Here is a 56,666-nt window from a genome sequence, read left to right on the forward strand (position 1 = left end):
TCGATCTGGATATCATCAGAGGCAAGCCGGGCATTGAGACCAAGAAATTCCTTGAACGGCTGTATTTCGCGCTCAACGATACCCAGTATCGCATGGGCAAGCCGACGATTGCTGCGATCGATGGCGCGGTGCGCGCCGGCGGCATGACGATTGCGATTTCCTGCGACATGATCATTGCCGGCGAAGGCTGCAGCTTCGGCTATCCCGAAATCGATGTCGGCCTGATCCCAGCCATTCACTTCGTGCAATTGCCGCGGCTGGTTGGCAAGCACCAAGCCTTCGGGCCGCTGTTCCTGGGGGAGCCCTTCGATGCCGCGACGGCCTTTCGTATGGGCCTGCTCAGCGAAGTGGTGCCGAAAGGCACCGCGCTCGAGCGCGCGCGTCAGCTCGCGGGCAAGCTCGCCGCTAAATCGCCCATCGTCATGAAGATCGGGCGCGATGCTTTCATGCGGGCGGTCGACGCGGATTTCCGCCGCTCGGTCGAAAATGCCGCCGAGAGCTTTGCACTCGTTGCAACGACGGAGGACTGTCAGGAAGGGCTGAATGCGTTCGTCGAGAAGCGGACGCCAAATTACAGGGGACGTTGATGGCGGGATTGTATTTCGAGGAGTTCGAAGTCGGCCGCGAATTCCATCATGAGTTCAGCCGGACGGTGACCGAGATGGACAACACGCTGTTCAGTTTGCTCACCATGAATCCGCAACCGCTGCATATCGATGCGCATTTCGCTGAAAACACAGAGTTCGGGCAGCGGCTGTTCAACAGCATTTATACGCTTGGCATCATGATCGGCATGAGCGTCTATGATACGACGCTCGGCACCACCATCGGCAATCTCGGCATGACCGACGTCAAGTTTGCAAAGCCGGTGTTCCACGGCGATACGCTGAAGGCACACACCAAGATCATTTCCAAACGCGAAAGCAAGTCGAGGCCGAACCAGGGCATCGTGGAGTTCGAGCACACCATGACCAATCAACGCGGCGAGGTCGTGGCAAGCTGCCGCCGGACCGGCCTGATGCATTGCAAGCCGAAGGCGTGAACCAATGCGATCGTTCCTGTTCGTTCCCGGCGACAGCCTGCGCAAGTTCGAGAGCGCCAAGAGGACGGCGGCCGACGCGCTGATCCTCGACCTCGAGGATTCGATTGCGCCGGAGGAGAAGGTCGGCGCGCGACGCACCGCGCGCGAGATGCTCGAAGCCCGGAAGCCCGGCCAGAAGATGTATGTTCGCGTCAACGCACTCGACACTGGCCTCACTCTCGGCGACCTGGCCGCCGTCATGCCTGGCCAACCCGACGGCATCGTGCTGCCGAAATGCGTCGGCGCCACCGACGTAAACCGTCTGTCGCTCTATCTAGATGCCTTCGAGGCCGCCGCCCAGATTGAAGAGGGATCGACGAGGATCGTCACCGTGGCGACGGAAACGGCGAGGGCCGTGCTCAAGTTGCTCGACTTCGAGAACATGAGCCCGCGGCTGTGGGGCATGATGTGGGGCGCCGAAGATCTCGCCGCGTCGCTCAGCGCGTCGCGCAACCGAACCGCCGGACGGTTCCATGGTCCGTTCCTGCTCGCGCGCGATCTCTGCCTGATCAGCGCGGCGGCTGCCGGCGTTGTCGCCATCGATACGATTGCGACCGACATCAACGATCTAGACGCGCTCAAGGAAGAATCCATTGCCGCGCGGCAGGATGGGTTCCTGGCCAAGGCGGTGATCCATCCCAAGCATGTCGATGTCGTCAATGCCGCTTTCATGCCGACGGAGGAGGAAATCGCCTGGTCGGAGAAGGTCGTCAAGGCGTTCAACGACAATCCGACGTCAGGCGTTGTGAAGATCGACGGCAAGATGATCGACAAGCCGCATCTGCGCGCCGCGGAGAAGATTCTGGCGCTGCGAGGACGTTAGACTGACACGATAACCCGGGCGGCTGCAAATGCAGCCGATCAACAGGCTGCAAAGGACAACACCATGGTTGACGCGCTGATCATCGACGCATGCAGGACGCCGCGAGGCATCGGCAAGGCCGGCAAGGGCGCCCTGTCGGGCATTCACCCCCAGCAACTCGGGGCCACGGTGTTGCGCGCACTGGCCGATCGCACCGGCATCAACACCGCAGATGTCGACGACATCATCTGGGGCACCAGCTCGCAGCGCGGTCAGCAGAGCGGCGATCTCGGCCGGATGTCGGCGCTCGATGCCGGCTATGACGTGCGAGCCAGCGCGGTGACGCTGGACCGGTTCTGCGGATCGGGCATTACCAGCGTCAACATGGCGGCCAGCTCGATCATGTCTGGTGCGGAGGATCTCGTGATCGCCGGCGGCACCGAGATGATGTCGATGGAAGGCCGTCGCGGCGAGGGACCGTTCATGATGGACAACGGCAATCTCCGCCTGCGCGCCCGGCATCCGCAATCGCATCAGGGCGTCTGCGCCGACGCGGTTGCGACGCTGGAAGGCATCACGCGACAGGACGTCGATGAGCTTGGCCTCGAAAGCCAGAAGCGGGCGGCAGCCGCCATCAAGGGCGGGCATTTCGACAAGAGCCTCGTGCCTGTTTATCGCGAGGACGGCAGCCTTGCGCTCGATCGCGAGGAGTATCCGCGGCCGCAAACCACGCTCGAGGGTCTGGCCGGCCTGAAGCCTGCCTTTCCGGCGGTGGCGGACTATCCGCTCGACGATAAAGGCACGACCTATCGCAAGCTCATCCTGGACAAATATCCTGATCTCGACATCAATTTCGTGCACCACGCCGGCAATTCCTCGGGCGTCGTCGACGGCTCGGCGGCCATCCTGCTGGCGTCGCCGGGTTACGCAAAAGCCCATGGCCTGAAGCCGCGTGCCCGCGTCGTCGCTATGGCGAATATGGGCGACTCTCCGACCCTGATGCTGAATGCACCGGTGCCGGCCGCCCGCAAGGTGCTGGCCAAAGCCGGCCTTACGCTCGACGACATCGACCTGTTCGAGATCAACGAGGCCTTTGCGGTCGTCGCCGAAAAGTTCATCCGGGATCTCAAGCTTGATCGTGAGAAGGTCAACGTCAATGGCGGCTCGATCGCGCTCGGTCATCCCATCGGGGCGACCGGCTCGATCTTGATCGGCACCGTGCTCGACGAGCTGGAGCGGTGCGATCTCAAGCGTGGGCTGGTGACGATGTGCGCCGCCGGCGGCATGGCGCCGGCCATCATCATCGAGCGCGTCTGACCGAAGGGCCTAGGGAGCCGCAAACTGGAGTTCGAACGCGGCGCCCTTGTCGGATGGCAAGAGCCGGATCGATCCGCCGTGGCTGGTCATGATAGCCTGGACGATCGAGAGTCCCATTCCCGTGCCGCCGGTGTCGCGGCGCGTGGTGAAGAAGGCGTCGAAGATCTTCTCCCGGTTCGCTTCCGATATCGGATCGCCGTCATTGCTGACCGTCATTCTGACGGATCCATTCTCCTCGACCGCTTCGAGCCGCACGCTCTTCGCGTTGTGGCGGATGGCGTTGTCGGTCAGATGCGACAGCACGATCAGCGCCTTTTCGCTGGACATGCCGATCGAGCGCTCAAGGTTGCCGGCTGCCTCGATCGCCCGCGTCGGGAATCGGCTCTTCAATCCGCCAATCACCTGCGACAGCTCGGTATGCTCGTTCTGAGGCGCGGCCTCGGCGCGCGCCAGTTCGCGTAAGCGCTGAGTCATGGCTTCGAGGCGCCCGGTGTCCCCCAGAATGTTCGATATGAAATTCTTCTGCTCCATCCGCGTGAGAGTATCTGTCTTGCTTTCCAGGGAATCGAGCAGGAGTTCGGCGGCGCCCTTGATCGATGTCAACGGCGACTTCAGTTCGTGGGTAAGGTGCGCCGAGAAGGTCGCGATGTAGTCTGACCGCCGTGACAATTGTTCGGCCATGTCGAGGAAGCTGTGCGACAACTGGGCGAACTCGCGCGTGCCGTAATGGGCGAGCGGCTTGAATGCATCGCGGTCGCCACGGCTGATGCGCGCGGCGCGATCGACCAGCTCGCGCATCGGGCGGGTGATGGTTCGGGAGAAAACCAAGCCGATAATGACGGTCGCGAAAATAACCGCAAGTCCCGCCAGAATGAACTTGCCGCGTTCCTGATAGAGGTGATCGAAGATGTTGCTCGGGGTCCTCGACGTATAGATCACGCCTGCGACGCGGTTGTTGACGATGACAGGCATTGCCGAGAACACGTGGACGCCGACGCCACGGCTGATCGAATAGATCGGAGGAGGCGGCTTGTCGGGTTTGCGGATCCGCAGGGCCGCCCGGTATTGTCCCTTGAGCGCTGTGGCTATCTCCTCGATATGGGCCAACGATTGGCCCACCTCGTCACGCCCGGCAATCACGACGCCGCGGGGATCGAGGATGCGGAAGCCAGCCAGCGTGACTTTCTGGGTTTCCCGGATGATCGGCATCAGCCGAGAGCCGATCTCGACATAGGGTTGCGATGCAGGTGCGCTTGCCGGAACTGCGTCAGGCCGCCGCCGAAGCAGGTCGGCGCCGGCGGCGAGATCGAGCGCGGGCCGGATCGGTGTAAGCTGGTCTTCCCTCTTAGATCGCACCTCGGGCGGAATTTCGGCACCCAGCGCAATGCCGGCACCCAGGCGGCTCTCCACTTCCCGCGCATAGACGGCCGCCAGCACCCGGCTTTGAGCGATCAGCTCGGCCTGGGTTTGGTGAATGAGCTGATTGTCATAGAGGCGGAAGAAGAACAGTCCAACCAGCGGTAAAGTCGCCGCAGCGGCGAGCGCGGCAAAAATGACTTGTCCCACCGACGGTCGCCATTTTTCAGCGCTGCGAGGCATCATGCCTGGAGCTCGCATCGCCCGAGCTTGAAGCCGACGCCGTGAATGGTTTCGATGACATTGTCGCAGTTCACGGCAGACAGCTTGGCGCGGATATTGCGGATGTGGCTGTCGATGGTGCGATCCGACACCTGGATGTTGAGCTGATAGGCGGCGCTCATGATCTGCTCGCGGCTGAAAACGAGCGTCGGCCGTGTCAGGAATGCCCGGAGGATTCCAAACTCGATGGCCGTCAGGCGCAGCGGCTTGCCCGCAAACTCGGCAATATGCTGAGCAGGATCGACGGACAACTTGCCTTGCGACAGCGGGGCCGTGGACGCCTTTGCATCCTGCCCGCGTGACGTGATGCGACGCAGGATGACGTTTACCCGTGCTACGAGTTCGCGCGGGCTGAAGGGTTTGGTGACATAATCGTCTCCGCCGATCTCCAGGCCCAGTACGCGATCGATCTCATCGTCGCGCGCGGAGAGAAACAGGATCGGTACGTCCGAGGTCTTTCTGATTTCGCGGCAGACATCCAGGCCGTCGAATTCCGGCATGCCGATATCCAGAATGATCAGATCCGGCTTGTCGGCGGCGAAGCGGGTCAACGCCTCCTTGCCGTCGCGCGCCTCGAAGACGGTCATTCCAGCCTTCTTCAGTGCAACACGGATGACCTCGCGTATATGCAGGTCGTCGTCAACGATGAGGATGCGGTGCGTCAAACGTCTCTCCCGGCGCAATCGGCTTGCAGTCGAACTAACCTGCGGTCGAACTCTTTGGTTGGGTTTCCAGGACACGCTGGAGGCGCCAGTGCCGAAAGCCCCAGGAGCGCCAGGAAGCCGTTTCCTTCTTTTGCTGTTCTACAAGGCAACTACGGCGGGAAACAAGGGCCGGATCGAACCCGCGAAGGGCGATGGCCCGGTCGATGGCAGGCAAGGCCTGCGGCCCGAGGGACACCAGATAGTTCATGTCGATCCATACTCCCTTGCCGCCGGCTTCGCGGCTATGGCTGACATTGTAGTCGGCGATGATGGCCGCAAAATTCACCAGCGAGCAGACGTAGAGCGTTGCCGTCAGGGCGATGAGGTTGGCGCGGATCAGCCAATCATTCGAGCGGTTGAGAGCGATCCGAGCGACGATGAGCACAAGGCCCACCGCGACGAGCACCATCCAGATGAAAGCCGCGATGCGCCACCAGGTCAGCAGATAGATTTGAACATAGAGATCGAGGCGCAGGATCGACGACATCACCAGCAGCACATTCTGCGCCACCCATAGATAGACCAGCGGCCGTATCACTTTCGATTGCTCGGCCGGCCCGCCAGGCCTCATGGCGGCCAGGACGAAACCTGCTGCCAATAACGCCGTGACAATCAGCGGATAGGCGCCTCGATGGGCGTAGGAGGCGTAGCTGATATCGGAAGGGAGAGTCGCATTACCCCAGAGATAGGCCACGTCAAGAACGGTTTGGACGGCGAATAGCAGATTGAACAGGATCAGCGAACGCAGGATCGTTGCAACGCCGAAGAAGTCGTTTTGGCGGGACGGCATTCCCTGCGCCAGTGCCGCCGCTTCAGCCAAACCAGCCGGCATCTGCCGCGTGGCGCTCCACCGTACGTGGATAAAGGGCCATACGATCGACAGCGCCACAATCCAAAACAGTACGCGTCCGAGGCTGACGTAAGAAGCCGTGTTACCCGGGTTCAGCAGGCTGATCCATTTCTCGAGCAATGGATTGGCCGATACCAGCAGAAACACGAAGATGCCGCCGAGAGCTATGGGAATGAGCCACACGGCAAAGCCGGTCTTCAGTGACGGCAGATTGAATGCGCCGATGGCATCGCGGAGAAATCTGAACGGGCCGACCAGATAGAGGTCGCACAGCGCTGCCGCTCGTTCGGCGAGACTATGTCGATCGCGATTGGTTGTCAGCAGGAGGCCCAGGCCGAGAGCCAGCACCATGAAGGTCAGGGACGCGACGTTGAATTCCTCGATAGCGGGGACAAGGGCGATCAGCAGGAGAGTGCCAGCCTTGAGCGTCTGCTTTCGGTTCAAAGTGGCGAGGTTGGCGAGCAGCGAGCCGCAGGCTACGGCGACCGCAAAGATGGCGGCCGATATTCCAATGCCGTGTCCATAGAACAGCCAGTCGGCCAGCGCAGCAAGTGCAAGAACGATTGCTGCTTTGGCGGCAAAGGTGCCTTCCTGAGCGGAGCCGAGATTAGACGCCGGCGCGGTGAAATCGACCATTATTGCGTTACCTGTCTGGATTGGAAAATTGCAAACCATTGCCGGCGCGGGGCGCTCGCATAGCCACCAACCGTCGTTAGCTAGTCTTGTGGGAACGGGCATTCGATGATCGCCATTGATTTGCTTGACGGACTATCCAGCGCCGCTGTGCAATTGCTTGGAGCGCCGTCTGCAAGAGTTCAGGATTTCTATGCAGTTTCCGTGCAGTCGCGCTTATGCGCTCGCCTCGGCGAAGCAAGTTTGATACGGGCAATGGTCTCGTTCTGCCTTCTCGCGTAACCGCCATCGATCTTCATGAAAATTCTCAAACGTATTGGCCTCATCCTGGTCTGGCTCGCTGGAGCCATCTTCGTGTTTGCGGCAGCCAACAAGAACGACCCCTATCTGATTTCGCTGCGCGGGCCCGGAAATATCGTTTTGGCCACGGTGAGCATCGTTGTTGCTGTCATCCTCATCCGCTGCGGTTATTGGAGAAGGGGCGTCGCAGGGAGGACGCTCATCCTGCTGTGGTGCCTGCCTTCGCTATCGATGCTCGGTGCGCATGCTTCGTTTGAATGGCGCAAGCAACGCGTTCTGCAGGCCGACGCTGCACAGGTGCAAAGCCTTGGACGGCATTTTATCGTTGGCTACTCGTCATTCACCGAGGTGGCTGTTCTTGCCGGGAAGGGGCTGATCGCGGGCATCTACATCACGAAGCATAATGTCGCCGGATCGTCGGCAGCGCGCCTGAAAGACGAGATCTCGGCGCTGCAGGCAAAGCGGCGCGCTGCCGGCCTGCCGCCGCTGATCGTTGCGGCCGACCAGGAAGGCGGCATCGTATCGCATCTGGCGCCGCCTTTGACCAAGCTGCCGGCGCTATCGACGCTTGCGAGCCTGGCCCCGGATGTGCGCGCCGAGAAAGCAGAGGCATTCGGGCGCATCCACGGGCACGAGCTGGCGGCGCTCGGTGTCACCCTGAATCTTGCGCCGGTGCTGGATTTGCGACCCGAACTGAAGCGCAACCGGTTCGACTTCAACACGTTGATCGGCCGCCGCGCGATTTCCGATGATCCGGCGGTGGTCGCCGAGGTCGCGCGAGCTTATGTGAGCGGCCTCGAAGCCTCCGGCGTCGGAGCTGCCGTGAAGCATTTTCCGGGGCTCGGCCGCGTGCGAGCCGATACCCATCATTTCAGCGCCGACTTGGATACGCCTCTCGATGAACTCGAAGCGTCCGACTGGATTCCGTTCAGGAAGGTGCTGGCCGGTTCGAAAGCGCAACTGATGATCGGGCATGTAACGCTGACGTCCGTCGATCCGGACCGCGCCGCGTCGCATTCCAAACTGGTCGTCGACGGCATCATTCGCAAGAAATGGAAGTATCAAGGTGTCGTCATGACCGACGACCTCGTGATGGGGGCAATCTATCAACGCGATGTCTGTACTGCAGTGGTCGATTCGCTCAATGCCGGCGTCGATCTGCTGCTGGTTGCCTTCGACGGCGCGCAGTTCCATCGCATCTTTACTTGCGCCATGGCGGCCTCGGCCGAGGGAAAGCTCGACGCCGGCATATTGAGCGATAGTGAGATGCGGCTAAAAGGGGCTTTCCCCGCGGATTGAGAGGACGGCCGGCGACGGTGCGACGAGGAACCAGCGCGAACTACTTTGCAAACCGGCCTTGCTCCGATAGTCCCTTCATTGCATGAGCTCGGAAAGCGGGCTTGTGGTCCTGCCGTTTCGACCACGACACGTAGTAGGCTACGCCTGTCATGATTGAAATCCCGGTAACGCTGACCAGGACGTGCATGACGAGTAAATCCGGGCCAGTGATCAGAACGAGATGTCCGGCAAACGAAAGAAACACGCCGGTACAAAAGACCGCCAGCCATTCCTGGCCGCACGTGATGACCGGCTGCAACACCTGCCATCGGAATCCGGGCCAGTCTCGCGGCACTATGTAGGCAAAGAGAAAAGCCAGTGCGAGAAAGTGAAGGACCCTGTGCGGGGCCAGATTTTCCTTGTCGTTGGGTAAAAAGACTGTGCGCAGGAACTCCGGAACGATACCGGCCTGGGGAAATTTCGCTGCCATGGTCACCGCAAGGGCAAAGAGAAGGTACAGCCACGCAGCGGCGCGCAGGATCGGAAGCTCCTGAAGCGTACGCAGGCTGCGCATCCGATTCACACCGCCTAGGGCAAACCAGGCGCCGAGCGCAAACAGGAGTTGCCAGCAGAATGGGTTGAGGTACCACTTTCCATCGGGGAACGAAGACAGATTCCAGTCGAATTGGCGAGCTGCGACGTAAAGGCCAATCGAGCCCGCCATCGTGACGTTCGGTCGGCGCACCATGCCGAACAGAACGAGCGGGAAGATCGCCATCAGCACGATGAACAGTTGCAGAACATCAAGGTTGAGCGGCTTGGCTTGAAGCAGCAGGCCGTGAATCAGCGTTCGGATCGTATGGTCGACGATCCCGGTAACGTTGAACTCGGCGATCAGTTCTGGTGCGCGGGACCTGCGCGACGTATCCGATCAGTTCGATGTAGATCACGAACAAGACGACATAGGCAGCGTAAAGCTGCCACAGACGCTTGAAGATGCGGGTTGCGGTCACGACAAAACCGCGCTCAAGCATCATCCTTCCATAGAGGATTGCGGCAGTATAGCCGCCGATGAACACGAACAGATCGGTGGCGCCGCTGAAGCCGAAATTGCGCATGGTCAGCAGGCTCACCGCATTGTGCGGGACGTGATCCAGAAAGAGAAACCAGGCCGCGATACCAAGCAGGAGACAGAGTCGGAGATCGCGGTCGCGCGCGGCGAGCTCGGCCTTCATTGACGGATACATTTTTGGCTAAGAACTTTGCATGTCGGAGGAAGCGAATCGCGAATCTAGTGCGATTGTCCGCCCAGTCGGAATAGACTTTGCGTGAAGAATAATTAAGCAAGTTGTCGGCGATTGAAGCCCGTCGAACGATCACAATGTTTTGAGGGAAGAGCGTGACCGAACGTGATCACGCTCTCTCGTGCTTGCGCAGATCGCGGACGTGATCGAAATGGCTGGCCTGTAGACCAGCGCCCGTCGCGCCGATTTCGGGAAGGGCCGCCTCGCTCAGAATGTCGGCCGTGATATCTTCGACCGAGCAATCCGCGATTTCATGGACGAAGCTGATATTGCGGTATTCACCCGACGCGACCGGGAGACGACGACCTTGCGTCTGGTGATTTGCGGATCGACGATGGCCTCGCGACCGCGGCGGCCGTTAGTCGATCATCACGACGAAATACTGCGTGCTGACGGTCCGGCCCCATACCGGGCATATGATCGATAGTGCAGGCGCAAAGCAGAAATCGACCCACGGCGGCTACCTTGATGCCGGCAGAGCCGATTCGGAATTCGCAACGGCGATTGCTATTTATCCGGCGTGCGTCGTCCGGTCGCCTTTATCGCCTTGCGAGCCCGCGCCGCCTTGTTCCGCAGTCGTTCGATCTGGCCCCTCGGCAGGGTGACGCAGATCTCGCCGATCCATTCCAACTTTACGCCGATGATCGGCTTGGCATTGAAGCTCGTCAGGTTGACCAACGCAGGGGATTTTCCGCGCTCGATCGTCTTCAGATAGCGCTCGCCGGTTTTCAGGCGAACCGCGGCTTCCTCTCCGTAGAAGCTCGACAGCGGATGGCGCTGTTCGCGATAGACCACGATAACATCGCCATTCTCGTACTTTGGTAGCATAGAGTCGCCGGCCACCTCGAAGGCGATGGTTTCTTCCGCGATCGGGAAAGGCAACTCGATTTCGCCGAGGCCTTCCGGCGGCACCTGCTCGTGTTCCGGCTCGATTGAGGCGCCGGCGCCGACGCGGCCCATGATCGGCACCGAGTTCAGTTCGAGATATTCCATGATCGGCGCGATTTCGGATGCCTTGATCAGGCGGATCCCGGAAAGAATTTCAGAAACCGCGCCGGGGCGAACGCCCATCGCGGCCGCCAGCCCACCCTTGGTCTTGCCCGGCTTTTCCAGGCCTCGCTCGATCAACTTGATGTCCAGCATGTCACACCTTTTCCCGAATTTCGGAAACGATAGCAGTTCCGATTATCCGAAATCAAGCTTGACTTCAATTTCGGAATATCAGAAATTGCCTGTGGGAGGCGTCGGGCGGAGTTGGAGCGGGACAACAATCGTCTCGCGCGACGGAGAAGCTTGCCATGTCAGATAAGTTGTCAGTCCATTTGTGGGGCATGAGTGCCAACGCGGAAGGTCAGCTAGCCATCGCCGCAATTTTAGTCATCGTGCTCATAGTCGCCATCCTAGCCGTAATTGCCCTGCCGCGGGCCTAAACCTTAAAGTTGCATCCCACTGGTCCACGCGCGTTGGCTTCATCGCGACCGAGGCCCAGAGCCGGTCGATGGCCACGGTCAAGAATGCCCTTCACCAGACGTTGAGCTCGCGCCCGTTGCTCTTGCAGGTGCTCTGGCCTGATCATGACGTCACCTCAGGCTATAAGATTTGAAGCAAATCGCTTTCATTCCGGCGATACACAATCGTTGGTCAAACGGGAAGTAACTTTCTGTGAGCAGGCTTGTAAACTCAGATAGTTAGCTTGATGTCCGCGCTTCAAGTTGAATCTGGAACCACAACAGAAACTACAAGGCGGTCTTCCGATAGCTTTCAGATTAGCTCCGTACTTGTATCCTAAAATCATCCAGGTCTCTTCCGGCGGCCAGCAGTTCGCGTACCCAGCCTGGCTGATTGCCTTATCCTGCGCATGTCTCGAGGAGTTGCTGGATTGCAGACTTGATGCGATCGGCGTGCTTTCCGACTTGTTCGTTTCAGGCAACGGCACACAAGCGACTGTAACTCTGTTACCACATCGCATCAGTTTCGCATCTTTGTGTGCGCTTCGTTACCGACTCTGTTGCCGGGATTTGTAAGGGTCTTCTGCGCGGTATCAAAGCAGCGGTGGCGGTTGCGGGCTCGTTCGAGGAACCTCCAAGCCTCAAACGAGTCCGCTCGCGCGCCATCGGCAGGGCAAAATTTCAACACCAAGGGCGCGGGAGTTGGACAATTTGTAGTGCTGCATGCAAAGCGAACTGCCGAGCCTTCATTGATCAAAGTCGATCCGACATCTACGCCATTTACTCGAAGAGTGCCGCAGCGGCGGCCGAAGTTACAAACGTTTGTTCCTTCCGTACCGGGCGCGCACGAACAGGCAAACTTGCTCAAAGTCTGATCGTCCGTTGCTAACCATTTCGCGGAGCCTCTGCTTGGCAGCCTCACCTTTTTGGCGCTCCGCTTCGCATCTGGCTCGGCTTTCTGTTTCTGGGGCGTTGAAACGAGACGAACATTCGGCTTACCGTCCTCTAAGCTGATGGTGTCGCCGTCGATCACGCGTACCGAAATGGACGCCGGGCTCGGGACGGCCAGTGCGGATTTCAGCTTCGGCCACGGAGTTGACTTCTGAGCGGCCAAGGAGCCCAACAATGCGCAGACAAAGACGAGTCCAGCAAAGTAACGCCACATACGCTTTCGCGGCCTCGCATCGACAATCATTTTGAACCGCCTCGGATCGGTCCTTTTTGTTTGACGAAAATTTGTAGATGTTGTCGGACATCGCCTATCATTAATGGCAATTGTCGGATCGCCTAAGCGTACCGATCGGCCCCAGCTTGCCAAGGCGCTGGAAGCCTGCCGGCTTCACGGCGCCAAGCTGGTCATTGCCAAACTGGACCGGCTATCGCGCGATGCTCACTTCCTCCTGGGCCTGGAGAAGGCCGGTGTCGACTTCGTTGCGGCCGATATGCCGAACGCCAATCGGCTGACTGTAGGCATCATGGCAATGGTGGCTGAGGAAGAGCGGCGGATGATCAGCAAACGCACCAAGGACGCCTTGGCAGCCTCTAAGGCTCGTGGCAAGAGGCTTGGGGGTGTTCGTTATCGTGCTGACGGCTTACGCGTCACCATCACCACAGAGATTCAGCGGGCCGCTGTAGCGGCCGATATCGGCCCAACTATCCGAGAGCTACAGGCGGGCGGCGCTACGAGCCTCAGGTCCATTGCAGATGGCTTGAACGCTGCCGGCATTCCGACAGCGCGCGGGCAGGGCAAGTGGTCTGCGGTCCAGGTGCAGAGGGTCTGGGGAAGAATTTCATGAGAACGTTCGCCATCCTCGCGATAATGGGCGCCGGAAGCCTTCAAATTAATCAGTTTCTCCACCTTGACACATGGCCCCGGGAGCCGGTGTGTGTGGCTCGGGCTGGTCTTCTGCTGCTATTCGCCCCTGGCAGAAAGAGGGAACGATGACCTGGTGCGGTCACTTTGCTCAGAGTCGGCGACTGTGACAAAACTCCCGAAGCGGTCCCTCGCCAGGAATCCGCGATAGGCGGGCCGCATGAACGCCCTCAAAGCCCCTAGCCGGGGTATCTCCAGTGCGGCGGCCCCGGTGCGTTGCACCGGGGCCGCTTCATTGCACGAGCCGCATGGTCCGGCGCCGTTTCATGCGATCGAGAGCGTGGACAACTTGTCTCGATCAAGAACGGTGATTAGCCGGTGCAGCACCGTTGCCGTGCCAGCGGTCGGGACGATGAGGATCACGGCGGCGGATCAGTTCGATCATGGCATCGTGTCCAGCTCAGCCAGTAACGATCCATTAACCCCTAGGGCAGTTAGCCGTCACGAAGATCGTCATAGCGACGGCTTTTTGCCACCCACCCGCCACCAGCCTGCCTGACGAATCAGGCGTGTCTGGAATCCCAACTCTTTTCACTGGCTGGAGTACTGAAGTGCGGAGAGAGATGACGAAGGCCGACGAAGTCGAATGCGGCGCGTTTACGCGAGACATCCGTGCGCTCTTGGCTAAAAGACAGATTTCGCCGCCGATGGCCCAAGTCGTCTTGATCAACACGCTAGTCGCGATGATTAAGCATTTGAGAAAAAAAGACACGATGGCAGAGGCTGCGGAGGATTTAGTTCGCACGCTGCAACGGGCGATCTCGAAATCTCACTAAGCCTCAACCGCTCGATGTAATCGCGGTGTAGGATATTCATCGTCCTGTTGCCGTCCAAGCGAAACATGACGATTGCCCGCTACGGGCTCAGGTTTGAGCGATGGCGTCTGAGCCGACACAACAACCCCTCGTTAACTTCGGGCCCGTAAGCTCAAAGCAATCGCGGAGGTCATCACTCGCGAGAGTAATGCGTAGAGCCGTCGCTGTCTCAACCCAGCGGCGGCTTTTGCGTGCAACGATTACCTCCGCGGGCCCTTTCTTTTGCCGGGTTTCTGTCACCATCATTCCGTGTTTCGAATCGATCGGGAGAATTGACGTGGCGACAGGGACAGTGAAGTGGTTCAACGCGACAAAGGGCTATGGATTTATTCAGCCCGACAATGGCGGCAAGGACGTATTCGTCCATATCTCGGCCGTCGAGAGAGCAGGTTTGAGCAGTCTGAATGAGGGCGCAAAAGTGAGCTACGAAGTCTTAGCAAACCGCGGAAAGGAATCCGCCGAAAACCTCAGGGTAGGTTGATCGGCGCAGTCATCCGGCGTTCACGCTGGCGAGCCTACCCCTTGTCAGCGGCCGGACAGACGAGGAGCCGGACGTGGGCCTAGTCTCTGCTCCCCCGGTTGCATCCCTCCTCACGCCCCCGGCTGAGGCAATCTCCAGTGACTGGCGGCCCCGGTGCGTTGCGTATTGCCGGGGCCGCTAACCGATCGATTCAACGCACAACGCACGACATGGATTGCCGACTCCATCGGTGATATGGGCCGCAAGGGGGAGATGGCTGGGATGTGGCCGGGCACACGTTCCGAACGGGCAAAGCTTGCTGCCATCCATCGCGGACACAAGCCCCTTCAGACGTGCTGCTGCACCCGACTCCACATCCGCCCGCGGCCAAAGCTGGTTCGGCAAGAGCAAAAGCTACAAAGAAGGTCCCTAGGCAAGCAAAGCGGATCATCATGGCGGCTCCTCGTTGTCTTGAGTGCACGGGTAAAATTGGCGCCGTGATTATCGTTCCTTGCTCTCCGCCGGAACGGCCCCAGCTAGGTTTCCAGCGCAAGCTGGGGCCGCCACTTTCTCCCGGCTTGGCTCCACGATCCGCCGGGAGCGACGGAATCGACTCTCAGCAAGGTTGGAGGTTCCCAAGGACGGGCTGACACACGGCTGGCGGGCTTTCCGCGCTATGTTCACTATTGGGCAGACATTGCCATCTTTTCCCACTTGTATCGGTACGCCAGACGGGTACCCACTACCCTGTCTGGCAATTTGAAATGGAATACTTTGATGGCCTTGGCGCAGAACCTCGCGCTGGGGCCATTTTTATTCTGAGCCGATCACCTCGTGCTCAAGCGCCACGCCCTCCGGCTCAGTGCCGGTAGCCGTCCTCGTCGCCGAGCACCGTCTTGAAGCCGGGCGGCAGCCGAGGCCGCTCGCCCTCGGCCGGCGAGTTGCAGGTCGGGCAGGGGGCACCAGCACCGCCGCAGCCGCAGGCGTGGTCACCTTCCCACGGCTGGTCCGGATGGTTCTCAGAGTCCCAGCCGCTACCCTCGCAGAGCAAGCCTTTCATCCTATATGCCTTCCCTTGCCTCACCCCTCGCGTGACATCTGAGTTCGGCTTGCCGGCGTTCAATGCGCGCAGCATCCCGATCCGCGCGTGCATCAGGAAGTCCCGGCGTTCAGCAGCGCCGATCAGGCGATGGATAGCCGCTTGCCATTCGGGCCGGTTCTGTTCGTGGTTTGGAAGCACCGTGATGTAGTCGGCGGGCGTCTCATAACGCGACGAGCTTCGCCCGTCTGGCAGCGGTATAGGATCCGCGAACTTGCGCTGCCAGTCCTTGTCAGCCACCCGCCGCCGCAGCAGACGATGAGCCGGGTAGGGCCAGACTCGCGCATCTCCCCGAGAGTGATTTTCCGCTGGCGTGGCATACGCCCAATTCCCCCAAGAATCATACGCGGCCTGAACTAACCATTCCGGTGGTGATCTAGTAAGGCCCGGCGCATGTCGTCCGGCAACGTCGTGCCTCGGCTGCTCTGCGGCACCCTAACAGGACCTGCTATCAGTCGAAAAGACGGTACCCAGGCAGTGTTCCAAGTTTCCATGGTCTTGCTACAGACTGCGCACTCAAAGCTGCTGATCTGGCGTTCCGCCGCCATAGATTCGGTGCGGCTATAGACCGCCCCGCAAGTGCAGGTCCGATGATGCGTCTCTATCATCTGCTCACTATGCGCCCCGAATCGAGATTACGATACCGCCAAATTCGAACGTGTTCGAACATTCACGCGGCGGCTACCACCTTGGCGTTTTACCGCCGACGGGCAAAAGCAGGTTGTCGGGCGCCTTCAGGATCGTCCTCGAACCACTTTTCTGCGGCATCAAAGTTGCGAATACCTTGACGTGATTTCGTCTCCGATCTGCTTGCTGATGTTGACGCAAACGAAAATAGTCATTGGTCCCCCTTCAGCTTGCGTCGGCTGCCGCCGAAGCTATCTGGTCAGGATCGCCAACATGGCCTCACAGGCCTTCTCGGCTTCGGCAAACGTCCTAAAGGGTGATCCGCTCACCCTGATCGCAGGCTTGTTAATATGGATAGGGCGCCATGAAGCTACAAAGCCGGGCGTGCCGTGAAGTCCGGGCCCATCGCTACTCTCGTTGCTGATTACGAACGAAAAGCCGCGCTCGCTCGCGCTCCATATCTCTAGCTCCTGCGTCGCGGGAGCAATGCGGCTGAAGTGCATGGCGCCACCCACGATCCAGCGAGCCAAAACGGCCCCAGGGCGTACCTCTGGGCCGTCAACCTGTGAGCAGGTTTTCTTCCGGCCAGGGGGCTTTGGGGGCATCGGCCGGAAGCTTGGATTCGACGCGTCGCCGAGCCCCCGGTTCCAAAGATCGCAACATTTTCCCGACGGTAGCGGGACTGCTCCGATAGGTAGTGAGGGCACCCTCATCACCCAAAAGCAAATAGCTGATGCCGCGGGATCCATCAGCGCGTGCAAGCCGTCCGCGTAGCCAACGTATCGTCGGTCAGGACGATGATCGTTGGCCGCGCACCATCCGGATAGGTCTCCGGCGAGAAGTCCTCTTTATCTTCTGACCTTCGACATCCAAGGGAAAGTCTTCGGGCCGTAGAGGGTTCTTTGACTTCGATGTCATGTCTTTCTCCCTGCGTCGCGCCACGCGATCATTGCTGTTCCCTAAGCTCCGCGCCAGGAAAGCTTCCTATTGCGCGAAGGAGCCGCTCGCGCATTTGGCCGCAGCAAAATAGGAACGAAAGCAGCGAATGAAAATTTCCGGAGCTTCCACAGCTATGGGGCTTCCACAGCTATAAGGAGATCGTCATGAAAGCATCAGCAATCGCGGTAGCATTGTTCTTTGCGCTCGGCTCAACGTTAGCTGTCGGCCAAGGTGCAGGGGGCGGCGGTGCCGGCGGAGGCGGTGCCGGGGTCGGCGGAGCTGGGGGCGCAGGCGCGGGCGGCGGGGCTGGTGCGGGTACGGCTGGTGGAGCTGGCGGTACGGGTGGTGGAGCTGGTGCGGGTACGGGTGGTGGAGCTGGTGCGGGTACGGCCGGTGGAGCTGGTGCTGGTGCGGGCGGTGGGCCCGGCGCAGGTGCTGGTGGCAGCGCGGGTGCTGGTCCCAGCACAGGTACTGGCGCGGCGACCTCGGGAACGGGGAGGGGCACGGGCTCACCAATGGGAACAGGGGTGGGTCAGACTGGCACCACGGGAGCCACGATGTCGCCGCCCGGCGACGGCGGCGGAGCCGCCGGTGGCGGCGGGCCTCCGACAACAAGCCAGACGGATCCCGATCGGCGTCCTAGACCCCGCTGACCTCTTCGCGTAAGCGGCTGCGCCAGTGCGGACACGAGGTGTTGCGGATGTTCGTGACCAGCGGCCCGCCGGTCGTGGGCGGAGGCGGCATGCTCCAGCGCATCAGGACGAGCTCGCGCACGGCGCCGACATTGCGGACGACGGGCGCGAGATAGCCAGGAAACACCCCCGGCATCGGCGGCAGGTTACCTGCGTAAGGATTCATCACCTGGAACAGCCGCTCGGATCGCTTCCTGGTTCGTGGTGATCGAATAGATTGCACATTGACGTAGCCGTGGTGTGGTGGCGTTCCGGGCCTCTAATCCTAGTGGCGTTGCCTGTTGCCCCAAGGGCGCTGTAATCGCCCGTCATGAGCACCAAGAGGCGCGAGGTCATTGGGGCGGCCGGATCATGGGCGCCGAGATACGTTCCGAGAGCGCGCGGGAGGCCGCGGAGAGGGCCATCCCGGACATTCCCCCCGCACCGGCTATTCCTGCAAATTTCAAGTTCACCAAAGCCTATTTCGAACTGAAGAAACTGAGAGAAGACGTTGAGTGCATCGAAAGATTGTCGAGGTCGCGCTCAAGCCAAGCGACAGAAGCGGCCATCGATAAACATGATCCTGATCACAGCTAGATTGACGCAGACCTGCTGTTTGTCTGCTCCGCAATCGAATCTGAAACTATGCGAATAAGATCAGTCGCTATTTCAACTTGTGCTCGGCAATATGCAAATTGCAATGCTGTCGCTTCTGAAAGGTCACTCGCGAGCGCGAGCTGTCGGGCGTAATCCATTTTCACTGTGATAACTCTTTTGAGCAGCGCGATGAATTCCGTATGGTTCGGTGAAGCCGATCTAGACTAGCCACATCATCAAGGAAGAGGGTGAGCGCTTTTTCTGCATTATCGATGCTGAGTGCGGCGAGGCCGCAGCAGTATCGGGCCGGGAGGGCGTTCCAGAGCGACTGGGAGAGTGCCGAACGTGCGGTCGATCCGACCGGGGAATATGTCGATGGCGGGCAGCAGCGCGAACCGATGACCGAAGGCCAACGCAAGGCCGTGCTGCGGTTGAACCGCGCCGAGCGCGAGCTCGGCGCGGAGGGCTCCGCGCTGGTGCATGATGTCCTGGTCCAGGGAATGACCATGGAGCAGGTTGGCGAGCGGAGGGGACTGCGCATCAGGCGATGGCATGACTATTTTTCAAGGCGATTGCGCGAATGCATCGATCGTTTGGCGCTGTTGTATGGGTTTGCGACATCCCATGCCGGTCAAAACCCTCCCGCGCTGAATCGTAAGGGCTGGACCACATCGTAGGCCGCCTTCGTCAACGGCACGGCGTAGTCGACGGTCAAGGCGCCGAACGGGGAGGCCCAGGTCAGACCGGCGCCGACCGACGAGCGTACGACATTCTTGTTCGCGACCTGAAGCGATGCCGTCGATCCGCTGTAGCGGAATACGCTGCCGGCATCGACGAAGGCCGTGGCCCTGAGACCGTATTCGTTGGGCACGCCAGGGATCGCGCTCTGCAGTTCGGCGGTCGTTGCCCAATAGGCGCTGCCGCCGACATTGTCCATCGTGGTGCCGGGCGTGAGGTCGCGTGGGCCGAATCCGTTCGGGGCAAAGCCACGCACCATGGTCGGGCCGCCGAAGAAGTTATTCATCAGCGGTACCTGCTGGCCGCCCCAACCGGTAACGTAGCCGCCCTGAGCGCGCACCATGCCAACCAGATCGCTATTGAGCGATTTGTAATAGCGCACGTCTTCCGTGGTCTTCAGGAACTTCACGTCGCCGCCCAGTCCCGCCAGGTCCTGGCTGAGCTCCGATCTGATTCCGCTGGTCGGGCTCTTTGTGTTGTCCAGCGTGCTGTAGGTGGTCGTGCTGCCGGGGGCGGAGACCCAGGTCGGGCCGGCGGCCGCCGCCTGCCGGACGGCCAGCGAAGGCGTCAGGCCCGAACCGTTCGGCGACAGCGTGATGTTCTGATTGTAGATTGCGTAGCGCCACTGCACGCCAATTTCCTCGGTGATCGGCGTACCGAGTTGCAGTCTCGCACCATAGGTGGTGCTGCCATAGGATTGGTAGCTACTCACGTCGGTTTGACGGCCGAAGAGTTCAATTCCGGCCGCGACTTTGGTGCCGAGGAAATAGGGTTCGGATGCGGCCAGGTTGATCCCGCGCGCATATTGGCCGAGGGTAAAGGAAGCTTGGACATTTTTGCCCGTGCCGTAGAAATTGCGCTCGCCCACTTTGACCTCGACGAGCGCGCCATCGACGGTCGAGTAGCCGCCGGCGATATTGAAATCGCCGGTCGCCTGGTCAACGGCCTCGACATCGAGGATGACATGATCGGGCGCTGAACCAGGCCGGTTCGATATTTTCACCGTCTTGAAGTAGTTCAAATTCTTCAGGCGCCGTTCGGCCCGATCTATCAATGTCTTGTTGTAGGGATCACCTTCGGCGATATCGAATTCGCGCCGGATCACGTAGTCGCGGGTGCGCGTGTTGCCGCGAATTTCGATCCGCTCGATATAGGCTCGAGATCCCTGTTCGATCACGAAGGCGACGTCGATGCGTTGCGTGGCGGCATTGCGGGTGAGGCGAGGTGTCGCCTGGGCAAAAGGAAAGCCGAGCTTTGCCATTTCGATCGCCAGAAGCTCGGTGGACTTGTCCACGGCATTGCCGTCGAACACCGCGCCTGGATGCGCGGTGGGAAGGGCACGAAGCTTGTCGCAATCCATGCCCGGAACGTTGCAGGCAACGATGACTTCCCGGAAGTGATAAAGCGGGCCTTCGTCGATTGCGAAGTTCAGCGTGAAGCCCTTTGCCGCCGGATCATACTCGGCCTTCGCCGGTGACACGCTGACATCGGCATAGCCCTTGCTGCGGTAGTAAAGCCGTAGCTGTTCCTGGTCTTGCGCGACGCGGTCGGGATCGTAGACGTTGCCGCCGGTCAGAAAACTCAGCATATGGGTGGCGGAGGTCTTGATCACGGCGCTGAGCTGTCGCTTGCCGAAGGCCTTGTTACCCGTGAAATCGATCTGCCGTATCGGAGTCTTTGCGCCCTCTGTTACGGCATAGATGAGGTCGACCCGGCCGTTGCCGCGGTCGATGATTTGCGGATCGACGCTGACCTCGGCGCGACCGACGCGCCGGTATGCCTCGATGATGCGGCCGACGTCGGACTGCACGGTGGCCCGTTGCAGCGCGCCGCGCGGCTTGGATTCGATGGCGGCGGCGAGGTCAGTGTCCTTGACCTTCTTGTTGCCTTCGAATGCGACGCGGTCGAGTACAGGCGCTTCGGACAGATGCACGACAAGCCGATCACCGGCGCGCTCGATGGAAACTTTGTCGAACAGGCCCGTTGCGATCAGTGCTTTCAGCGCAGCATCACGTGCGGCATCATCGAAATGCCCATCGGGCGAGGGGCGAAAATAGGAGCGGATAGTCTCGGCGTCGACGCGGCGGTTGCCCTCGACGATGATCGTATCCGGTGGGGGCGGCGCTGCTTCGGCGACGAACGGTGTTGCGAAAATTAAGCCGAGGGCGCCGGCAAGCCGGCAAATGGTCACCCCCGATCGGAACGATCGGCTGCGTTGCGTGATGCGTCGGATCTCCACGTCCCGCCGGACTCCCAGTTGATCGGCTGAGATCGAATTGCCCCTGCGGGGCGAAAAAATGTCTGGGATAAGGTGAGTTGCGGGCGAGTTTTTCGTGGCGTGCCGCAATTTTGACGTCTGCTGTTAATGCTGATTTTCTCAGAATTGTCGCAATGCACACTTCATGCTTCGCCATGGAGAGAGCTCGGACGCTCGCGCAGGAACCGCAGGCGTCGACGCTCGCAGGAGCATCACATGCGATATGCCGCCTTCATTGCCGCCGCGCTGATGCTGGTCCAGCCGGCGCACGCAGAGAAGGCGCCGGAGGTCGATCCGCGCGCCTCGCTTGGGGTAGTCCAGCAATGGATCTATAACTATCGGGCCAAGCCGGACTATGCACGCGTCCCGGCAGCCGTGCGCGTGCTGTTTCACTCGCAGACGTTCAAGGAGCCGGAGAACGCCGGAATTTATCTCGGCTTTATCGCCGGTGCGATTGGCTCCAACCCGGCCAAGGCCGAGCAACTCATTGCCAATTTCTTTCCCATCCGCCCGGAAGACGAATGGGTGATCGTCCGCTCCATCGCCTATTCGGGGCTGCCGGATTGGAGAAATGTCCTGCGCCGGGTCGCACCACGAATGCCGGGCCGGCGGGTTATGATCGACAGTTATCTCGCAGGCAAGCTACCGACCTTGACCGAAATCCCGCTGGAAGAAGTAAAGCCCGGCATGATGGACAAGTTGCGCGGCGCCCTCACGAAGAATCCGTTCGCCAAGGACGAGCGGAAGCTGAACACGACGCTCACGTTGGCGAGCAACCAGGATTTGCTGGATACGCTGTGGGGCTACTATTTTGCGACCGGCTCGCATGCTCCGATCCAGCGCATTATCCAGATGCTGCCATGGAGCAAGAGCCGCGACACGATCGACAAGCTGACGGTCGGAAGCATGGCGCGCTATACGCTGGCAAGCTACGCGATCCGCGATGCCAGCTTGCGCGAATATCTCCGCAGCGAACTTGCCCGACAACCGGCGGCGGTCAAGGCGCCGCTCGCCGAAGTGGTCGAGGCGGCGGACACAGTGCAGATCGCAGCTCTGCGCAAGGATGCGCTGGCCGCCGTGGATGAACTCAAGACCAAGGGCTCCGATAGCCGCCGCGACCTCAGTTTCTGGGGCCAGGTCGGCGTCGGCGCGGTTGCGCTCGGTTGCGTCTCTGCGGCCGCGCTGGGGCAAGTCGCAGTCGGCATTCCCTGCGTGATCGGAGGCTCGGCCTCGCAGGGATTGCTGTCGTTCTGGGAAAAGCAGCAGTAATCAGGGCCGGTCACAGAAGTTCATTCCAACCCGGCGCGGCGAAAGCCTTCGAGGTAGTGCTCGCGATCGGCGTCGAGCTTCCAGGGTAGCTGCGTCGCGATCCAGGCAAGCGAAATATTGGGTTGGATCCGGCGCAGTTCCTGAAGCGCGGTCCGGGCGAGTTCGATCTGGCCGTTCATGCCGGCCGCGACCGTCAGCACGCGATAGGCGCCGGTGAGGTCGCCGCGCTGACGGGTCGCTTCACGCGCCAGAGCAATCGCTTCCTGATAGTTCCTTCCGACGAACTGGGCGTAGGCGGCAACGCCGTAATAGATCGCAGAAGAGGGGTCGCGAGGGCTCTGCCGGATCGCGCGTTGCGTCGCCGCATAAGCCTCCATCCATCGCCCGGTATAGGATAGTGCCAGCGCATAATAGCCCTGCGCCAGGGAGAAATTCGGATTGAGCTGGAGCGCCAGTTCGAACTCGGCCAACGAATGGTCGAGCCGGCGCGTGGAGAAATACACGCTACCGAGGGCCGTATGGGCCCAGGCATCCTCGCTGTCGGCGGCAATCGCCGCCAATGCTGCTTGCTCGGCGACGGGTGCTGCGGCTGCAAGATCCGTCCAGCCCAGATGCACACCGAACATGTGGTTGGTGGCGAACAGGGCCAATGCCTGGCCGTAGTTCGGATCGATCGCAATGGCGCGTTCCAGCAGGGCCTGCGCGGCGAGGCCGTCGGGACGCGTCACCCGCCAGTGATGCGACAATGCTCGCATCACCAGGTCCCACGCGTCCACGCTATTGGGTGGCTTGCGCCGGCTGCGAAAATTCTCTGCAGCATAAATCTGGGGCTCGATCGCGGCGACGATGGCGTCGGTGATCTCGTCCTGCACGGCGAATACGTCGGTCAGGTCCCGGTCGTAATGCTCCGCCCAGATGTGGCTGCCGGTTGTAGTGTCGTTGAGTTGCGCGGTGATGCGCACGCGATCGCCGCTTCTCCTCACGCTGCCTTCCAGCACGTAGCGCACGCCGAGCTCGGCCGCGACCTGCCTCATGTGGACTGGCTTGCCCTTGTAGGTGAACGACGAGTTGCGGGCTATCACGAAAAACCAGCGCAGTTTCGACAGAGCGGTGATGATGTCTTCGCTGATCCCGTCGGAGAAATACTCCTGCTCCCGGTCGCCGCTCATATTGTCGAACGGCAGTACGGCTATCGCCGGCCGGTCGGGCAGCACGAGCCCCGCACGCGGCTGTTCTGCTTCAGTTGACGATGTGGCCTGCGCGTCGCACGACCCATTCACGTCGCCGACGAAGCGAAGCCCCTTGCGCGGAATGGTGCGGATGAGTCTCTGTTCCTTGCCGTTGTCGCCGATCGCGTTTCGGGCGGCGTTAACCCGGCTGTCCAGCGTCGAGTCCGAGACGATCCGTCCGCCCCACACCAGCGCAATGAGATCGTCCCGGGTGACGACGCGATCACGGTGCTTCAATAGGTGAACGAGCAAGTCGAATACTTGCGGCTGCATCGCCACCAGTTCGCTGCCGCGGCGCAGCTCGCGACGATCGGTGTCCAGGATGTGATTATCGAAGTTGAATCTCACTTGTCCCATCGCATCCGTTCTCAAGAGACAATCAAGTCCGTCTCATGAAGAGGTCAAGCGTCAGGCAAAGACCTGTCGCCGCTTGCCGTGCATCCTGCCAAAACCGGGGGTTCCAATTCCATTGTCCGGAGTGGAGCCAACTTCATGACGGAAACTCAAACCCTCGGCCCGGCGATGCCTGGCAATCGAATACCAAGATTCACTGCATTTCTGTTCGGAGGTGTGGCCTATCTCACATTTCCGTTCACGATTCTGTACGCGACGGATTCGTCTCGGGCCTCGCGGTGCCGAAGGCGATCGATACCGGGGCGAAATCGGGGACTTTCAAGGCACTTGTCGTCAATCTCGGGCTGATGTTGTTATTTGCCATTCAACATAGCGTTATGGCGCGCAAATCGTTCAAACACTGGTTGACGCAGTTTATTCCGAGGTCTGTCGAACGCAGCACTACGTACTGTGTGCAAGCCTGACGCTTCTGTTGCTGTTCTGGCAATGGCGTCCGATGCCGGCAGTCATCTGGAATGTCCAAGAACCCGAAATTGCCATGGTGATCGCGACGCTGTCATTCGTCGGTTGGGTCATCGTGTTCACGAGCACCTTCCTGATCAATCATTTCGAGTTGTTCGGATTGCATAAGGTCGCCAACAATCTCGTAGGCCGCGAGATGCCGGCACCAGTCTTCCAGACGCCGTTCTTCTACCGCTTTCCGGCACCCGATCTATCTCGGCTTCATCATCGCCTTCTGGGCGGCCCCGACAACAAATGCCGGCATCTGCTGTTTGCGGCGGTGACGACGGCTTACATCTTGTCGGCATTATGCCGGAGGAGCGCGATCTTGTCGCCGTGTTCGGCGTGGAGTATCTCCGATAACGGGAGCGGGTTTCGATGTTGTTCCCCTGGCGCAGGTCTAGCTGACCACTTCTCCATTGTCTGCAAGGAGGCGGAAGAATGATGAAGCATACTGGAAGCTGCTTTTGCGGTGCGGTCGAGGTCCAGGTCACGGGCGCACCGGAAGGAATGGGTTATTGCCATTGCCGTTCCTGCCGCTCATGGTCCGGCGGACCGGTGAACGCGTTCAGCCTGTGGAAGCCGGAAGCGGTACGGATCACGGCGGGGGCGCAACACGTTGCGACGTTCGAGAAGACGCCGATGAGCCAGCGCCAGTATTGTGCAGAGTGCGGCGGTCACCTGATGACCAATCATCCGACGATCGGGCTGGTCGATGTCTTCGCCGCAACTCTTCCGACGTTGCCGTTCACGCCGGGGGTGCACGTCAACTACGCCGAGACCGTGCTGCCGATGCGGGATGGACTGCCCAAACTGAAGGACTTTCCCGCCGAGCTTGGCGGCTCCGGTGAAGTGATCTCCGAGTAGAAAGAGGGAGCTTCCGCAGAAATAACGATGCGGCGAACGCTATTCGCCGCACCTCTCATCGATAAGACCCCGCCCGTCCGGATGCAAACCAGGGGCGGGCGGCGGTCTTTTTGGGGTACCTACGCAATCAGGCAACGCCGCACGCCTGTCGCGCTGAGAGCTATGTCAGCGGAAGGTCCCGCCCTGCAAAATCGGAGTTTGGTGTTGTCCGTCTGGTTCCGGTAAGAAAGTCTTGAATGGCTGTCGCGGCGAAGTCTTCGTTTCGCCAGGCAGAATAACAAGAGGAAATGCCGGAAATGACTGCCAGACCGCAATTGCCGGAGCGAACGCCGCGCGCGAACGGCGAACCGACCGCACTAGATGGTCTGCTGGTCGTTGACTTCACCAGAGTCGTTGCCGGTCCGGCCTGCACGCAAACGCTGGCCGATTTCGGCGCCGAAGTGATCAAGATCGAAAACCCAGACGGCGGCGACGATACCCGCCACTATGAACACGCGGAAATCGGTGGCGAGAGCGCAGCCTTCCTCAGCCTCAATCGCAACAAGCGCAGTATCACGCTCGATTTCAACAATGCTGCGGCGCTCGAAGTCGCTCGGGAACTGATCGCGAAAGCGGATGTCGTGGTGGAGAATTTCTCCGGCGGCGTGATGAAGAAGTTCGGTCTCGACTATGCTTCCGTCGCGCCGACTAATCCGCGGCTGATCTATTGCTCGATCTCGGCCTATGGCCGCAAGGGTGAGTTCGCGTTGCGTCCGGGCTTCGATCCTATCACGCAGGCCGAAAGCGGCTTCATGTCGCTGAACGGCTTTCCGGATGGGGAGCCGGTGCGGACTGGTCCGCCGATCGTCGATATGGCGACGGGCATGTCGGCATGCAACGCAATCCTGCTGGCGCTGATCGCCCGTGACCGGATCGGGCGCGGCCAGCAGGTCGAGGTCGCGCTGATCGATACCGCCGTGTCGATGACCGGTTTCTACGGCATGGCCTATCTGATTAGCGGCGCGAATCCGGGCCGCTTCGGGAATTCGCCGAACGGCTCGCCCACCGTCGGCGTCTATCAGGCATCCGACGGACCGCTTTACATGGCCTGTGCCAACGATCGCTTGTACCGCCGGCTGGTGGTCGACGTGCTCGATCGGGCGGACCTCGTCACCGATCCCCGGTTCGCGCATCGGAAAAACCGAACCGTTAACAGGGAAGAGTTGCGTGCCATCATCGCGAGCGTCTTTGCCAGTGACAGCCTTGAGAACTGGATGGCAAAGATGAAGAGGGCCAACATACCGGTCGGCTATCTACGCACCGTAGAGGAAGGCTTCAACGCGCCGGAAGTGCGCGACCGCTATCGCCTCAGCCGGATTCCTCATCCGACGGCTGGCGCCGTCCCAAACATTGAAACGCCGTTGCAAATGAGCTTGACACCAACCGTCGATCCCGTGGCGGCGCCGCTGCTTGGCCAGCATACAAGAGACGTGCTTCGAAAGACCCTGGGCTATGATGAGCGACGTATCGCGGCGCTGGCCGAGGCGGGAGCTTTCGGGAAAACGGGAAATACGGCCTGAACGGTGTCGATCTTCGCTCTATGCCGGTGCATCTCTCAAGCGAATGACATCCCTGCGTTTTGCATCGCGGCTAACCCATTCAAAGCGGTAGATTTTTCCGTTCTACTGCGGCTAATGTGCCGCCAAAGCGGGAGAGAAACACCATGAACGACGGGACCCCCATGCGGCCGGCGCGGAATGTCGAGCTCGGCGCCAGCGGCGAAGAATTCCAGAATCTGCACGAATTCATCCGGAAAGCCCGCGCCCGACTCAACCAGAACGCTTGGGACTATATCGTCGGGGCCTCCGAGACGGAGACCACCATGCGTCGCAACCGCATGGCGCTCGACGAGATTGCATTTCGGCCGCGGGTACTGCGCAATGTGGTCGACGTCGACGCATCGACCGAGGTATTCGGCCGCCGCCTGCGTTTGCCAGTCATGATCGCGCCGGTCGGCGCGCTCGAGATTTTCGATCCCGATTCAGGCGCTGCCGTCGCGCGCGGAGCAGGGCAGTTCGGTGCCGCTCACATGTTGAGTTCGGTGTCCGAACCGGGGCTGGAAGCGACGGCCAAAGCTGCACCCGGCGCATTGCGTATCTATCAGCTCTATGTCCGCGGCGACGACGCCTTTGTCGAAGACGTTGTCAACCGCTCTATCGAGAATGGTTATGCCGCGTTTTGCCTGACGGTCGATACCGCGCACTACAGCCGGCGCGAGCGCGACATTGCCAAGCGGTATGTCCGCGAAAGCCGCATCCGGGCCACAGGCGGCGACTTCCAGAAAGGGCTGGAATGGCGCACGGTGAAACTGATCAAGGATAAGTATAAAATTCCGCTGGTGATCAAGGGCATCGCCACCGCGGAAGACGCGGCCATCGCGCTCGATCATGGCGTGGACTGGATCTATGTGTCGAACCATGGCGGCCGTCAGCTCGACCACGGACGCGGTGCGATGCACGTCTTGCCGGAAATCGTCGACGCGGTTGCCGGTCGCGCCAGGATCATGGTCGACGGCTCGTTCTGCCGCGGTACCGACATCGTAAAGGCGATTGCCTCCGGCGCCGATCTGGTCGGCATCGGCCGTCTGCAATGCTGGGCACTCGCGGCCGCAGGCGAGGCCGGCATCGTGCGGATGCTTGAATTGCTGGAAGACGAAGTGATCCGTTGTCTCGGGCTACTCGGCGTCACCCGCTTTGCCGAGCTCGACAAGTCTTACCTCCATTCGGCGACAGCGACGAATCTGCCGAGCGTATTCAGCGCTTTTCCGTTGCTGGACATCGAGCCCTATCGCTATTGAGAAGAGCAGCCGCGCCGGCCTTTCGGGACTGAACGAGGGCCGTCATTTCCGGAGTTGATCGCTCGTCAGGGAACTTGGCGGGCATTTCCGCATTATCGGGTGCCGCGAATGGCGGGAAACACGAGTCTGATCTCCATGGTCCAATGGTTGGAAGCGAATGGCAGAAAATCCTTTCGCTGAATTCGGCCTCGAGAAGGCTATCGGTCTTCGCTGGACGTTGCGGGACATTCAGGCTCGCCGGCTGAAACTGACGCCGGTCAGCGACGAAGACTTGAGAACATTGACAGATCTCGGCCTGGTCGAAGTGCGCGACGAAGGGATCGTCCTGACGCAGGCTGGAAGCGCCGTGCTGAACGGGTCGTAATCAGCGCGCCTTCAGGAAGCTCTCGCCGGAGTCGCAAGGCGTGCAGCGGTAGGTCAGCACGTCGTAATTCTGATCGCGCGGCTCGATCGTGGCCAACCGCATCTGTGCGCCGCATTTCATGCACGGCATTTCTATGCTGGTTTGAAAGCGCGTGCAGGTTGGCGTCGGTCGAATTGTTTGCAGCATCTTATCTCCATGTCCCAAGAGAGACTTAAACCAGAGACGCAACGCCACCACAGCCGATCCCTTACCCGAATCACTATGCCACACTGTTGCCACCATTGGAATCGGGCGCCACACCCGTATGGCTACGGGTCGCGAAGGAAATCATTCCTTGGGCCGTTCGCCAGAAATTGGGCCGGCCAGGAGGCCCGACTGCCACCGAGGTCTATGGCGGAGCCCGGTCCAATATGGCGCAGACGCAGCCGGGAATTATGCTAACCTGCCGATGTCGACATTGGAGAAGCGACCATGACTGAACCGAAACTCGAAGTCCCGGCCGAGCTGCGCGAACTGGCCGAGAGAACCATCGATCAGGCAGAAAAGGCGTTCGGTATGTTCTTCGATGCCGCCGGAAAGTCCATGACGTCGATGCCGGGTGCGGGTACGGAAATTTCCAAGCAGGCGCTGTCGTTCACCGAACAGAACATGAAGGCAGCGTTCGAGCATGCCCGAAAGCTGGTCCATGCAACCGATCTCCAGGAAGCGATGCAGATCCAGTCTGAGTTCCTGCGCAGCCAGTTCACCAACGCCGGCGAACATATGCGACAAATCACCGGCGGCGTCGTGTCGGCCGCAAAGGATTCGACGAAAGGCAAGTTATGAGGGGCGCGCTAGCGGCGACGTCCAATCGCGACACCGAACAGAAAGGCGACGAACAGGCTGGCGAGCGGCGCTTCACGAGTGATTGCGCTGATGGTCGAGAGCGGCATTCCCGGTTTCCGCGCTGCCGTGATCGCATCGCTCAGACGACCGACTGCGGCCTGCAGCGCAACGGATACTTCCGTCAGCGTGCGTGACACATCGGTCGCTGTGTCGATGGCGCGTTCCCCCATGCCGGGCTGCGATGGTCCTGAGGTTTCATTCACAATTTGCAACTCACTCGATCGCTCGGCACTCGCCGAGGGGCGGCTGACGTTCCGACAATGCGTGGGCCAAGCCACTTGTTCCAAAGGTACGTCTCTGGCAACCGATAAGGAACTTTCGCCGTCGTCGGGATTTGATTTGTTCGGAGGAAATCAAAAGTGGATTTCGGATGGCCGAATTGACTGAAGATCAACTGATCAGAAGTGGCGGCGCACCATTGAAGGTTGCGATTGCGGTCGCGATTTTCGGCGTGCTCGGTATGCTGATCGTCGACCACGGACCGTGGAACAAGCCGAAGGTACAGCACCCCGTGATCGCCAACTACAGCACCACCGGAGAGGCCGCACGGGCAGCCGGTGCGCAGGTCATTCCGACCGAACCGAAGCTTGAGGTGGAGCCTGAACCGCCCGTACCAAAGCCGGTTCACCCGGCTAATCGGGCGCCGCGATAAAGCGTGCCGTTTGACACGCCGGGCAAAGCGACGGCAAGCGACATCATCAGAGGGCTCTCCCAATAGCGTCAGTGCACACTGCGCCGCAACATGCAGCTAAACCTGCCTGCCCCCAGCAGCAGCGGATTTCGTCTATCGCTGTTGCCACAATCGGCGCCATTCTCAGCGGCTGCCTAGTAAGCGCTTGCAAGACGTCCTGTAGCTCGTCGAGCTTCGAGCTCACTTGAGCGACGGGAACGGGTGGAGTGACCAGTTGCGATGGTCATTGTCATGCTCGCAGCCGCGTCGCCGAAGGTGTTCAATTGCGCTACTGCACGCGCACAAGCATAGCATTCCGAACGCGACGTGGTTTGAAGTCATTCAACTTAAACCGCAGCGCGCGACCCGAAATCCGATATTGCTTGCAGAGCTATCCGGTATGTTCGAGCTGCGTGCGGCCACGCGATAGCGGTTGCAGTAGGATTCGTGGCAAAGGAACGAGCCGCCGCGCAGCGAGCGACTAGATGCTGGCGCGCTGTGGAAGGGATTTTCAGTCGCCGTGACCTGATGGTAGAGCGGCGAAAAACTGTCCTCGCACCATTCCCAGACGTTTCCGGCGACGTTGAACAAGCCATAGCCGTTTGCCTCGAAGGCATGAACCGGCGCGGTGCCGAGATAGCCGTCTTCTGCGGTATTGAGGTTGGGGAATTGTCCCTGCCAAACATTGCAGCGATGCTCGCCTGCCGGCGTCAGCTCGTCGCCCCATGGATAGGCGGCGTGTTCCAGCCCGCCACGTGCGGCCATTTCCCATTCGGCTTCCGTCGGCAGCCGCGTTCGCGACCACTGGCAATAAGCCTTGGCGTCATTCCAGGAGATGTGCACGACGGGATGATCGGGTCGCTCGAGGATCGTAGAGTGCGGTCCCTCCGGCTGGGCCCAATAGGCGTGCGGCACCGCCACCCACCACGGCATTTCGGCCGCACGATTTGTCGACGTCCGTTTCGCCTCCTCCGATAGCAACCCTTCGAACACGAAGCTCCAGCCACATCGTTCGGCGTCGGTGGTGTAGCCGGTCGCTCGAACAAACTCTGCGAACTGCAGATTGCTGACGGCGTAGCAGGCGATCGCAAATGCGGCAACGCTTACCTTCCGCACCGGTCCTTCGCCGTCATCGGGAAAGCGCTTGTCGTCGGACCCCATCGAGAAGGAGCCGCCAATCGACCGGCTCCAGCGGCGCGCGATTGGCGTCGGACTGGGTGTGAGCGCCACGGCCGACCCGGCCGTCGCCGCCGGCTCACCGGCCTGGCGCTGCGCACAGCAACGGGGACTTCCGTCAGTCATGGGCTGTCATCGATGTGTTGCGTCAGTTCTGCTTTTCCTCTTCCCAGAACGCGGTCTCGCCCTGTGCTTCCATTAGCGCTAGGATTTTCTCGCGCGGAATCACGCCGCAGCGGTTGGCCCAGCGCTGGTACTGCTCGGTCATGTCGCGGACGCGATCCGGGTGTTGCGCGGCAAGATCGTGCATTTCGGTGCGGTCGAGCTCCATATCATAGAGTTCCCATGCATCAGGATATTTCCGCACCAGCTTCCACTTTCCGATGCGAACGGCGGCGTTGCCCTCATGCTCCCAGAACAACGGGCCGCGGCCGCCATAGGCCGCGGAGAACGACGGCACCAAGCTCTCGCCTTCGCAAGGCAGGATGGCATTGCCGTTGTATTCCTTCGGATAGCTTGCGCCGGTCACGTCGAGGATGGTCGCCATCACGTCCGGGAGCTGGCTCGGATTGTGCCGAAGGCCACCACGTTCCTTGATCCCGTTCGGCCAGTGCACGATGAACGGCGTCGCGATGCCGCCTTCATGGATCCAGTGTTTGTAAAGCCGGAACGGCGTATTCGACAGGTTGGCCCACGCCGTGCCGTAGCTCTGATAGGTGTGTTCGCCGCCAGGCATCAGGTTGGGATCGTTGCCGAATTGCACGGGCTCACCCTCGCGCGTTTGGGCCTTGGCGATCATGAGTTGATCGACCAGCTCGCGCGCGGTCACGCCTTGCGGAATGTCCTCGGCGCAGGCGCCGTTGTCGGAGAGGAAGATGATCAGCGTGTTGTCGATCTGTCCGGTCTCTTCTAGGGCCGCAAGGATGCGGCCGATGCCCTGGTCCATGCGGTCGATCTGCGCCGCATAGACCTCCATGCAGCGCAGCGTCCATTCGCGATGCTGCGCTTCGGTCCACGGCGGCTGGGTCGGGTCGCGATCGGTGAGTTGCCAGTTCGGGTGGATGATGCCGTCATCGACCAGCCGCTGCAGCCGCTGTTCGCGCAGGCGATCCCAGCCGACGTCGAAGCGTCCCTTGTACTTGGCGATATCCTCGTCATGGGCGTGCAGCGGCCAATGTGGCGCCGTGTAGGCGACGTACTGGAAGAACGGCTTGTCCGGATTTTCCACCTTGTGCTGGCGGACATAGGAAGCGGCCTGGTCGCTAATCGCGTCGGTATAGAAGAACGACGGATCGTTCTCGGCTTCGTGCTCGATATTGTCGTTGCCGCGCGTCAGCGTATTTGGATTGTAGAAACTGCCGGCGCCGATGATGGTGCCATAGAAGTGATCAAATCCGCGTTGCAGCGGCCATGCGTCGGTCGGCTCGGTCAAATTGCTGGCGATATGCCATTTGCCGCTGAGATAGGTCTTGTATTTCTTCTGCTTCAGCACCTCAGCAATCGTCACGCAGCTCCGGTTCAGATTGCTGGTATAGCCCTCCGGTCCGTTGCTGTAGGTGAGAATGCCGATGCCGGTTTGATGGGGGTGCAGCCCGGTCAATAGCGAAGCACGGGACGGGCTGCAGCGGGCGGTGTTATAGAATTGCGAGTAGCGCAGCCCGTTGGCCGCGAGACGATCCAGGTTCGGCGTTTCGATCTCGCCGCCGTAACAGCCGATATCGGAGAACCCCATGTCGTCGTTGAGGATGAGGAGGATGTTGGGATCGGAAGCCTTGCCGCCATTTGCCATGGTTTTCGGTCCTTCTGGGTAGGGATAGTCACGGGTGCCGCCGCGTCAGGCTGATGCTGAGGCGGAAATAGTCCGGCAGGTACACAGAGCGCAGCAATTCAAGCGAGCGCCCCTCGGTACCAAGTGTCAGGCGTTCGATCGCGAGCAGGGGACTGCCGGCTTTCACGCCGAGCAGTTTGGCGCTGCTTGAGTCGGCAAGCGACGCGCTGATGGTCTGCTTTGCTTCCTTGATGGGATGACCGAGTTCTTCTTCGAACACGGTGTACATGATGATGGAGGTGAGGTCGCGCTTCTCGAGCTCCAGGCCGATGTCGGGGGGATAGAAGGCGTGTTCGATTGCGATCGGCGTGTCGTCGGCGAAACGAAGCCGCTTGAGTTGCCACACCGCGCGTTCGCGCAGCTGCTCGCGCACATCGGCATCATGCCGGTTGGTCATACCCTGCTGCAGTACCTTTGCGCCGGCCTGGTAGCCGGCGTCTCGGATGGTTTCCGAAAAACCCATCAATCGGCCAACCCAGTTCTCGGGCTGATTGGAGCGCAGGAACGTGCCGCGGCCGCGCGTGCGCGCGAACATGCCCTCATGGACCAGCGGCGAGATGGCGTTGCGGATGGTGACGCGGCTGACGCCGAAATGCCGGCCGAGCTCGGCTTCCGTCATCAGTCGGCCGGCCTGATCGATCAATTCGCCTTCCCGAACCTGACGGCGGATCGACTCGCGGATCTGGATGTGCAGGGGCACCGATCCTGTCGCGGCAGGCGGCGTGGCGGCAGAGAGCGGCATAGGCTTCTTGCGGGTGCGGGCGGGCATGATCTCAAAGCCGCTTTCGTGTCTCAGGGTCGAATAAGTGAATGTCCTGCGGCCGGGCCGCGACCGAAATCACATCGCCTTCGCGCGGCACATCCTCATGGCTGATGCGCACCCGCATGGCGGTGCCGGCGCAGTCGAGATCGAGCACGGCGGTGTCGCCGAGATCCTCAACGAGATCCACTTTTGCCTTTAGTCCGTCCGGCGCCATGCGCAGTGCGCCGGGGCGGATACCGGCAATAACGTCGCGCTCGCCGTGGGTCTGCATATTCGTCTTCAACGCATGGCCGGCAAATATAACGCTGCCGTTCATATAACGGGCCGGTATCAGGTTCATCGGCGGATTGCCGATGAAGCCGGCGATATCGATCGAGTTCGGCCGCGCGAACACTTCCGCCGGTGTGCCAACCTGCTGGATTTCGCCGGCCATGAACACCGCCATGCGGTCGGCCAGCGTCATCGCTTCTTCCTGGTCATGGGTGACGTAAACCGCGGTAACGCCCAGCGAACGCTGCAGCTTCTTCAGTTCGGCGCGCGTCTCTAGCCGCAGCTTTGCGTCGAGATTGGAGAGCGGCTCGTCGAGCAGAAACAGCCGCGCCTTGCGCACGATGGCGCGCGCCAGCGCACAACGCTGCTGCTGGCCACCCGACATTTGACCAGGTTTACGGTCGAGCAAGTGGTCGATCTTCACCTTGCGCGCGGCTTCCCGCACCGCGGGCTCGATCTCCTTTCTCGGCAGATCGCTCATCTCCAGTGGGAAGGCGATGTTTTCGGCGACCGTCATGTGTGGATAGAGCGCGTAGCTCTGGAATACCATGGCGATGTCGCGGTCCCTCGCGTCCACCGAGGTGACGTCCTTGCCGTCGATGAAGACCTGGCCGGCCGTCGGCGCATCCAGTCCAGCGAGAATCCGTAGAGTAGTACTCTTGCCGGAGCCGGAAGGGCCGAGTAGGGCAAAGAACTCGCCGGGCGCGATTTCGAAATTGACGTTCTTCAGCGCGGCGAAGTCGCCGTGCATCTTGACGATATCCTGGAAACGTACCTTTCCGCGACCGTTCATCGGCGTCCTCCACCCTTGACGGCGCCGACCGTCAGTCCTTTGACGATATGTTTCTGCGCCACCACGCCGAGTACGACGACGGGGAGCATTGCCAGAACGGAGACGGCAGCAAGCTTCGCCCACAGCGTCTGCTCCACGGAGACGAAGTTGAACATCGCAACTGTCACTGGCCGCACGGTGTTGCCGCTCAAGACGACGGCGAACAGAAATTCGTTCCACGCATTGAGAAATACGAAAACGATGGTCACGGCGATGCCGCCTCTTACCTGCGGGATAATGATGCGCCAGAGCGTGCGCAGCCGGCTCGCGCCGTCGAGATAGGCGGCTTCCTCCATCTCGAATGGAATGTCCTCGAAATAGGATACCAGCAGCCAGATCGCGAAGGGCAGCGAGAACGACAGATAGATCAGGATGATGCCCTGGTAGGTGTCGATCCAGCCGATGTTCCGCAGCACCAGGAAGTAGGGAATGATGATGCCGACCGGCGGCAGCATCTGCGTCGCCAGCACATAGAAGCCGGCAAACTTCTTGCCGCGGAAGCGCAGGCGCGCCAGCGCATATGCCGCGGGCACCGCCATCAGCATGGTAACGATCGTGGTTCCGACCGAAATCACCATGCTGGAGATCAGGTTCGGCAGGATCGATCCGGAACCGAACAGCACGTCGCGGTAGGCTTCCAGCGTTGGCGAAAAGATCAGCTTGGGCGGATAGGCCAGCGCATCGCGGTCGGTCTTCAACGAATTCAGCATGCTCCAGACCACCGGGAACGCCCAGGCGAGCAGGAACACCAGCGAGATCGCCAGTAGCGCGAAGAAGCGGATGCGGTTGGCGCTCATTTTGCCCTCCGCATCGCGAACAGAACTGCCGAAATGAGGATGGTGACGATCAACAGCGCCACCGCCAGTGCCGAGCCGTAGCCGATCGACAGCTCCGTGAAAGATTTGCGATAGGCATAGAGATTGAGGATTTCCGTTGCCGTGCCGGGTCCACCACCGGTCACTGTGAAGATCGCGGCGAACGCCGTCAGTGCCACCATCGTGCGCATGATGATGACCATGACGATGGCGGGACGAAGCAGGGGCAGCGTAATGCGCTGGAAGCGCTGCCAGGCGGTAGCGCGGTCGAGCCGCGCCGCCTCGTAGATATCCTCTGGCAGGGCTGCGAGCGAGGCCAACAACACCATGAAGGCGAACGGTGTCCACTGCCAGGTATGGATAATGATGACCGAGACCATCGCGAGCAAAGGATCGCCGAGCCAATTCTTGCTGCCGAGCCCGGCATTGATGGCGAGGAAATCGATGATGCCGAATTCCGGCGCCAGCATGAAGGTGCGCCAGATCATGCCGACCACCGCCGGCGACAGCACCACAGGCAGGATCGCGATGACGCGAAACCAGCCCTGGCCGCGCTTCATGTCCATCACCAGCAGCGCCAACGCGAGGCCGATGACGACCTGCAGGATGACGGTCGACCCGGTGTAGACGAGGCTGATCAACAGCGACGACCAGAACCGCTCGTCGGTGAGCAATACCTTGTAATTTTCCAGGCCGACGTAGCCGTTGGTGAACGGCATCGCCAGATCCATGCGGAAGGCGCTAGTCCAGACCAGGAATAGCAGCGGGAAGGTGGTCGTCGCCAGCAGCGCGAGAAATGCCGGCGCCAGCAGCGCAGCGGCAAACCGGCGCTCACGCTGCGCCAGAACGCGGCCGAAATCGCTTGCCGGGATTGCGGTCGCGTTGACCTTCGTTGCGGTTGCCGCCGATCCCATCGATCAGCCGCGCATCATCGGCTCGATGCGGCGCTGCGCGTCGTCGAGTGCCGCCTTCACGGTCGCCTGGCCGGAGAGGGCGGACTGGATGGCGGTCGCCATGGTGTCGCCGATCGCTGGCCATTGCGGCACGCGCGGCCGCCAATCGACGTCGGTATCGTGCTCCAGCGCCTGCATGGTGGCTTCGACGAAGTTGGCGCCAAAGCCGTTCATCAGCTTGACGTACTCAGGATCCTTCCAGATCGAGGCGCGGTTGACGCCGGAACGTTTTGTCGGACCTGCAAAGCGATGTGCGGTGCGCGCCTGCGTCTCGGCACTCGTCGCCCACTGGATGAACAGCCAGGTCGCCTTCTTTCTCTTGTCCGATTGTGCGGCGTTGATCGGGAAGCCCCAGTTCCAGATCGAGGTGACGCGCTTGCCGGACGGGCCCTTGGGCCAGCGGGCATAGCCTACCTTGCCAATCACCTTCGATTTTTCCGGATTGTTGACGACCGATGCCGAGGAATGCGCGTCGATGTAGTTGGCCACTGTCCCTTGCGAGAACGCGTCCGCAATATCCGGCCAGTTCCAGTTGGCTGCCGCCGCTGGCGCATATTTGCGCATCACGTCGACGTACCAGGCAAGCGCGGCCTCTGCCTCGGAGCCGTTGACGGTGAGTTTGCCGCCCTTCATCCACTCACCGCCGAACTCGCGGAAGATCGAGGGATAAATGTACATGTTCTGCCCGGCGCCAGCGACGCCGCGCAGGGCGCATCCCCAGATCCGGTCGTTCGGATTGTTGAGCGCGGCGGCGTTGGCCACATAGGCCTCGAGCGTGTCGGCCGGCTTCAAGCCTTTGGCATCGTAGAGATCCTTGCGATAGACCTGGATGGTGACCTCGCCGTCATAGGGAACGCCGTAGAGCTTGCCGTCGACGCTGTCGGCGCTACGCCAGGCCGGAATGATATCGTCGAACTTGAACCAGGCTTCATCGGTCAGCGATTTGTCTTTCAGGTAGGTGTCCAACGGCTCGACCCATTTGTTCGCGGCATAGAGCGAATAGTACATGGGATCGGCAGCGTGCGTGGAATACGTGCCGGTCTTTGACGTGAGGTCGATAACGCACTTTTGGCGGATCTGTGCCGGCGGAATCTTTTCGAAGCGAAGGTCGATGCCAGTCAGCGCTTTGAACTGCGGCGCCAGCGTGATGAGGTTCTCGAAATAGCTCGCGGGGATCACCGCGACCGTGAGGGTCTCGCCGGAAGCCTGCTGCCAGTCGATCTTGGCTGACCTGTACAGCGCAAGATCCGCATCCTGCGCCCGAGCTTCGCGCAACAGGGCCGGACTCATTCCGATCAAGGCGGCGGCTGCCGTGCCGGTCTTGAGGAACGTCCTTCTGGTTGGCCTGAATGACCGCATTTCCTGTCCTCCCTGGCTGTTCCTTCCCGGTCTTTGCCGGTTAAGATAGGACAATGTGTCAAATGTTATAACAAGTCAAATTAGTCCGTTGGTTCGCAAGTCACGCGCACCCTAAATCGAGCGAAGCCCTTGCAACCATTCTTGATGCACGGGCGATCTCTCCCGAGAGATGCGGATCCCCATCCAAGCCGAGCGTCATCGACCGCGACATGCTCGAAATTCACGGGACGCGCGTGCGTCTTTTGGGGGATTGACGCACCGGCAAGCACCCAACGGTGCCGAGACGCCGACGAAATCCGTGTCGGTGCGGTGCCAAGGCCGCGAACGATCTTGATGTCTTTCGCGCTTCGCCCAGTGACCTCCTCTCGCAGGATCAACATGGCCGGATGCCAAGTGTTTCGTCGGCGACGTGGCGCGCAGACGTCTCCCGCTCGATTGGCCTCAATATTCGAAGGGACAATACGTCGCCGCGCAGCCTGCCGCCAATCGTGCCGAACGCAGGATGGGCAGGCCGCTATCTCGAACTTCGGCTATATCGCGCGTGCATCCGGATGGGCGGTCGCCCCACCGGCTGTTCAGACGACGGCAATGCGCATCCTTGATCGGCCCGTTATCGGCAGAAGCTTGCGCTGGATGATCGCTTTCGCGAGAGATGCTGGTCACCAACGCGCTGGCCCGGTTCGGCCGACTCAGGTTAAGCAGTCGTCGACTATCAGAGAACGCGCTAAAGGAACAAAATGGTCGCAGCCACTCGTGAACTACCTGCTTCTGGTTTTGCGCTCGAAGTCGACGGCCGAATGAAAGCCGAATTTGCGACCAAAGATGGGGCTTGGGCAGGAGCGGAGGAGCTAAAGAGGCGCTTTCCCATGCTTCAGGTCAGGATTTTCGACGCGTTGACGCAGGCCCGGGAGGAAGTCCCGCGTCCACGAAACTAATTTTCGTCGACGTTTTTTTGCGCGTGCTGCCGCACCGGGCTCTCGAACCGAGCCGCGTAGCGTTTCGGCCACCCGGCCTCGATCCCTCTCGCGAACATGAGTCGCTCGCCGGAGTCACTCGCCTTCGCGCGTTCTTCGGCCCCGGATACCTTTCAGACGCGTCTTGCCTTAAGGGGCAATGACGCGTGGGCGACGTCGCACACTGATTCGATTAGGAGACGTACCGTCCGCGCATGCCAATCCATTCCCTCGATTGACCCTTCCCAGTACTGGGACATCACATAAGCCGCATGACGCGCTTTCACGCCCAATCCAGCGACGGTACACGCCGGCGTCTGAATTATCGCCTGTTCGATTGGATAGAGACGAGCCAGGATGGCTTCAACCTCTTTCATCCTAGTTTCGTGATCCGATTCTGCGTCAATACCACATTGCGAACTGTCTTGAACGGGTGACCGTTCATCTGGAAAGATCAGTGAATCGCAGTTCGCCTCCTGGGCAGCGAGCAATTCCGTAATAAGACCATCGAACTGCACTTCGAGAGTAAGCAGGGCGGCGTCATCGTCCGTGGGCGCCAACGCGCGCGCCGTGGCCTCTGAGCCGACGGAAGCATCTGCGTTTGATTGACTTTCACGCATCTTGACCACTCCATGTGATAGCCGCAACTCCGTCCAGATCGGAACCGCAACCCGACCTAAAGATTTCCCTAGGTTGTAATCATTTTGTCTGTTTAAAGCGGTGGGTCAATAGCAGACAGCGCGATTGTCTATCGACATGGATTACCGCCATGTCTTCGCGACAAACCTGCGTCGTCTTCGGACAGAGAAGGGCTATTCTCAGGAAGTGCTCGCGCACGAGGCGGGCGTAAATCGGACCTACATGAGCAAGTTGGAAAAAGGAGGCAGCTTCGTCGGGCTAGAGGTCATGGTGAGGCTGGCAAAGGTGCTTCAAGTCGAGCCTGCTGATTTCTTGAAGGTTCCAGCGCGGAGAACCCGCAAAATCTAGACCCCGACGGGCAGAACGCCGGAACGATCTGCGGTTTCCAATTTCCTGCTGTCGTGCCAACACAAATAGCTGGGAGCCCCGATATTCCCATTGATAAAATCAGCAGCAGAAGAGTGCTGAATGGCTAATCAAATGACGGTTGCAGTGGTTTTGGAGGCCAGAGATTGATGTATTGGGTGTTCGGAATGCCAGATCGCTGGCAAATCGCGCATTCATGACTAGCTCGCGCCACACGCGGTCAGACCAGATATACGCGCTAGCACAACTGTCGCGGAGTAGTGGCGATGCCGTTCCCGATCGCTGAAAGGTCTGGTTTTCCTGGAGCCGGAGATGGTCAGCTTTCCCATGGAGAAGTACATTGATGTTGTCGGGCTACTACTGCTGTATCGAGGGAACGGAGCAACGTTCGCTCTGACCCGCGTTTCCTACGAATCATTCGCGTGTCAAGCTATGAGCGCCGTTTTCGACTCGAGAACGGCACTTCGGATTCCTGTGTGACGCCGCACCGCTTCCAATGTCGATGGAGATACATCGATATAGGCAGCTCCGATCATGGCGCACGTGACCGAACCGGTATTTGATACGCTGTCCGGTCAAACCCTGCTGGTACCCCAAGGCGCGCGGCTGATAGGAATCTATGATAGCCACGTTTCCCACGGACAGTCACGCGTTCTCCTGGTCTGGACACGATTAATCATGCCGAATGGGCGATCGATCGTCCTTGAGCGCCCGTCGGGTGCCGATACCGGCGGGTATGCTGGGCTCCAGGACGGGGTCGATCATCACTGGACTGAGCTGTTCAAGGCGACGCTTCTGTCGACCTTACTTGGTGTCGGGGCCGAGCTCGGATCTACATCCGACGCTGGCAATGGCGACATCGCCATTATCCAGGCGCTTCGCCGTGGGGCAGGGGATTCTCTGAATCAAACTGGTCAACAGATCGTTCGGCGCAATCTCAACATCCAGCCGACTCTAACAATCCGCCCGGGGTTTCCGGTGCGGGTAATCGTCAATCGCGATCTCGTGCTTGAACCTTACAGAATTTGAAAGAAACATGGCTAGATTGAAACTTGGGACGCTCGCCGATGACAAACCCGTCAAGATTACCGTGGAACTGCCGGCCAATGTCCATCGCGATCTCGCTGCCTACGCCGATGTGCTCGCCCGTGAAACGGGGCAGTCGATTTCGGATCCGTCAAAGCTGATCGCGCCGATGTTGACGCGGTTCATGGCTACAGATCGCGCTTTTGTGAAAGCGCGTCGCAAGGGTCAGCCTGCGCATGGCAAGGGATAGCGGTCGTTCAACAGCTTGAGGAAATTCGTCAGCGCCGGATTTTCATGTCATTGCGCCAATGTGCCGACTGCTGAAGATCGGGCACGCCAATGGTGCCGTAGACGACGGCTTCCCGTCGATGATTGCGCTCTTCGCATTTAGCGCCCGTGCTGCTGCTTCAATGGAGAGAACTGCTTGGCCCGGTCGAGGTTTCCCCTTCTGGCAATCGCCAGGTTCTGCAGATCTTGGTCTGCAACGAAGCGCCGAGTCCTTTAGCCCTTCCGGATGCGATCGTCCTTAGCCGCCATCTCGAGCTCGGCCAGCGAGGTGATCCCGAGATCCTTGTAGAGCCGGAGTGAGTCCCGGCACCGTCAGCATATCGAGGATACCGGCCGGGGATTTCCTTCCGCAGCTGCAGACCGGGTTGGCCGGGCGTCGCGCGGTGCCGTCCTTTTCGAAGACCTGGTCGCGGCCGCAGTCGGTGTGGGTTGGTAGTGACCTTGCCCCCAAGTTTTATCCAGACCTGAGTTCGCCCCGGCTGTTGGATTTGCCCGGTTGGGCAGTGGTAGCGACGGGAGCTGGCGCGGAGCCCTCGGCATAGCGCAGCGCCAGATCCCGGCGCGGATGGCAGGTGAAGGCGAACTCGGATAGCGTCTTCCATCCGAGCCGCGAGTGTGGGCGTGCATCGTTGTAATCGGCCCGCCAGCATCCGAGCGCGACGCGAGCCTGGGCCAGCGACGTGAACAGCATTTCGTTCAGCAATTCGTGCCGCAGCCGACCGTTGAAGCTCTCGATGAAGGCATTCTGCTGGGCTTGCCCGGCGCAATGTAGTGCCATGCGACCCCGCTGGGATCCGCCCATGTCAGGATGGCGTTGCTGGTCAGCTCACTGCCGTTGTCGCTGCCCACCATCTTCGGCTTGCCGCGCTCGATCACCAGCCGGTCCAGTTCCCGCCACCCGGGCGCCGGAGCGCGAGGTGTCGGCCACCAGCGCCAGACACCCGCGCGTGCAGTCATCGACGACGGTAAGGATACGGAAGCGGCGGCCATCGGTGAGCTGATCCGACACGAAGTCGAGCGACCAGCGGTCGTTCGGCGCCATCGCCACCGTCATCGGCGCCCGGGTCCCGATCGCCCGCTTGCGGCCGCCACGGCGGCGCACCGCGCGCCTCTCTTCCCAGTACAGCCGGAAGAGCTTCTTGTGGTTGACCAGATAGCTCTCCCGCTTGAGCAGCACATGCAGGCGTCGATAGCCGAAACGACGACGTTCCTGGGCGATTGCCCGCATGCGCTGGCGAAGGCCGGCTTCGTCCGCCCGGGTCGTTTGGTATCTCATGGTCATGCGGCAGCAGCCGTTGGTTTTACACGCCCGCCGCTCGGTATCGAACCCGCGAAGTCTGATCGAAAGGTTCTCGGGTGCGTTCGGCGGCGGCATTTTGGTCGTCGCGCTAGGCTGGGTCGAGCGGCTCGTCGCCGAAATCACTCGCCAGCGCATCCGACGAGGAACCTTCAACGACGTCACTGAACTCAAGACCGCGATTAACGAGTGGATCGAGCATCGAAACCAAAACCCAAAGCCCTTCAGGTGGACCGCCAGCGCCAAATCCATCCTCGCAAAGCACCGCCGAGCCAAAAAAGCGCTCGCCATCGCAAAAACGTGATGCAAATGAATGAGTCAGAACACTAGCGCCGGCGTGGCCGAAGACCGGATACAGCCACCAGATCAGCGGCCCCTTTGCTGATGAACGGTACCAGTCATTCGAACTCATAACGAAACCTCTTCTGGTAACCGAAGAAGAAGAACATGATCATCATCGCGGTGCGGACGACATGGTAGCGAGGTCATCTGCGAGCAGGCCGGACCTGTGCAGCGCGCGGATAAGGGGATCTTGCGCGGCGGTGGCAAGTGTGGCCACCGTCGTGCCCTTCATGAATAGAGGTGACCGACGCGGAAGCTTACGCCACTGCAGGAAGATCGATCTCGGTATCGTTGATGCGGTTGAAGACGTCGGTGAAGACCGTCGTCGCAAAGGCGAGGCTGACGTCGACCAGCTGCGCGTCGCGATTGCCGATGGTCCTGATCGCCGCGAAATCGTCGTCGCTGGTGCCGCTTGTTTCCGCAAGCCGGCGGACCAAGCGGATCAGCGCGTCGCGCTTGCCTTCGCCCGTAGCTTTGTCGTCGCGGATGTTCTTGAGTTCGTCGGGCCTCCGTCCTGCGAGCTTGTCAACGGGCTGTGCGGTGATCACCCACGTGCAGCACGAGGCACGACGGCACCGGTACTCGCCGCTCTGTTCAACGAGCTGCCGCGGGCCTGCTTGCTATCGGAGCTTGCACCATATGGACGATACCAGAGTATCATCCCGTTCACGAAACCGAAGATGAATAGCGAAGTTAGCTTCGGGCCACGATCGGTGCCTTGATCATTAGCGATCAGCCAGTAGACTAACCACGATCTAGGCGCTTAAGCGCGGAGCAGGCGAGGAAATACATGGCTGGAAACGGCGGCAAGCCGGATGCAGGTTCACCCGCGGGGCCGGGTTCGGACGGCTATGCCGCCATGGTTGCGCGTGCCAACGCTCTGATTCCAAAATTGCGCGATCGTGCTGCAAAGACGGAGCAGCTCCGCCGTCTGCCGCCGGAGACCGAACGTGACTTGCATGACGCCGGCTTGTTCCGGGTCGTGCAGCCCAAGCGCGTCGGAGGTGCCGAACTTGACTACGTTGCTCTGGTCGATTGCTCCGACGCGTTGGCGCAGGCGGATGCTTCCGTAGCATGGAACTTCGCCAATCTTGCCAGCCACCACTGGATGCTGGCCATGTTTGACAAGCACGCGCAGGATGCGGTCTGGGGCAGGAGTGCCGATGCGTTGATCGCCTCGTCCTTCATCTTTCCAGCCGGGCGCGCGAGAAAGGCGGAGGGGGGATACGTCTTGCGCGGTCATTGGCCGTTCTCCTCGGGTGTCGAGTCCTGCGACTGGAACATGCTTGCAGGCGTGGTGTCCTCGGACGATGAGGCCGAGGGTATCGAATACCGGATATTCCTGCTCAATCGGAGCGAATACAGGATCAACGACACCTGGAATGCGACGGGGCTGTGCGGTACTGGGTCGAACGATGTATGGGTCGAGGATCGCTTCATTGCGAAGAACATGACCATCGCAGTCAGTGATCTGACCGGCGGACCGACGCCCGGAAGCGCCGTCAATCCAAACGCGCTCTATGCGCTACCGGTATTCTCGCTGTTTCCTTACGTATTGTCGGGCGTCGGTTTGGGCAATGCGCAAGCCTGTCTCAATGACTACATCGAGTTCGCGCGGCATCGCGCCTCGACTTACAATCGGGCCAAACTCAGCGATCTGCAGACGACCCAAATCAAAATCGCGGAGGCCTCCGCCAAGATCGACGCGGCCCGCCTCGTGATGCGTACGAACTGCATCGATGCGATGGCCGAGGCGAGGCGGGGCCATATTCCAGACCTTGCGGTCAAGACGAGGTTGCGGCGGGATGGCGCCTTCGCAGTGAACCTCTGCACCGAAGCGGTCTCGCTGTTGTTCGCGGCAAGTGGCGCACGCAGCCTGTTCACGTCAGGCGCACTGCAGCGGCAATTCCGCGACGCTCACGCCGTGAATTCGCACCTCGCATTCAATTTTGATGCGGCAGGAACCAATTATGGACGCGTGGCGCTTGGCCTGCCGTCCGAAAATCTGACGCTCTGAGGTCTGGCGGATGTCTGATGCAACCAAACATCCGGCCGATCCGGCCAATGAACTTGCCAGCGACAACTCGGCGATCGATCCGCGCGATTTTCGCAATGCGCTCGGCACATTCGCCACCGGCGTCACCATTGTCACGGCAATGGCCGCGGACGGAAAGCCGTATGGCGTGACCTGCAACTCCTTTGCGTCAGTATCGCTCAATCCGCCGCTGGTGTTGTGGAGTCTCGGGATGTTTTCGGCGGGGCTTACGATCTTCCAGAACGCCAGCCATTTTACGGTCAATGTTCTCGGAGCTTCCCAACAAGCACTGGCATCGCAGTTTGCAAAATCGTCGAACGACAAGTTCGCCGGCGTGAACTGGACGCCGGGGCTTGGCAACGCGCCGGTGTTGACCGATTGCGTCGCCAATTTCCAGTGCCGCGCGGCCAATCGATATTATGGCGGCGATCACATCATCTTCCTGGGGGCCGTTGAGGCCTATGCCTATAATCGGCAGGAACCTCTACTGTTTGCGCGCGGTACGTTCGGCCGGTTTATTGCTGGAGATGGCAGCAAATTCTCGTGAGCAATTGCCGAAGCCTGCTTGGCCTTCGACGATCCTGCGCTAGGTCGCAAATCTAGATCTTTGCCATCTGTGCGCGATACCAGTCACCAATCTCGCTGGCTGTCATCAGGGCCACGCCGTCGTGACCGAGGACATAGTCGAGCAACGCCTCCAGATACTTAATGCGGTGTGGCACGCCTGTAATATAGGGGTGAATCGAAATCGCCATGATCCGCGCGTTCGATGCGCCCTCGAGGAAAAGCCGATCGAACTGGTCGGTGCAGCGTTTCAGGAATTGTTCGGAAGAAAGATGCTGCAGCGCGTGAATGACGATGTCGTTGGTTTCGACCGAATAGGGAATCGTCGTGATGGTGCCGTGAGGCGTAGCGATGTCCTGTGGCAGGTCGTCGATTACCCAGTCCGCGACGTACTCGATGCCGCTGAGGCGCAGCAGATCGAGGGTTTCCTCGGTCTCGGTAAGGCCGGGGCTTTCCCACGACCGCGGCGGTTTCCCTGCAAACTTCGAAATTGTCTCGACCGAGCGTTTGATGGCATCCGCCTGGTTCTCGATCTTATGCATCGGCCCCTGCACGAAACCGTGGCCCATGAATTCGAAGCCGGCGTCGAGCGCCGCGGAGGCGACACGCGGGTAGGCGTTGCAAACATTGGCATTGAGCGCCAGTGTCACCGGTATATTGCGGTCGGTCAGCGCCTTGAATTGTCGCCAGAAGCCGGCGCGCATCCCGTATTCATGCCAGGACCAGTTTGGCACGTCGGGCAATAGCGGCTGGCCCATTGGCGGGCTCAGCACGGTGCGAGGCATTGCGTTCTCGATCCGCCACTCCTCGACATTGAGGATGACCCATACCGCGAGTTTCTTGCCGCCGGGAAGCGTGAGCTTCGGCCGGTCGACTTGTGCTTGATAGGGAATGCGATCGCTCAGTGCCACGACAACCCCCCCCGCGGATTATTCGGCGGCCTTGGAACTGCCGGATGCACTGGCATTGATCCTGGGCATGACCTGTTCGGCCATCAAGATCATAGACCGTCGTCCCAGTTCGCGGTCTTTCCAGTCCTTGCCGGCATACAGCAACGTGCCGAATGGCCCGGTCTCTTCCTGAAAAGCCAGCAGTTGATCCGCCACGCTCTCCGGCGTGCCATGAATGATCAGCTTGTCGCAGATCGACTCCAGCGTCACCTCATCGTCGGGCTGATCGCGACGCGTCTTGAACAGTTCGATGCGACCGCCGCGCTTCAACTTGGTGAGCAACGAGCGATAGTAATAGACATAGGGCCCGCTTGGATCGGTAGCATAGGCCTTTGCGGTGGCTGCGTCCTTCGCGACGAACACGCTCTTGGCTACGCGCCAGTTCGCCGAATCTGCGGGGCGGCCGGCGCGTTCACAGCCCTCGACATATTTCGGCCAATGGCTTTTCACCCAGGCCGGCATCAGGAAGTTTGCCGAGATCGGATCCCAGCCGCGCGCGGCGGCTTCCGTCACGCCTTTTGAGAAGGGCGCCACCGCAGTGACCACGATCGGTGGGTGCGGCCGCTGCAGTGGGCGCGGAATGAAGCCCTGGCCGATGTCTTCGATCAGAGTCTTCTGCACCGATATGTTCCAGAATTGGCCTTGCAGATTATAGGGTGGCTCGCTGGCCCAGATCTGAAGCACCTGATTGATCGCCTCCAGGAACATGGCATTCCTGTCCGCCTCGAGATTGCCGAACACTTCCGCGTCCGACAGCAGTCCGCCCGGACTGATGCCGAAGATCAGTCGCCCGTCGAGCATGTGATCGAGCATCGCGATCGAGGCTGCAATCGCCGCCGGATGAGCGTTCGGCATATTTACGGTGCCGGTGCCAAGCTTGATCTTGCTGGTTGCCGCGGCGAGCCATGCAATAAATGCGATGCAGGACGTGATGTTCTCGGCTCTGTCCGTGGTGTGCTCGCCGACATAGCCCTCGCTGAACCCGAGCTCATCGGCCAGCAGGAAAGCTTCACGGTCTTCCTTGAGTGAAAGCTGCCAATCCTTGTCGACGGGATGGATCGGCATCGTAAAGAACCCAAGCTTCATGGTCCGCTCTTCCCCAAGGCAACCTTTTTTGTTTGGCACAGAACGTGCGTCGTTCGTCGCTCGAAAACAAGCTCAAAGTCGAAATAATCATCCGAACAAACTTGACCTTTGGCGGCCTCGGCCGTCTAATCCCGCGAAAATACGAATAGTTGGCCGGGGAGGTCACGCCAAGAATGAAAGCCTCGGCTTTCGCTTACGCCCGCGTAACCAGCGTCGCAAATGCGCTGGATTTGCTGGCTGCCCATGGCGAACGGGCCAAGGTATTGTCGGGCGGCCAGAGCTTGCTGCCGGCCATGAATCTGCGCCTGGTCGCACCGGAACTCATTGTCGATATTGGCGAGCTGGCCGAGTTGCGCGGGGTAGCGGTGAAGGGAGAGGTCCTCACCATCGGCGCGCTGACACGTCACGCCGATCTCTTGAAGTTTCCCGAAATAGCAGCCCAAGCTCCTTTGCTCACAGACGCGGTCGCGCATGTTGCCCATCCCGCGATCCGCAACCGCGGCACCATCGGGGGAAGCCTTGCACACGCAGATCCAGCTTCCGAACTGCCGGCCTGCATGCTGACGCTTGGCGCTACGATCATTGCTCGCGGGCCGAGTGGCGAGCGTCGGATTTCGGCAAGCGAGTTTTTTGCCGGGATCTACGAAACCGCGCTTAGGCCGCAGGAGCTGCTGGTCGCCGTCGAGTTACCTGTGACCCCAACAAGCTCGACGCATTACTTTCATGAGTTCGTCCGTCGGCATGGCGATTACGCCATCGTCGGCCTCGCAGCGCAGGCCTCCGTCAAGGATGGGCGCTTCACCGATCTTCGCCTTGGCTTCTTCGCCGTCGGCGATCGTCCGCTGCTGGCCAACTCTGCCGGCAAACTGATTGATGTCGCTATAACGTCGGCGATGTTGTCCGAAGCGTGTTCGGCGTTGGATGAAGAGCTCAGCCCGCTGGAAGATCAGCAAGCAACGCCCGCCATGCGTCGACGTTTGGCAAAGGCCTTGCTTGTACGTTGCGTGTCCTACTTGCTCTCACGCCCTGATCTCCGCGCAGGAGTGCCTGCGTGACGACTGCGATGTCAATTTCGCTCATTGTCAATGGAGAGCGTGTAGAAGCGGATGTGCAACCGCGGTTAAATCTGGCGGACTTCCTGCGAGAGCATCTCAAGCTGACCGGCACACACGTCGGTTGCGAGCATGGAGTTTGCGGCGCATGCACGATCCGCGTCAATGGCGACATCGTCCGCTCCTGCCTGATGCTCGCGGTTCAGACGCACAACGCAACGGTCGAGACGATCGAGGGACTGTCCGACAGCGGCGAGATTGCCGATTTGCAGTCTGCATTCAAGGAACGTAATGCGCTGCAATGCGGCTTCTGTACTCCGGGAATGTTGATGGCGGCGCAGGATCTGCTGAAGCAATCGCCGTTTCCGGATCGAGAACAGATCCGAGAGCACCTTTCCGGCAACTATTGCCGCTGTACTGGCTACCAGGCCATCGTTGACGCGATCGAGACCACAGCGCGGGCACGCGCCGGACGCTTGTCATGACATCAGTGCAGGAAAAATCTGAAACGCTTTCTGCGCTGGACCGTCCGAACTCTTATATCGGCAAGACAGTGCCGCGGCCGAACCTCGACCGGCTGATGCAGGGGCGCGGGCTCTATGTCAGCGACATCGAGCTGCCGCGCATGGCGCATGTCGTTTTTCTGCGCTCGCCGCACGCGCATGCGAAGATCAATGGCATCGATGCTTCGGCGGCCAAACGGATGCCGGGAGTGATTGCCGTCGTTTCAGGCAAGGAACTCTCGACAGTCATCACGCCGTGGATTGGCGTGCTCTCGCATTTGAAGGGCCTCAAATCCGCCCCGCAAAGTGCTATCGCGGTTGACCGCGTGTGCTGGCAGGGTGAGGCGGTTGCGGCCGTGGTGGCGAGCGATCGCGCTCAGGCCGAGGACGCCGCAGAGCAAGTCTTGGTTGAATATGAAGAACAGCACGCCGTAACGGATATGCGTGCCGCGCTCAATCCGGCAACGCCGGTGATCCACGCCTCCCTCGGCGACAATCTGGCCTTCGAACGCAATCACGACGCGGGTGACGTCGATCAGGCCTTTGCCGAATCCGACGAGGTGATCGAAGCAGAGTTTATCTTTGGACGGCACACCGGCGTGACGCTGGAGCCCCGTGCAGTGGTAGCAGACTGGAACGTCGCGGAAGCGAGACTCACGATCTATCAAGGCACGCAGGCGCCGCATATGGTGCAAAATATCGCGGCGCTTCATCTCGGTTTGAAGGAATCGCAGGTCCGCGTGATCTGCAAGGACGTCGGCGGCTCTTTCGGCATCAAGGTCCACATCTATGCCGACGAGATGGCGACCTACGCACTGTCCAAACTCCTGCGGCGTCCAGTCAAATTCGTCGCCGACCGGGTCGAGAGCTTCAATACCGACATTCATGCCCGTGACCATCGCTGCAAAGGAAAGATCGGCGTCAAGCGCGATGGCACCATCATGGCATTTGAAATCGATGATCTCACCGGCATTGGGCCTTATTCGATGTACCCGCGCACCAGCGCGATCGAGGCCAATCAGGTCGTCAATCTCGTCGGCGGGCCTTATGTGACCAGGAATTACCGTGCCCGAGCCCGCGTCGTGTTCCAGAACAAGAACGTGATGTGCCAGTACCGGGCCGTTGGCCATCCGATTGCCTGCTCGGTGACGGAAGGCCTGGTCGATCTGGCGGCGATGAAGATCGGGATGGACCCAGTCGAGATCCGCCGCCGCAATCTGATTGCCGATGACGCATATCCTTGTGCCTCGCCGTCAGGTCTGCGCTTCGAGCAATTGTCGCACCATGCAGCGCTTGCCAAGCTCATCGGGATGATGGACTACGACGCGCTGCGCGCGGAACAGGCGGCCTTGCGGCCAAGGAATATTCATCGTGGCATCGGCATCGCCAGCTTCATTGAGGTCACCAATCCCAGCGCGGCGTTTTATGGTGTAGGTGGTGCGAAGATATCCTCGCAGGACGGTGTGGCGGTGCGGCTCGACGCGCAGGGGTCCGTGATCTGCCATACAAGCATCACCGAGCAGGGGCAGGGGTCGGAATCGCTTACCGCACAGATTGTTGGAAGCGTGCTTGGCGTCTCCATGGATCGCGTCCGCGTGATCCTGGGCGACACGGACAATACGCCGTATGGCGGGGGCACCTGGGCCTCGCGGGGTGCCGGCATTGGCGGAGAGGCTGCACTGCAGGCCACCAAGGTCCTACGCAAGAACATACTCGACGTCGCTGCCGCTATCCTCCAGTCGACGCCGGGCGAGCTCGACATCGTCAACAACGCGGTAGTGAACGTCGCCGACGGCGCGCCGCGAATCGCGCTGAACGAGCTCGCGCGAATTGTCTATTTCCGCCCCGACACGATGCCGCCGGGCATTCAGCCCGAACTGATGGCGACCAGACACTTTGTCCCGCGCGAATATCCTTTCGCCTTCACCAATGGTGTTCAGGCCTCGTGGCTGGAGGTCGATATCGAGACCGGCTTTGTGAAGCTGCTGAAGCACTGGGTCGTCGAGGATTGCGGCACGATTATCAACCCGCAACTGGTCGATGAGCAGATCAGGGGCGGCGTGGTGCAGGGGCTTGGCGCCGCGCTGTTCGAGAAATGCGTGTACGACGAACGTGGCCAGCTCACCAACGCCAATATGGCCGATTATCTGGTCCCGATGTCCGGTGAGATGCCGGATATCGATGTCGGACATGTAGTCTCGCCAACGCTGGAATCGGAGCTTGGAGCCAAGGGGGCCGGGGAAGCCGGCACGGCTGGCGCGGCAGCCGCTGTGACCAATGCGGTTAACGACGCGCTGAGACCGTTTGGGAAAATCATCACTGAGATCCCCCTGACGCCTCAGGTCATTCTGACCGCCTTGGGACGCATCTAATGGGACCGCGATAAGATCGATCAAGAAGAACAAGGCGCCCGTGGACCGGACGCAGCGCACCGTGGCGCCTGCCGCTGTTGAAGACGCAGGGCATCCTCACGCCTGGAGGTTGATACACGAGTCTTTCCTCTCGCGCCGGATGCTACGGAAATCGCCGGCCAACGAAATTGCAGAATGCTAGCGTCGCGTAGGTTTGCTGCGCAGTAAAAATGCTGTGTCGCAAAACCTTCATACGAGGCCTATACTGCACACCGGCTGGTGATGAGATCGTCAATTGCCGCCCTAAACTGGAGCGCCCCATGAAGACCGTCCGTTTTGTTCTTGCCTTGCTCGCGCTGTCGCTGATCGCGCCCTGGCAGTCCGCCAAAGCGGCCGACGTCATCTGCTACAATTGTCCGCCGGAATGGGCGGATTGGGCTTCCATGCTCAAGGCCATCAAAGCCGATCTCAACTACGATATCCCGCACGACAACAAGAATTCCGGTCAGGCGCTGGCTCAGATCCTCGCCGAGAAAAACAATCCAGTCGGCGATATCGGTTATTTCGGCGTGACCTTTGGCATGAAAGCCAAGGCACAGGATGCGCTGGAGCCTTACAAGCCGGCGAAATGGGATCAGGTGCCTGCCGGCCTGAAGGATGCCGACGGCAACTGGACCACGATTCATTCCGGCACGCTTGGCCTGTTCGTGAACAAGGACGCGCTCGGCGGCAAGCCGGTGCCGGCCTGCTGGAAAGATCTACTGAAGCCCGACTATAAAGGCATGGTCGGTTATCTCGATCCGTCGTCGGCCGCGGTCGGGTATGTCGGTGCGGTCGCGATCAATCTGGCGCTCGGCGGTTCCGAAGCGAACTTCGATCCCGCGATCAATTTCTTCAAGGACTTGCGGAAGAACGACCCGATCGTTCCCAAGCAGACTTCCTACGCCCGCGTTGTCTCGGGCGAGATGCCGATTCTATTCGACTACGATTTCAACGCCTATCGTGCGAAATACTCTGAAAAGGGCAACTTTGAATTCGTAATTCCTTGCGAGGGAACGGTGGTGTTTCCTTACGTCGTCGGCCTCGTCAAGGGCGCGCCCCACAAGGACAAGGCCAAGAAGGTGCTGGACTATCTGTTGTCCGACAAGGGGCAGGCGATCTGGACCAACGCCTACCTCCGCCCCGCGCGGCCGATCGACCTGCCCGAGGCGGTAAAGAAGAAATTCCTGCCTGACAGCGAGTATGCGCGCGCCAAGAACGTCGACTGGGGCCAGATGGAAAACATGCAAAAAGGCTTTGTCGACCGCTATCTCGCCGAGGTTCGCTGAGGCAATATGGCGCCTCTCGCCGGGGCGCTATCATCTGATGTCACATAGGACTTTCGTCTGGTTGTGCCTGCTGCCGCTTACGGTGGCGACAGTTGCATTTTTCTTGTTGCCAATGGCGCGGCTCGTTGTAACCGGGGCAGGCGGACCGCAGGGGCTCGCGGGATATCTCGCGATCCTGACCGAGCCGCGTTACCGCGCGACCCTCATCAACACGGTCCTGCTCGCCGCCGCGACCACCGTCGTGACCCTTATCGTTGCGACGATTGCGGGGATGTTCCTGCAGCGGCATCGTTTTCCCGGCCGCTCTGTCCTGATCGCGATGCTGACCTTTCCACTGGCTTTTCCCGGTGTGGTGGTCGGCTTCATGATCATTCTGCTTGCGGGGAGGCAAGGGCTGATCGGCGATTTTTCCAACCGCGTGTTTGGCGAGAAGCTGGTCTTCGCCTACTCGATCTACGGACTGTTTCTCGGATATCTTTATTTCTCCATCCCGCGCGTCATCCTCACCATCATGGCCGCGGTGCAGAAACTTGATACTGGCCTCGAAGAAGCCGCGCGTTCGCTTGGCGCGAGCCCCTGGGCCGTGCAGCGCGATGTCGTTCTGCCGGCGCTGGCACCGGCCTTCGTTGCCTCCGGCGCCATTGCGTTTGCGACCGCGATGGGGGCGTTCGGAACGGCGTTTACACTGGCAACGAATATCGACGTGCTGCCGATGCTGATTTATACCGAATTCACGCTCGCTGCGAATTTCTCTATCTCGGCCGCGTTGTCCGTCGGGCTTGGCATCGTCACCTGGTTCATTCTCGCGCTTGCCCGTTCCTTCAGCGGAAGCGCTGTTGCGGCAGCCGGATGAGACCATGCGCGATCGCCTGATTTTCACCGGCCAGTTCATCTTCACCCTGCTGGTGGCCGGATTTCTGGTAGTGCCCGCGATCCTGTCGATCTCCGCCGGTGTCACCGTGAACTATTTTCGCGGCATCCAGTCCGGCGTAACCCTGCAATGGGTCGTGCAGGTGTGGGAGCTCTATGCCGGGACCATCCTGCTTTCATTCGTGGTCGCATTTGCCACTCTTGCGGTAACGCTCGCGGCGGGCGTTCCGGCCGCCTACGCCCTGCATGTGCGGGGAGGGCGCCTGGCGCGGATCGTCGAGGAGATCATCACCTTGCCACTGGCGATCCCTGGCCTTGCCATCGCGCTTGCTCTGCTCCTGACCTACGGGGGCTTCGGCGATTTTCGTCGCTCCTGGCTATTCATTCTCGTAGGGCATGTCATCTTTACCATGCCCTTTATGGTGCGATCGGTCATGGCCGTGTTCGCGACGGTCGACATCAAGACGCTGGACGAGGGCGCGGCATCGCTAGGCGCATCGCCGTGGCGGCGCTTCCGCGACGTGATCGTCCCCAATGCTCTGCCCGGTATATTGGCGGGCAGCCTGATGGTGGTGACGCTGTCGCTCGGTGAATTCAACCTGACCTGGATGCTGCACACGCCATTGACCAAGACGTTGCCGATCGGGCTCGCTGACAGCTATGCCTCGATGCGGCTGGAAGTGGCCTCGGCCTATACGTTGATTTTCTTCGTGATGATCATTCCGTTGCTGGTCGCCATGCAATTGTTTGCCGAGAAGGAACAGAAGCGATGAGTGCGCAGGCCGGACACGGCGCCTCGGTGCATATCGAGGCCTGCGGCAAAACGTTTGCTGACGGTACCCGTGCCCTCGAACCCGCAACGCTCGAGATTGCCCGTGGTGAAACGCTGGTGCTGCTCGGCCCCTCCGGTTGCGGCAAGACCACCATGCTTCGCATCATCGCGGGGCTCGAAGTGCCCGATACCGGCGGAAGGGTACTGTTCGACGGCAAGGACATCACGGCGGTGCCGATCGAGCGGCGCAACGTCGGCATGGTGTTTCAGTCCTATGCGCTTTTCCCCAATATGACCGTGTGCGATAATATCGGCTATGGGTTGAAGATCCGCGGCGTATCGGAAAAGGAGCGGGCGGCGCGCATTGCCGAACTGGTGGCGCTGACCAATATCTCCGGGCTGGAGAACCGACGCATCGACCAGCTTTCAGGCGGCCAGCGGCAGCGCGTGGCGCTGGCGCGCGCGGTAGCGATCCGGCCGGGCATCCTGTTGCTCGACGAACCGCTGACGGCACTCGATGCCGCCCTGCGCGACCGGCTGCGCGGTGAGCTGAATCGCCTGCTGCGCGCGCTCGGCATCACCACGATTTACGTGACGCACGACCAGTCCGAGGCCATGGAGCTCGGCGACCGTATCGTGGTGATGGAGAAGGGGACGATTGCCCAGATCGGCACGCCACGCGAGATCTATTTCACGCCGAAAAGTCGCTTTGTTGCCGAATTCATTGGTGCAGCGAATATCGTCGAAGCGGCCATCGAGAATGGTTACCTGGTATTGCCGGGCGGGCGGCAGCCGATTGACGGCGATGCAAATATACCGGCCGCCGTAGCGATGATTCGCCCCGAGACCATACGCGTGGTTGAAGCCGGAAGTGCGCCGCTTTCAGGCGTCATCGACAGCGTCAGCTTCATTGGTGACAGGCAACGGCTGGTCGTCCGTGGAGCGTCCAACAGGTTGCTCACCGTCGACGCGCCGAATACGGTTCAAGCCAGGCCCGGCGAACGGATCGGATTGTCGATTTCGCCGGACGCCGTCCGCCTGTTGCCGTCCGAGAATTGAGAAAGTCGATGTCGTCAAAGCCGGTTCATATTGCCCAGATCTCGGACCTGCATATCAAGCCGCCGGGATCGCTTGCCTATGGCAGGGTCGATACAGCGAAGGCGCTCGAGCGCTGCATTGTGGTACTGAACCAATTCGACCCCGCGCCCGATTTTGTAGTGATCTCCGGCGATCTAGCGGATACGCCGACAGCCGAGGAGTATCAGTATCTCAAACGGCTGCTGGCGCCGCTCAAGCTTTCGTTCGCCGGCATTCCCGGCAATCACGACTCGCGCGAGTTGATGCGTGCTGCGTTCCCTTCCGCTTCCTATGCCTTCGTATCCGGGCCGCTCAACCAGAAGATCGAGATTGCGGCGCTCGATCTGCTGTTGCTGGATTCAAGCGTGCACCAAAAGCCGCATGGCGAACTCGATGGGCCCAGTTTGCAATGGCTTGACCGGATGCTGGCTTCGTCGCCCGACCGGCCAGCGCTGCTGTTCCTGCACCATCCGCCGTTCAAGGCGGGCATTTGGCACATGGATCGTCAGAATCTCGTCAACGCAAGCGAACTCGCGCCCATCGTGCGCCGTCATCCCCGCGTGCAATTGATCGCAACCGGACATGTCCACCGTGCGGCGCTGACCATGTTTGCGGGCGTGCCGACTACGATCTGTCCCGCCCCGAATCATGCCGTCGATCTCGATCTGGCCGAATTGCGTGAGCCTTCCTTCAAGGTGGAGCCGCCAGCCTTCCACCTCCATAGCTGGTTTCCGGGCGAGGGATTCGGCACTGTCGTTTCCCATC

Annotated in this window: 49 protein-coding genes and 6 pseudogenes (2 of these 55 only partly in view); 30 read left to right on the forward strand and 25 right to left on the reverse strand. The window is 60.4% G+C overall.

What is annotated here, in order from left to right; translation table 11 throughout:
• The 4 genes from LMTR13_RS10115 to LMTR13_RS10130 form a co-directional block, all read left to right on the forward strand.
• Positions 1–587 carry the 3' portion of an enoyl-CoA hydratase/isomerase family protein gene (locus LMTR13_RS10115; protein WP_065727746.1) on the forward strand. Its footprint begins 190 nt before the window's first position, so 587 of the gene's 777 nt are visible here — the last part of the coding sequence; the start codon falls outside the window, past its left edge; the stop codon is at positions 585–587.
• Entirely contained in the window at positions 587–1,042 is a 456-nt protein-coding gene (locus tag LMTR13_RS10120) for a MaoC family dehydratase (protein WP_065727747.1), read from the forward strand. Before LMTR13_RS10115 ends, LMTR13_RS10120 begins: the two co-directional genes overlap by 1 nt.
• Positions 1,043–1,046: 4 nt before the next feature.
• Positions 1,047–1,904: an HpcH/HpaI aldolase/citrate lyase family protein gene (locus tag LMTR13_RS10125; RefSeq protein WP_065727748.1), complete on the forward strand. Its 858-nt coding sequence runs from the start codon at positions 1,047–1,049 to the stop codon at positions 1,902–1,904.
• A 63-nt stretch (positions 1,905–1,967) separates the two neighbouring features.
• The gene (locus LMTR13_RS10130; protein ID WP_065727749.1) at positions 1,968–3,200 is read left to right on the forward strand and encodes an acetyl-CoA C-acetyltransferase; all 1,233 of its coding nucleotides are present in this window, start codon (positions 1,968–1,970) and stop codon (positions 3,198–3,200) included.
• Positions 3,201–3,209: 9 nt separating this feature from the next.
• Here the strand turns inward: LMTR13_RS10130 and LMTR13_RS10135 are convergent, their stop codons facing one another.
• Genes LMTR13_RS10135 through LMTR13_RS10145 form a run of 3 tightly spaced genes read right to left on the reverse strand, consistent with a single transcriptional unit; the run spans position 3,210 to position 7,067 of the window.
• Positions 3,210–4,799, reverse strand: a complete 1,590-nt coding sequence (locus LMTR13_RS10135; RefSeq protein WP_065732577.1) for an ATP-binding protein — start codon at positions 4,797–4,799, stop codon at positions 3,210–3,212.
• The gene (locus tag LMTR13_RS10140; RefSeq protein WP_065727750.1) at positions 4,799–5,503 is read right to left on the reverse strand and encodes a response regulator transcription factor; all 705 of its coding nucleotides are present in this window, start codon (positions 5,501–5,503) and stop codon (positions 4,799–4,801) included. Before LMTR13_RS10140 ends, LMTR13_RS10135 begins: the two co-directional genes overlap by 1 nt.
• A 34-nt stretch (positions 5,504–5,537) precedes the next feature.
• On the reverse strand, positions 5,538–7,067 hold the full coding sequence (locus LMTR13_RS10145) for a DUF4153 domain-containing protein (protein ID WP_418219788.1): 1,530 nt from the start codon (positions 7,065–7,067) through the stop codon (positions 5,538–5,540).
• Positions 7,068–7,322: 255 nt separating this feature from the next.
• Here LMTR13_RS10145 and LMTR13_RS10150 point away from each other — a divergent pair, with 255 nt between their 5' ends.
• Positions 7,323–8,624 carry a glycoside hydrolase family 3 N-terminal domain-containing protein gene (locus tag LMTR13_RS10150; protein ID WP_065727752.1) on the forward strand — a complete coding sequence of 434 codons (1,302 nt, stop codon included), beginning with the start codon at positions 7,323–7,325 and terminating at the stop codon, positions 8,622–8,624.
• 40 nt (positions 8,625–8,664) lie between these two features.
• Here the strand turns inward: LMTR13_RS10150 and LMTR13_RS10155 are convergent.
• The 4 genes and pseudogenes from LMTR13_RS10155 to LMTR13_RS43635 form a co-directional block, all read right to left on the reverse strand.
• Positions 8,665–9,850 (reverse strand): annotated as a pseudogene (locus LMTR13_RS10155) (OpgC domain-containing protein).
• A 166-nt stretch (positions 9,851–10,016) separates the two neighbouring features.
• Positions 10,017–10,277: pseudogene (locus LMTR13_RS42315) on the reverse strand (hypothetical protein).
• 137 nt (positions 10,278–10,414) lie between these two features.
• Entirely contained in the window at positions 10,415–11,050 is a 636-nt protein-coding gene (locus LMTR13_RS10160) for a S24 family peptidase (protein ID WP_065727753.1), read from the reverse strand.
• 623 nt (positions 11,051–11,673) lie between these two features.
• On the reverse strand, positions 11,674–11,727 hold the full coding sequence (locus LMTR13_RS43635) for a hypothetical protein (protein ID WP_418219789.1): 54 nt from the start codon (positions 11,725–11,727) through the stop codon (positions 11,674–11,676).
• Between the two features lie 896 nt (positions 11,728–12,623).
• On the opposite strand from LMTR13_RS43635, the gene LMTR13_RS10165 reads away from it, so the two are divergent.
• From LMTR13_RS10165 to LMTR13_RS10175, 3 genes are all read left to right on the forward strand, one after another.
• Entirely contained in the window at positions 12,624–13,151 is a 528-nt protein-coding gene (locus LMTR13_RS10165) for a recombinase family protein (RefSeq protein WP_065727754.1), read from the forward strand.
• Between the two features lie 640 nt (positions 13,152–13,791).
• Positions 13,792–14,004 carry a hypothetical protein gene (locus tag LMTR13_RS10170; RefSeq protein WP_065727755.1) on the forward strand — a complete coding sequence of 71 codons (213 nt, stop codon included), beginning with the start codon at positions 13,792–13,794 and terminating at the stop codon, positions 14,002–14,004.
• A gap of 316 nt (positions 14,005–14,320) precedes the next feature.
• On the forward strand, positions 14,321–14,524 hold the full coding sequence (locus tag LMTR13_RS10175) for a cold-shock protein (RefSeq protein ID WP_057849549.1): 204 nt from the start codon (positions 14,321–14,323) through the stop codon (positions 14,522–14,524).
• A gap of 838 nt (positions 14,525–15,362) precedes the next feature.
• Here the strand turns inward: LMTR13_RS10175 and LMTR13_RS41610 are convergent.
• Together LMTR13_RS41610 and LMTR13_RS42330 are read right to left on the reverse strand one after the other, a co-directional pair.
• On the reverse strand, positions 15,363–15,842 hold the full coding sequence (locus LMTR13_RS41610; RefSeq protein WP_065727756.1) for a hypothetical protein: 480 nt from the start codon (positions 15,840–15,842) through the stop codon (positions 15,363–15,365).
• A gap of 1,965 nt (positions 15,843–17,807) precedes the next feature.
• The gene (locus LMTR13_RS42330) at positions 17,808–18,026 is read right to left on the reverse strand and encodes a hypothetical protein (protein ID WP_065727759.1); all 219 of its coding nucleotides are present in this window, start codon (positions 18,024–18,026) and stop codon (positions 17,808–17,810) included.
• 706 nt (positions 18,027–18,732) lie between these two features.
• On the opposite strand from LMTR13_RS42330, the pseudogene LMTR13_RS10205 reads away from it, so the two are divergent.
• Positions 18,733–19,113: pseudogene (locus tag LMTR13_RS10205) on the forward strand (hypothetical protein); the annotation flags it as partial.
• On the opposite strand, the gene bamA reads toward LMTR13_RS10205, so the two are convergent.
• A complete protein-coding gene (gene bamA, locus LMTR13_RS10210) occupies positions 19,068–21,413 on the reverse strand; it encodes an outer membrane protein assembly factor BamA (protein ID WP_335622075.1) in 2,346 nt (781 codons plus the stop codon). The pseudogene LMTR13_RS10205 and the gene bamA overlap by 46 nt on opposite strands.
• Before the next feature lie 234 nt (positions 21,414–21,647).
• On the opposite strand from bamA, the gene LMTR13_RS10215 reads away from it, so the two are divergent.
• Positions 21,648–22,700 carry a hypothetical protein gene (locus LMTR13_RS10215; protein ID WP_065727762.1) on the forward strand — a complete coding sequence of 351 codons (1,053 nt, stop codon included), beginning with the start codon at positions 21,648–21,650 and terminating at the stop codon, positions 22,698–22,700.
• Positions 22,701–22,720: 20 nt separating this feature from the next.
• Here LMTR13_RS10215 and LMTR13_RS10220 read toward each other — a convergent pair whose 3' ends face one another.
• Positions 22,721–24,277: a winged helix-turn-helix domain-containing tetratricopeptide repeat protein gene (locus LMTR13_RS10220; RefSeq protein WP_065732579.1), complete on the reverse strand. Its 1,557-nt coding sequence runs from the start codon at positions 24,275–24,277 to the stop codon at positions 22,721–22,723.
• 144 nt (positions 24,278–24,421) lie between these two features.
• Between LMTR13_RS10220 and mddA the strand changes: the two are divergent.
• The 6 genes and pseudogenes from mddA (at position 24,422) to LMTR13_RS10250 (ending at position 29,676) form a co-directional block, all read left to right on the forward strand.
• A pseudogene (gene mddA, locus LMTR13_RS10225) lies at positions 24,422–25,147 on the forward strand (methanethiol S-methyltransferase).
• Positions 25,148–25,228: 81 nt separating this feature from the next.
• Positions 25,229–25,651 carry a GFA family protein gene (locus tag LMTR13_RS10230; protein WP_065732580.1) on the forward strand — a complete coding sequence of 141 codons (423 nt, stop codon included), beginning with the start codon at positions 25,229–25,231 and terminating at the stop codon, positions 25,649–25,651.
• 296 nt (positions 25,652–25,947) lie between these two features.
• On the forward strand, positions 25,948–27,210 hold the full coding sequence (locus LMTR13_RS10235) for a CaiB/BaiF CoA transferase family protein (RefSeq protein ID WP_065732581.1): 1,263 nt from the start codon (positions 25,948–25,950) through the stop codon (positions 27,208–27,210).
• 143 nt (positions 27,211–27,353) lie between these two features.
• Positions 27,354–28,487, forward strand: a complete 1,134-nt coding sequence (locus LMTR13_RS10240; RefSeq protein ID WP_065732582.1) for an alpha-hydroxy acid oxidase — start codon at positions 27,354–27,356, stop codon at positions 28,485–28,487.
• Between the two features lie 157 nt (positions 28,488–28,644).
• Positions 28,645–28,851, forward strand: coding sequence for a hypothetical protein (locus LMTR13_RS10245; protein ID WP_065727763.1), 207 nt, complete (start codon positions 28,645–28,647; stop codon positions 28,849–28,851).
• Positions 28,852–29,322: 471 nt separating this feature from the next.
• Entirely contained in the window at positions 29,323–29,676 is a 354-nt protein-coding gene (locus LMTR13_RS10250; RefSeq protein WP_065727764.1) for a phasin, read from the forward strand.
• Positions 29,677–29,684: 8 nt separating this feature from the next.
• Here the strand turns inward: LMTR13_RS10250 and LMTR13_RS10255 are convergent, their stop codons facing one another.
• Entirely contained in the window at positions 29,685–29,906 is a 222-nt protein-coding gene (locus tag LMTR13_RS10255; protein WP_197521067.1) for a hypothetical protein, read from the reverse strand.
• 200 nt (positions 29,907–30,106) lie between these two features.
• On the opposite strand from LMTR13_RS10255, the gene LMTR13_RS10260 reads away from it, so the two are divergent.
• The gene (locus LMTR13_RS10260) at positions 30,107–30,388 is read left to right on the forward strand and encodes a hypothetical protein (protein ID WP_065727765.1); all 282 of its coding nucleotides are present in this window, start codon (positions 30,107–30,109) and stop codon (positions 30,386–30,388) included.
• Between the two features lie 360 nt (positions 30,389–30,748).
• On the opposite strand, the gene LMTR13_RS10265 is transcribed toward LMTR13_RS10260, so the two are convergent.
• From LMTR13_RS10265 to LMTR13_RS10305, 8 genes are all read right to left on the reverse strand, one after another.
• Entirely contained in the window at positions 30,749–31,708 is a 960-nt protein-coding gene (locus LMTR13_RS10265; protein ID WP_065727766.1) for a formylglycine-generating enzyme family protein, read from the reverse strand.
• A gap of 22 nt (positions 31,709–31,730) precedes the next feature.
• A complete protein-coding gene (locus LMTR13_RS10270; RefSeq protein WP_065727767.1) occupies positions 31,731–33,371 on the reverse strand; it encodes an arylsulfatase in 1,641 nt (546 codons plus the stop codon).
• A 28-nt stretch (positions 33,372–33,399) separates the two neighbouring features.
• Positions 33,400–34,179 (reverse strand): GntR family transcriptional regulator, encoded by a 780-nt coding sequence (locus LMTR13_RS10275; protein ID WP_065727768.1) that lies wholly within the window; start codon positions 34,177–34,179, stop codon positions 33,400–33,402.
• Positions 34,180–34,183: 4 nt separating this feature from the next.
• A complete protein-coding gene (locus LMTR13_RS10280; protein ID WP_065727769.1) occupies positions 34,184–35,236 on the reverse strand; it encodes an ABC transporter ATP-binding protein in 1,053 nt (350 codons plus the stop codon).
• Positions 35,233–36,072, reverse strand: a complete 840-nt coding sequence (locus LMTR13_RS10285) for a carbohydrate ABC transporter permease (RefSeq protein ID WP_065727770.1) — start codon at positions 36,070–36,072, stop codon at positions 35,233–35,235. The genes LMTR13_RS10280 and LMTR13_RS10285 overlap by 4 nt, the downstream gene beginning before the upstream one ends.
• Positions 36,069–37,004: a carbohydrate ABC transporter permease gene (locus LMTR13_RS10290; RefSeq protein ID WP_083218967.1), complete on the reverse strand. Its 936-nt coding sequence runs from the start codon at positions 37,002–37,004 to the stop codon at positions 36,069–36,071. The genes LMTR13_RS10285 and LMTR13_RS10290 overlap by 4 nt, the downstream gene beginning before the upstream one ends.
• A gap of 3 nt (positions 37,005–37,007) precedes the next feature.
• A complete protein-coding gene (locus LMTR13_RS10295; RefSeq protein WP_083218968.1) occupies positions 37,008–38,402 on the reverse strand; it encodes an ABC transporter substrate-binding protein in 1,395 nt (464 codons plus the stop codon).
• Between the two features lie 1,087 nt (positions 38,403–39,489).
• The gene (locus tag LMTR13_RS10305; protein WP_156795544.1) at positions 39,490–39,975 is read right to left on the reverse strand and encodes a hypothetical protein; all 486 of its coding nucleotides are present in this window, start codon (positions 39,973–39,975) and stop codon (positions 39,490–39,492) included.
• Positions 39,976–40,111: 136 nt separating this feature from the next.
• Between LMTR13_RS10305 and LMTR13_RS10310 the strand changes: the two genes are divergently transcribed.
• The 3 genes and pseudogenes from LMTR13_RS10310 to LMTR13_RS10320 all read left to right on the forward strand — a co-directional run bounded on the left by LMTR13_RS10310 (position 40,112) and on the right by LMTR13_RS10320 (position 41,636).
• On the forward strand, positions 40,112–40,342 hold the full coding sequence (locus LMTR13_RS10310; protein ID WP_065727773.1) for a helix-turn-helix domain-containing protein: 231 nt from the start codon (positions 40,112–40,114) through the stop codon (positions 40,340–40,342).
• A 549-nt stretch (positions 40,343–40,891) separates the two neighbouring features.
• Positions 40,892–41,389 (forward strand): annotated as a pseudogene (locus LMTR13_RS10315) (TraB/TrbI/VirB10 family type IV secretion system protein); the annotation flags it as partial.
• Between the two features lie 7 nt (positions 41,390–41,396).
• Positions 41,397–41,636 carry a DUF2274 domain-containing protein gene (locus tag LMTR13_RS10320; RefSeq protein ID WP_065727774.1) on the forward strand — a complete coding sequence of 80 codons (240 nt, stop codon included), beginning with the start codon at positions 41,397–41,399 and terminating at the stop codon, positions 41,634–41,636.
• A gap of 492 nt (positions 41,637–42,128) precedes the next feature.
• Here the strand turns inward: LMTR13_RS10320 and LMTR13_RS10330 are convergent.
• The 3 genes and pseudogenes from LMTR13_RS10330 to LMTR13_RS10340 all read right to left on the reverse strand — a co-directional run.
• Positions 42,129–42,995, reverse strand: a pseudogene (locus tag LMTR13_RS10330) (IS3 family transposase); the annotation flags it as partial.
• A 67-nt stretch (positions 42,996–43,062) separates the two neighbouring features.
• The gene (locus LMTR13_RS42335; RefSeq protein ID WP_236843339.1) at positions 43,063–43,383 is read right to left on the reverse strand and encodes a hypothetical protein; all 321 of its coding nucleotides are present in this window, start codon (positions 43,381–43,383) and stop codon (positions 43,063–43,065) included.
• 187 nt (positions 43,384–43,570) lie between these two features.
• On the reverse strand, positions 43,571–43,861 hold the full coding sequence (locus LMTR13_RS10340) for a carboxymuconolactone decarboxylase family protein (protein ID WP_065727777.1): 291 nt from the start codon (positions 43,859–43,861) through the stop codon (positions 43,571–43,573).
• Between the two features lie 242 nt (positions 43,862–44,103).
• Here LMTR13_RS10340 and LMTR13_RS10345 point away from each other — a divergent pair, with 242 nt between their 5' ends.
• Positions 44,104–45,330: an acyl-CoA dehydrogenase family protein gene (locus LMTR13_RS10345; protein WP_065727778.1), complete on the forward strand. Its 1,227-nt coding sequence runs from the start codon at positions 44,104–44,106 to the stop codon at positions 45,328–45,330.
• A gap of 10 nt (positions 45,331–45,340) precedes the next feature.
• Positions 45,341–45,895, forward strand: coding sequence for a flavin reductase family protein (locus tag LMTR13_RS10350; RefSeq protein ID WP_065727779.1), 555 nt, complete (start codon positions 45,341–45,343; stop codon positions 45,893–45,895).
• Positions 45,896–45,947: 52 nt separating this feature from the next.
• On the opposite strand, the gene LMTR13_RS10355 is transcribed toward LMTR13_RS10350, so the two are convergent.
• Positions 45,948–46,823, reverse strand: a complete 876-nt coding sequence (locus LMTR13_RS10355; protein WP_065727780.1) for a polysaccharide deacetylase family protein — start codon at positions 46,821–46,823, stop codon at positions 45,948–45,950.
• 18 nt (positions 46,824–46,841) lie between these two features.
• Positions 46,842–47,948, reverse strand: a complete 1,107-nt coding sequence (locus LMTR13_RS10360) for an LLM class flavin-dependent oxidoreductase (protein ID WP_065727781.1) — start codon at positions 47,946–47,948, stop codon at positions 46,842–46,844.
• Positions 47,949–48,121: 173 nt separating this feature from the next.
• On the opposite strand from LMTR13_RS10360, the gene LMTR13_RS10365 reads away from it, so the two are divergent.
• The 8 genes from LMTR13_RS10365 to LMTR13_RS10400 all read left to right on the forward strand — a co-directional run.
• Complete coding sequence (locus tag LMTR13_RS10365; RefSeq protein ID WP_065727782.1) at positions 48,122–49,003, forward strand: FAD binding domain-containing protein; 882 nt, start codon at positions 48,122–48,124, stop codon at positions 49,001–49,003.
• 8 nt (positions 49,004–49,011) lie between these two features.
• Positions 49,012–49,485: a (2Fe-2S)-binding protein gene (locus LMTR13_RS10370; protein WP_083218971.1), complete on the forward strand. Its 474-nt coding sequence runs from the start codon at positions 49,012–49,014 to the stop codon at positions 49,483–49,485.
• The gene (locus LMTR13_RS10375) at positions 49,482–51,875 is read left to right on the forward strand and encodes a xanthine dehydrogenase family protein molybdopterin-binding subunit (RefSeq protein WP_065727784.1); all 2,394 of its coding nucleotides are present in this window, start codon (positions 49,482–49,484) and stop codon (positions 51,873–51,875) included. Before LMTR13_RS10370 ends, LMTR13_RS10375 begins: the two co-directional genes overlap by 4 nt.
• A gap of 299 nt (positions 51,876–52,174) precedes the next feature.
• Positions 52,175–53,182, forward strand: a complete 1,008-nt coding sequence (locus tag LMTR13_RS10380) for an ABC transporter substrate-binding protein (protein WP_065727785.1) — start codon at positions 52,175–52,177, stop codon at positions 53,180–53,182.
• 37 nt (positions 53,183–53,219) lie between these two features.
• Positions 53,220–54,035: an ABC transporter permease gene (locus LMTR13_RS10385; protein ID WP_065727786.1), complete on the forward strand. Its 816-nt coding sequence runs from the start codon at positions 53,220–53,222 to the stop codon at positions 54,033–54,035.
• 4 nt (positions 54,036–54,039) lie between these two features.
• A complete protein-coding gene (locus LMTR13_RS10390; protein ID WP_065732586.1) occupies positions 54,040–54,825 on the forward strand; it encodes an ABC transporter permease in 786 nt (261 codons plus the stop codon).
• The gene (locus LMTR13_RS10395; protein WP_065727787.1) at positions 54,822–55,883 is read left to right on the forward strand and encodes an ABC transporter ATP-binding protein; all 1,062 of its coding nucleotides are present in this window, start codon (positions 54,822–54,824) and stop codon (positions 55,881–55,883) included. Before LMTR13_RS10390 ends, LMTR13_RS10395 begins: the two co-directional genes overlap by 4 nt.
• Before the next feature lie 8 nt (positions 55,884–55,891).
• Positions 55,892–56,666: the 5' portion of a phosphodiesterase gene (locus tag LMTR13_RS10400; RefSeq protein WP_065727788.1), read on the forward strand. The gene runs 65 nt beyond the window's last position; 775 of the gene's 840 nt are visible here — the first part of the coding sequence; its start codon is at positions 55,892–55,894; its stop codon lies beyond the right edge, outside the window.

Source organism: Bradyrhizobium icense, assembly GCF_001693385.1.
In the GTDB taxonomy this organism is placed as follows: domain Bacteria; phylum Pseudomonadota; class Alphaproteobacteria; order Rhizobiales; family Xanthobacteraceae; genus Bradyrhizobium; species Bradyrhizobium icense.

Excerpts from the sequence above, each read along its gene's own strand:
- LMTR13_RS10215 (WP_065727762.1), top strand. The coding sequence starts at position 21,648 with ATGCGATATGCCGCCTTCATTGCCGCCGCGCTGATGCTGGTCCAGCCG.
- LMTR13_RS10360 (WP_065727781.1), bottom strand. The coding sequence starts at position 47,948 with ATGAAGCTTGGGTTCTTTACGATGCCGATCCATCCCGTCGACAAGGAT.
- LMTR13_RS10160 (WP_065727753.1), bottom strand. The coding sequence starts at position 11,050 with ATGCTGGACATCAAGTTGATCGAGCGAGGCCTGGAAAAGCCGGGCAAG.
- LMTR13_RS42330 (WP_065727759.1), bottom strand. The coding sequence starts at position 18,026 with ATGAATCCTTACGCAGGTAACCTGCCGCCGATGCCGGGGGTGTTTCCT.
- LMTR13_RS10395 (WP_065727787.1), top strand. The coding sequence starts at position 54,822 with ATGAGTGCGCAGGCCGGACACGGCGCCTCGGTGCATATCGAGGCCTGC.
- LMTR13_RS10270 (WP_065727767.1), bottom strand. The coding sequence starts at position 33,371 with ATGGCAAATGGCGGCAAGGCTTCCGATCCCAACATCCTCCTCATCCTC.
- LMTR13_RS10350 (WP_065727779.1), top strand. The coding sequence starts at position 45,341 with ATGTCTGATGCAACCAAACATCCGGCCGATCCGGCCAATGAACTTGCC.
- LMTR13_RS10290 (WP_083218967.1), bottom strand. The coding sequence starts at position 37,004 with ATGGGATCGGCGGCAACCGCAACGAAGGTCAACGCGACCGCAATCCCG.
- LMTR13_RS10295 (WP_083218968.1), bottom strand. The coding sequence starts at position 38,402 with ATGCGGTCATTCAGGCCAACCAGAAGGACGTTCCTCAAGACCGGCACG.
- LMTR13_RS10285 (WP_065727770.1), bottom strand. The coding sequence starts at position 36,072 with ATGAGCGCCAACCGCATCCGCTTCTTCGCGCTACTGGCGATCTCGCTG.
- LMTR13_RS10375 (WP_065727784.1), top strand. The coding sequence starts at position 49,482 with ATGACATCAGTGCAGGAAAAATCTGAAACGCTTTCTGCGCTGGACCGT.
- LMTR13_RS10365 (WP_065727782.1), top strand. The coding sequence starts at position 48,122 with ATGAAAGCCTCGGCTTTCGCTTACGCCCGCGTAACCAGCGTCGCAAAT.
- LMTR13_RS10390 (WP_065732586.1), top strand. The coding sequence starts at position 54,040 with ATGCGCGATCGCCTGATTTTCACCGGCCAGTTCATCTTCACCCTGCTG.
- LMTR13_RS10385 (WP_065727786.1), top strand. The coding sequence starts at position 53,220 with ATGTCACATAGGACTTTCGTCTGGTTGTGCCTGCTGCCGCTTACGGTG.
- LMTR13_RS10370 (WP_083218971.1), top strand. The coding sequence starts at position 49,012 with ATGTCAATTTCGCTCATTGTCAATGGAGAGCGTGTAGAAGCGGATGTG.
- LMTR13_RS10230 (WP_065732580.1), top strand. The coding sequence starts at position 25,229 with ATGAAGCATACTGGAAGCTGCTTTTGCGGTGCGGTCGAGGTCCAGGTC.
- LMTR13_RS10145 (WP_418219788.1), bottom strand. The coding sequence starts at position 7,067 with ATGGTTTGCAATTTTCCAATCCAGACAGGTAACGCAATAATGGTCGAT.
- LMTR13_RS10240 (WP_065732582.1), top strand. The coding sequence starts at position 27,354 with ATGAACGACGGGACCCCCATGCGGCCGGCGCGGAATGTCGAGCTCGGC.
- LMTR13_RS10380 (WP_065727785.1), top strand. The coding sequence starts at position 52,175 with ATGAAGACCGTCCGTTTTGTTCTTGCCTTGCTCGCGCTGTCGCTGATC.
- LMTR13_RS10165 (WP_065727754.1), top strand. The coding sequence starts at position 12,624 with ATGGCAATTGTCGGATCGCCTAAGCGTACCGATCGGCCCCAGCTTGCC.
- LMTR13_RS10345 (WP_065727778.1), top strand. The coding sequence starts at position 44,104 with ATGGCTGGAAACGGCGGCAAGCCGGATGCAGGTTCACCCGCGGGGCCG.
- LMTR13_RS10320 (WP_065727774.1), top strand. The coding sequence starts at position 41,397 with ATGGCTAGATTGAAACTTGGGACGCTCGCCGATGACAAACCCGTCAAG.
- LMTR13_RS42335 (WP_236843339.1), bottom strand. The coding sequence starts at position 43,383 with ATGAGTTCGAATGACTGGTACCGTTCATCAGCAAAGGGGCCGCTGATC.
- LMTR13_RS10275 (WP_065727768.1), bottom strand. The coding sequence starts at position 34,179 with ATGCCCGCCCGCACCCGCAAGAAGCCTATGCCGCTCTCTGCCGCCACG.
- LMTR13_RS10135 (WP_065732577.1), bottom strand. The coding sequence starts at position 4,799 with ATGCCTCGCAGCGCTGAAAAATGGCGACCGTCGGTGGGACAAGTCATT.
- LMTR13_RS10170 (WP_065727755.1), top strand. The coding sequence starts at position 13,792 with ATGACGAAGGCCGACGAAGTCGAATGCGGCGCGTTTACGCGAGACATC.
- LMTR13_RS10260 (WP_065727765.1), top strand. The coding sequence starts at position 30,107 with ATGGCCGAATTGACTGAAGATCAACTGATCAGAAGTGGCGGCGCACCA.
- LMTR13_RS10310 (WP_065727773.1), top strand. The coding sequence starts at position 40,112 with ATGGATTACCGCCATGTCTTCGCGACAAACCTGCGTCGTCTTCGGACA.
- LMTR13_RS10125 (WP_065727748.1), top strand. The coding sequence starts at position 1,047 with ATGCGATCGTTCCTGTTCGTTCCCGGCGACAGCCTGCGCAAGTTCGAG.
- LMTR13_RS10130 (WP_065727749.1), top strand. The coding sequence starts at position 1,968 with ATGGTTGACGCGCTGATCATCGACGCATGCAGGACGCCGCGAGGCATC.
- LMTR13_RS10235 (WP_065732581.1), top strand. The coding sequence starts at position 25,948 with ATGACTGCCAGACCGCAATTGCCGGAGCGAACGCCGCGCGCGAACGGC.
- LMTR13_RS10245 (WP_065727763.1), top strand. The coding sequence starts at position 28,645 with ATGGCAGAAAATCCTTTCGCTGAATTCGGCCTCGAGAAGGCTATCGGT.
- LMTR13_RS10265 (WP_065727766.1), bottom strand. The coding sequence starts at position 31,708 with ATGACTGACGGAAGTCCCCGTTGCTGTGCGCAGCGCCAGGCCGGTGAG.
- LMTR13_RS10250 (WP_065727764.1), top strand. The coding sequence starts at position 29,323 with ATGACTGAACCGAAACTCGAAGTCCCGGCCGAGCTGCGCGAACTGGCC.
- LMTR13_RS10305 (WP_156795544.1), bottom strand. The coding sequence starts at position 39,975 with ATGCGTGAAAGTCAATCAAACGCAGATGCTTCCGTCGGCTCAGAGGCC.
- LMTR13_RS10150 (WP_065727752.1), top strand. The coding sequence starts at position 7,323 with ATGAAAATTCTCAAACGTATTGGCCTCATCCTGGTCTGGCTCGCTGGA.
- LMTR13_RS10255 (WP_197521067.1), bottom strand. The coding sequence starts at position 29,906 with ATGGGGGAACGCGCCATCGACACAGCGACCGATGTGTCACGCACGCTG.
- LMTR13_RS10280 (WP_065727769.1), bottom strand. The coding sequence starts at position 35,236 with ATGAACGGTCGCGGAAAGGTACGTTTCCAGGATATCGTCAAGATGCAC.
- LMTR13_RS10120 (WP_065727747.1), top strand. The coding sequence starts at position 587 with ATGGCGGGATTGTATTTCGAGGAGTTCGAAGTCGGCCGCGAATTCCAT.